Below are 57,671 nucleotides of genomic sequence, written 5' to 3'. Positions count from 1 at the left end.
GAATGACATTGGCAAATGCATACGTTCCGGCGTAACCGAGTGAAGGAATACTACTTTTAGCCTCCTGATTGACCATACTGAGTGCAGGTGTGCTAGTCATAGCGCCAGTGATGCTACCCATCAGAATTGCAGAATCTAATTTAAGAACCCATTTGCCAAATGCATAGGTCAATAAAACCGGTATGATAGTCACGGCTACGCCACAAAGAAACAATTGGATACCAACTGATTGCAGAGCTTCCCAAATACCAGAACCAGCGTTTAAACCGACTCCCGCCATAAAGAAGAGCAATCCTAGCTCCATTAGCAACCATCGCGCCGCTCGGGGCAATCCACCAAAGATGGGATAGCTCGTGCGTAAGTACCCTATGAGAATACCACTTATCAGGAGGCCCCCTGACAAGCCAAGACCAATACTAATATCTCCTAGTTGAAGCGTAATTTGAGCAATCAAAAGGCCCAAAATAATTCCAAGAGAAAACGTGATCAGATCGGTTTTTTCCATATCGGTTTCTTGGATGCCCATGAATTCCTGCAGACCAGGTAGTTTTTCATTCACGCCTTTGATCGTAATGGTATCTCCTTTGAGAAGAACGAGGTCAGGAGTTGGTTCAAGATCCACTCTTGAACGAACAACTCGCACGATCGCTGCTTGATATTGGGTACCTAGATCCAGATCAGATATTCTTTTTCCAGCGACCTCGTTACTCGTAACGGCTATTTCAACTTGATTGATTTCTAGGTCAACGAGGTCTGAATCGGTAATTTCTGGCCCAAAGAATTGGTGAATATTGTTGAGATACTTTGAGTTGCACCCAACGGCAATCCGATCACCCATCTTAAGGGTTGAGTCACTGGTAATGGTGATAAAGTCTTCTCCTCGTTTGATTCTTAAAATGCCGGTTTGCCATTTTTGAAGATGTGTAATCTGACCTAGAGGTTTATCAATAATATCCTCATTATTGACCTCATAGGCGCGAATTGCCGCGTGTGTGACTTGCACTGAACTACCTTTAGAGTTCATTCTTTCTTCAACCTGTTGAGCAGAGGTAACCAAGTCATCTCGAAATAGGCGAGGAACTACTTTGACTAAGAGCATAAGGCCAATGGTTCCAAAAATGTAAGTGATTGCATAAGCCTCAGTAACATTGGCCGCAGCTTCAGCCGGGGTCATGTCCAATGGGGGACTTGCTACTCCGCTTGTGACAGCATCCTGTGCAGCAGCTAGGGTAGGTGTACTCGTCAAAGCACCTGCCATGAGACCAGCAGCATAACCATAGTCAAATTCGAAGAAGCTAACCAAAGTCTTAGTAAAGAATAAAGCCGATACAGCAGTAAATAATGCGAGGCAAATATACCTAACACCATTTTCCATTAGAACCGAAAAGAAACGTGGACCTGCCACGACTCCCACCGAATAAATAAAAACAATAAAACCCAGATCTTTTACACTTGGGGGAGCTGTAAACCCGAAATGACCAAGTGCTAAGGAAACAATAAGCACACCAGCTGTTGAACCTAACTCAAATTGCTTGTAACGAATTTTTCCCAGCAGATAACCGAGGAAAACACACATAAATAAAACAAGCGCTGTAGAGCTTGATATGATTTCATAAAGATTAATATTCATAAATAGCTCTATTTAAACAAACGATCAAATTTCCTTTCGTCAATGCATAAAAGCTTTACAGTTTGCAAGTAATATTTAATGCAATTACATGATTGCAACATCATGTCAAAAATTTCTTAATGCCGGCTAAGTCCTAAACTTCTATGAGCACTGGAACCACCGGATGAGCCAGAGGATGCCAAGAAGGAGGAGATAATCTGGGTTTAAGGATTTCATATGCCATGTTTCGACTCGACTGAAGAATTCAGCAGGGGTAAAATTCTACTAATGATGGCTTTTGCTAGACGCACTGCAATTCTCTCTTTAGTGCATGGATTAGCTGTAACTACTGTAACCAGAGTTATTTTGAGAATAAATATCAGCGATTGAATAAAAGAGTTGATCCCTAAGAATTAAGGGTTTACTTACTATACGTAAGAATGAGCTTGTATCTTAAAGTCAAAAACCTGTTCTTAGCTTACACTTTTTTTTTAGTTCTTCTTTCCACTGTTTATTCAAGTGATGAAGACCAAGTGGCTCTGACAGATAATGTCATCGAATCGCCATTAGATACTGCGCGAGAGGATGTTGCTGATGAAGGGCTTGACCCTGCGCTTAAAAATATTATGGAAAGTGCTGAAGGGCTCGATCCGGCACTCTACAATCAGCCTGGGCGATGGCCAGGAGCCAAGACAGTTATCGCCCTAGTCCAAGACGGTCCGATTCCGCTAGCGGAAACTCTATACCCTCTGTTAAAAGAGGAACTCGACGAGCTTTTGGGAAAAGGAAATTATGAACTCAGAAATACCGATGAGTTCAATGCACAGTGGGTCTATGAGCAAGCGGAAGAGACCCTGAAGCGTGCTCTCAATGACCCTGAGATTGATATGATACTTGCTTTGGGGCTAAATGTGATTTCTGCTGCCAGCGACCCTTCCTTAGCGCTTGAAAAACCAGTGATTGGAGTGGATGTTCTACGCAGCACAGTCTGGGGTAAGAGCTTCATGAGAGAAGATGGCCGGTCTGGAAAAAGAAATCTGGTATTCAATGTTTTGCCCAATGGCGCTGTTCAAGATTTGTTGACCTTCCAAAAACTCGTCAATTTTAAAAAAGCATACGTGCTTGTCGGCAAATCTGCAGCTGGATCAAAAGAACTTCTCCAAAAAGCCATAGAAGATGTTGAAAAACAGGTAGACTTTGATATTGGGGTGATCATTGCCAGTGATACGGTGAAGGAAACAGTGGACACCATTGGTGCAATATCCCCTGAAGCTATCTACCTCTCTCCACTGGCACATTTTACCATAGAGGAATTGGAGGCGCTCTATGCAGAAATCAATAAGTTAGGGATTCCTAGCTTTTCCATGCTCGGTCAAGTGATGGTGGAGAAAGGAGTTTTGGCCGCACAGTCCTCTCTCAATCCTCAGGGGATTGCTAGGCGCGTGGCACTGAATATCTACACGATAAAGGAAGGTTCTGCTCCAGAAGAACTTAGTGCTATTATCTCAATTGATAGCAATTTGGTGATCAATGCCGTAACAGCCAAGAAGATTGAGTTTTACCCAGAATTTTCAACACTAATGACGGCGGATTATATCTATCAGGAGAACCTTTTTGAGGGGAAGGAACTATTTATTGAAGAAGCCATCAAACTTGCGGGTGAGAATAATGTCAGTGTGCAAATAGAGATGGCCACGACTAGAAGGAATGAAGCAGAAAAGAACATTACGCGCAGTGATCTACTTCCCCAAATAACGGTTAATACGAGTTATAACATCATTGATCGAGATCGAGCTGCTAGCGGGGCTATTCCGCGTTGGGAGCACACGGCTGGGGCAACTGCCAGGCAGCTTCTATTCAGTAACCAAGTAATCTCGGATTACCGGGCCTCCATCAGTTCCTATCTAAGTCAGCAGGCTCTGGAGATGGCAGTTCGCCTTGATGCGGCAAATGATGGTGCACAAGATTACCTCAATCTGCTACTCGCTCGAGCTCTGCTCCGAGTCGAATTAGCTAACCTTAAGCTCACTCGGAGCAATCTGCATCTTGCCAAAATGCGAGAAATGGCCGGCACAGCTGGTCCAGAAGAAGTTTTGCGTTGGGAATCTGAGGAAGCCAATGCTCAAACAGATGTTCTTGAAGCGGAAGAGTTGACCAAAACAGCTCTTATTACGCTCAACCAAACATTGAATCAGGATCAACAGACCGAATGGATGCTCGATGATATCAACCTTGAAGACAAAGATATGTACTTCTTGGATAATAAACTCCTAGAAATTGTTTCAAATGCAGGACTCCTCAGACATTTTCGCACCTTCTCAGTGAGGAAAGCCTTGGAATTATCCCCTAGCTTACAGGCCATTGATAAGGCAATTTCAGGTCAAGAAATCACTTTGAATGAGCGACGTCAGAGCTTTTATCTACCAGAAATTTCCGCAGAATTTAATTTTGAGCGATCTCTTGATGCGGATTATCGAACAGGCCGTCGTCCCGCAGGTTTAGATGAAGATGAATGGAGCGCGTTGTTGGTGGCAGAGTTGCCATTATTTGAAGGCTGGAGGCGTCCCAGTGAAGTAAACCGTGAACGCTCCGAACTCGAGCGCTTGATCAAAGTTCAAATCGAAACCGTCCAACTCATCGAATTGAATACGCGTAATGCCATTTTCGCCATAGAAAACTCTTTTCCCAGTATCCGACTCACCCGCATTTCTTTGAATCGATCGCAGAGGAATCTTGACTTAGTTCGAGATAAATATGTAGAGGGGAAAGTTGGGGTGACCGATCTCATTGACGCTCAAGAAACATCTCTAGGTGCCCAAAGAGGAGCTGTTCAGGCAACTTATGTTTTTCTCGGTGATCTTTATAACTACCAACGGGCCATTTCGTGGTTTGAAGCTCAGAAATCAGTTGCTGATAAAAATTTGTTTATCCGTCAGCTAGAGGAATTCCTCGAATCCAAACGAACAGAGAAATCTACCAACAAATGAAAAAATACAAGATAAACCAGTTGTTAAGCATCACCGTATTGGTTCTTACGGTCGGATGTGGAAACAGTGAGAAAGAAGAGCAGGAGAATATCCGGCCTGTTAAAATGTTCACCATAGAGAACTTTGCCTCAGCTGGCGAACGTCAATACCCAGGTCGAATTGAAGCGAATAAGGACGTTGCTCTTGCTTTTGAATTAAATGGAAAGCTTATGGAATTCCCTGTTCAAAAGGGACAAAATGTTGCCAAGGGAGACCTTATCGCACAAATTGACCCGGAACGTTACAAAAATGACTATCTGAAAGCGCAAGCGGACTACAATCAGTCTGAAAAAGATTTTCAGAGGAACCAAACCCTTTACCAGAATGGTGCGATCTCTGCATCTGAGTTGGATTCCTTTCTTCGCGCGAGGGACGTCGCCAAGGCCACGTTGAAAACTGCGAGACGCGATTTGAATGATACAGTGCTCAGAGCTCCTTTTGCTGGTGTTATCGCTTTAAAACCAGCAGATAACTTTGAAAATATTACTTCACAACAAGAAATCGTAAGACTTCAGGATCTCTCGCTTCTTCTGATCAAAGTCAATGTACCAGAGGCTATCGTTGGTGCAGGAAACGAAGGGCGTCTCACAGTTGATCAGCTCAATGAGAGGTTAGACGCTTCTATGTATCTGACGACTAACGATAGTGTAAAATACGATGTCTATCTCAAAGATGTTGAGACCGATGCAGATCCTGCTACCCGTACCTATGAAGCGACCTTCGCTTTGGAAACTCCAGAAGATGCTAACATACTACCTGGCATGACTGCGGTAGTCATTGTAAAGCCTACGGCGCTCGTGAAGGAAAAAATGGCCGATATTAAGTCAGTCTACATGATTCCTACGGCAGCGATTGCGGCAGACCCCGAAGGAAAGAGCTACGTCCTCGTTGTCAATCCAGAGACCATGCAAGTTAGTAAACAAATCGTCCAAACTGGTGAGATTATTGAAGATAAAATCCAGATCTTAGATGGATTAGAAACAGGTGTCACGATTGTTGCGGCGGGAGTTTCTTACCTAAGAGAGGAAACCAAAGTCAGAGCATTAGAAGCAAATAGCATGCAATGATTTATATCGATCATCAACCAGGTAAACAGAAGTGAATCTAGCAGAAATTTCAATCAAGCGAAGCACAACCACATGGGTTTTGGTGTTTATGGCGATCACTGGAGGAATCTTTTCTTATAACCAACTTTCGCAGCTAGAAGATCCTGAATTTACCATCAAATCGGCAAAAGTGACGGTCGCTTATCCTGGTGCTTCGGCGTATGAAGTGGAAGAGGAAGTGACCAAACCTCTTGAAGAAGCCTTACAACAGCTAGGACAATTAAAAGAGGTAACATCTGTTAGCAACAGAGGACTTGCTGTAGTTACCCCAGAAATCAAGGATAAGTATGGCAAAGAAGAACTACCTGCTATTTGGGATGAAATGCGTCGCAAACTAGAGGATGTAACACTTCCTCCAGGAGCAAGTGAAATTTTTGTAAATGATGACTTCGGAGATGTCTATGGGATTTATTTCGCTATTACCGGCGAAGACTATCAATACAACGAAATATGGGAAGTCGTTGATCGCCTGCAAACACAATTGCTTTTGGTGGACGGAGTCAAGCGCATCTCCATTACGGGTGATCAGAAAGAGGTGGTCTATATCGAGATTAAGCGTGATCAGCTGGCTAATCTTGGAATCACTAAAAACGACATCTATCAAGCTCTTGAAGCAAAAAACTTGGTCTATGATGCAGGATCAACAGCTATTGGCTCTGAGTGGGTTGAAATTGTGCCGACTGGAAGCTTTGTCTCTGAAAAGGAATTTGGAGATCTTCTCATCAGTGGTTCTGGGGATCGCTTGCTTTATTTAAAAGACATTGCCGAGATAAAACGCGGTTATCAAGAGCCGCCGGGGGATATGTTATTCTATAATGGGAAGCCTGCCATTGGTATGTCTTTTTCTACTGTGGATGGCGGCAATGTTGTCAAAATGGGTCGAGAATTGGTTGACCGCATTGAAGAACTGAAGGCATCTATACCAGTTGGCATCGAGATAAACCCGGTTGTGTTGCAATATGAGGCAGTTACTAATTCGGTCAATGACTTCATTGAAAATCTGGTGGTTGCGGTTCTCATTGTTATCGTCGTCCTCTTTATCTTTATGGGTATTAAAAGTGGCTTGATGATAGGCTTCATTCTTTTTCTGACCATCGTGGCTTCCATGATCATTATGAATATGCAGGATGTTATTTTACAGCGAATCTCGCTAGGCGCATTGGTCATTGCCTTAGGTATGCTCGTGGACAACGCCATCGTGGTTGTCGAGGGAATGATTCAGGGAATTAACGCCGGGAAAGCCAAGTTGCAAGCTGCCAAAGATGTGGTTGGACAAAATGCTGTTCCCTTAGCAGGTGCAACGCTAGTGGCTATTTTGGCATTTGGCCCGATTGGTTTATCAGATGATTCAACCGGAGAATTTTGTAACTCCCTTTTTGTCGTTCTTTATATCTCGCTCGGCCTAAGTTGGGTAACGGCGGTAACGGTCACTCCGCTACTTTGTTATATTTTTCTTAAAACACCTGAGGAAGAGGAAAAAGCTAAAGAGAATCCTGGGATGACAGCTAGGGCTTTAAATAAGATCAAGCAACAAATTCCATTTATGTCAGGCCCTGCCTCAAAATCCGTAGAAGAGACCCAAGACCCGTATGCAGGTAAGATCTATCAGCTATATAAACAATTCTTATTATTGGCTATTAAAAATCGATGGTTGACCGTGGCAGTAGTTGTTGGATTATTCTTCCTTAGCATTTTCAGTTTTCGTTATGTGGAATCAAGCTTTTTTCCAAGTTCTTCGACACCGCGATTTTATCAAGATTTATGGCTGCCCTCTGGAACGGATATCCGTACACTGCGCAAGGAAATGGCTAAGGTAGAAGCTTGGTTGCTCCAGCACGAAAACGTCAAATTTGTGACGACTTCTGTCGGCTCAGGTCACACTCGGTTTCAGCTTACTTATAATCAGGAAGATCCGGATGACTCCTATGGGCAATTTCTTATTGAAGTAAAGGACTACAAAAAAATCGATGACATGATCCGGGAAATTTACGAGTGGACCACACAGAACGTACCGCAGGCACTCACCATTGGTAAAAGACTGCAGCTAGGACCGGGTGATGGAGGAAAAATTCAAGCACGTTTCAGTGGTCCTGATTCCGTTGAACTGCGACGCCTAGCTGAAGAAACCATGGCCATTCTGGCAGCGGACACGGAGCTTGATGGTTCACCTGCCGGTTGGGGCATTCGAACTGATTGGCGACAAAAGGTTAAAATCTTGAAGCCACAAGTGATGGAACAGCAATCACGGCTTTTGGGAATTACTAGAGAAGATATCACTAATGAGCTCAAGAGTTCCTTTGAGGGTTATCGTGCTGGTATCTATCGAGAAAACGACGATCTAATCGATATTATCTTTCGTGCCCCAGCGTCTGAGCGCAAAGATGTCAATGTCATCAATGACCTGCAAATTTATAGTCCAGTATCTGATACGAGAGTTCCTATGCGACAGGTTGTTAACGGGTTTACTACCGAATTTGAGGATTCTAAGGTAGCTCGGGAAAATAAAATTCGGACCATAACCATTCATGCAGATCGCAGGGAAGGGGTTCCAAGTGTTTATTTTAGTCGAGTTCGTGGTGCGATTGAATCTATACAGTTAAAGCCTGGCTACACATTGGAGTGGGGGGGTGAGTACGAGAATTCGGGAGACGCACAAGCCGGGATCGGATCATCTATGCCAATCTTTATCATCTTAATGGTCTTGATTGTGATCATGCTCTTTGATGCCTTGCGGACTCCCTTAATTATTTGGTCAGTCGTCCCGCTTTCCATTATTGGTGTCGTGATGGGTTTATTATTATTGCGTCAGCCTATGGGGTTCATGGCCATTCTCGGCACGTTGAGTTTATCTGGAATGTTGATAAAGAATGCTATTGTTCTGATTGATCAGATCAACTTGGAACTTTCCCAGGGCAAAGAACCTTTTTGGGCGGTTGTTGATTCTGGTGTAAGCCGCATGCGCCCAGTAGCTATGGCAGCGCTAACAACTATTCTGGGTATGTTACCACTGCTAGCAGATCCATTCTTTGTGTCAATGTCTGTGGCTATCATGTTTGGATTGGGCTTTGCTACCGTTTTAACCTTAATTATTGTCCCGACACTTTACATGATTGTATTTCGGATACCAACGCCTGAGATTACAAAAGGTTAGTGTTTAAGATGAAGCACCATGCGCCAATAGATCGATTATGCGCAAATTGGGTTTATGGAGGTTTTATTTGTTCATTTTTATTTCTGGCTCCTCTAGCCGCGTACTCAAATCGTTTATCATTAGCAGAAATATTATTCTGTCTTCATTTGCCTGCCTATATGTGGCATCAGTATGAAGAACATGATGGCGATCGCTTTAAGAGATTTTTAGATAAAGCTTTTTGCGAGAATGTTCTTGGCCAGAAAGCCATATTTTTTATCAATGTCTTCGGCGTATGGGTTCTATTCTTCGTCTTGATCTTGCTATGCCTTTTCCAATCTTTAGGATTTGGGCTTGGAATGGTTTATCTTACCCTCATTAATGCAATTTCGCATATTGCCATTTCCCTGAAATCGCGAAGTTATAATCCGGGTTTATTAACCTCTGTCCTATTTTTTCTTCCTCTTACTGGCTATACACTTCTGCAAACATTTTCTCATTCCGAGATCTTTTTAAATGACCACGTATTTGGGCTTTTATTTGGTATGGGAATACATATCTTGATTGTCGTATACGCTCTCTATCAATGGAGGAAGATACACTACTACATCAATTAGATCGTAAACTACAAAAACCTCACAAAAGAATAACGTCATGATAAAAAAAGCATTACTAACAGGAACAACTGGTGGATTAGGAACTGAAATTGCTAAAATTTTAGCCCAGGATGGTTGGAATCTTGTTCTACTAAATAGAAATAGTGAACAGAGCAAACAACAAATAGCATCCTTAAATTCCGAATTTGCTAGTCAGACATTTGATAGTTTTCAAGTTAATTTGATGGACCTTCATGACATTCGCCAAGTATCGCAGGAAATCGCTGACGCCCATCCACAAATCGCAGCCATCTATAATGTAGCTGGCTTACTGACTGACAAACGCATCATGAGTGCTCAAGAAATTGAAAGTCATTTCGCTTTGAATACACTGGCGCCTTACATGATCCTTCAAGCTTTCAAACCACAACTCAAAGCGAGTGCAAGCCAAGAAAACCCTGCTTTTATTGCTAATTTTTCATCCAGTGCCATCGATTCTGTAAAAACGCTCAATGTCGACCAGCTGGTAAATCCAGAAAAGATTGGCGGCCTTTTGGATGCTTATGCAAAAACCAAAGCCGCACTGAATGTCATGGCTTGTTTTTTAAAAGAAGAACTTTCTGCTGATCATATCTATATTTATGCGGTTGATCCCGGGCCTACTAAAACGAAAATGACAAGCAATAATCAGGGCATGCCATGGTTCTTGAAGCCTCTTGTTCCTTTTTTGTTCAAAGACCCACAAACACAAGCAAAAACACTGCTTGAGGGTATCCAAGCTGCTATACAAAAGCATGAGACAGGTGTATTTATATCTAACGGTAAGGTCAAAAATCACCCAGCTTTTGCACATGATCCAGAAACTCAAAATGAATTGCGCCAACTTATGGATCAACTGATAGCATAAACTAGTCCCCAAAATTCCAGACTTGCTTATCCTGCATACAAAAATTTAACAAAGAAATCATAACCGATTTGTCATCAAAATTGAAAAGTTGTCGTTGTGAGATTTTGTATTACTGAAAAGGCTTAATCTACCTCTTTAATAAACGTAGAGCTCAGCTTTTACTATTACTGAAGCTTATATTAATAACTGTGAACGCATAATCCAGATTCGATGACGGATCCCAGTATATGAAAAAGATTCAAAACTTATTCATAAAATTTGATAGTTCTAGTCTAATGAAGATGTTATAAGACTACTTGTGCAATAATTACCTGAAATCATTGAATAAATCCCACCACGAGATAATGATGGTATATGAACTACTGAAAGAGACTACAAATGAGATTCCATTGATTATAATGACATGTAATGCCTACACTGCCCCCGTTTAAGGCGAGGAAAACTTTTAGAGATTATTGAATTCAGGTTTATGCATATCTTGTCAATGTGTTCATTCAAACTTATGAATAATGTGGAGTGCAAAAATTAACTAAAGGAGAAACGAAAAATGAAAAAAATTCTGGCATTAGCAGTCATTGCGCATACTGCGATGTTATTTACGAGCCCGCTTCAAGCGATTATATGGGACTCCGAAACGTACACTAACACCAATGCAATAGCCTTTGCTGCAAGTAAAACTTGGAAAATTGGTTATGGTGCTAATGAGAGAGATGGTTCGGCAGTTAAAGTGGCGAGAAGATGGATAGGTACTTCAAAGTTTTATTATGAAACAAATTCGTTTGTTGAAAATGGACGAACCTATAGCGTGGAGAGGATTGTTACGAGTCGCTCCTCTGACGCTCGGCTCTATAAAGTAAAGGAAGGGTTGCCACCGAATAGAAGATCCCCTACAGCTTCAAACCTTCAAGTTGGCGATCAATTTAAAAAACTTGGATTGGGATATTCTTCAAAGGTGCCAGGTAATGTTGGTCCGGATTATCTTATCTTTGATTTACCGGGAATTTGGCGGGGTGGCCGTAATGAGGTGGACAGCATCGATTCTGTCGAAATTTTCTTAGGTAATACGGATATCATTGTTGTACAGAGAAGTGTAAAATATCAATTTGATAAAAATTACTCTAATGAAGTAGCAATTTTTGTATATGATATAGGAGGTCCAGCCGCAATAGGTGCGAAGCTAGTGGGGACGTCTACAAGTTATGAATCCTTGTATCATGACGCAGATTGGACTCGCCTTGAAAGCTGGTGGCAAAAGTATCTTTAGAAGAATCTTTTACTATTTTAAACTTAAAGTCCTAATTTCGTCATATCCAAAAAAGCAAACCACTATGTGACTTTGAATGATTATGAGAAGTGGTGTAAGGGGTGGGGGCAGAGAATCCCTTGATTACCGGGTTCTCCTATCAAGTCAAGGAATGATTAAGGGGGTAGTGTCAGATGAAGAGTCAAAGGATTGGTGTAAAAGTTCAAGAGCAGGATCATTTGTAGAAAATTTGTAGTATTTTCTAAGGAAAATAGCCGTAACCTCTTCAAATCTAATTTGAAAGTAAATCGCAATTTATTCATGTTCATATCATGAGGATTAAAACTGTATAGCTGAAGGAGATGAGATGAATTATGTAGGTATACGTCTATACCATCTGTGCCATTGAACTTCACAAAGTGTTTATGAATAAAGAAACGGTTAGTCTTGTAATAGGATGTTTTATTTTAGGTGTGGGGTTGGGCTACTTGGCCCTCCCCTTAAAGATGAGTCAAAAAACACCTTCAGTAAAACCTGCTCAATCTCCTGATGGATTAGGAACCTATAATGGAGATAGGCCACCAACAAAAACAGTAGCTGATGCAAAAAAAACGGCGGATCCTCCAACGCTGCAGCAACTGCAAGCCTGGTCTTTTGATAGCGGTTTGTGGCAAATCCAAGAAGCTGCCACATTACTATTAACCGAGTCTCCGGAAGCAGCCAAACAAACGGCTTTATCTTCCTTACCTCTCAACGAGGCCTCCACGGAATTTAGAACCAGCATTTTCAGGGCTATGCTAGAAAAAGATCCTTCTGAAGTTGGAGCGCTTGTTGCGGGGATCGAACAATTACCTCCACTGCAGGCAGAACAAGGCCGTCATGCTTTGCTCAATGCACTTTCCCAGGTGGATCCCAGTTATGCTTTGGATTACCTCAATCATACGAAGCATTATGATAACCTATCGGCAGTGGCCAACATTTTCAACAGACTGGCTCATCAGAATGCGCAAGAAGCAATCAAGCTTATAGACGAGCTTGGCCCATTGGCTACGCGAATGGAGGCGGCTAAGGCGCTTTTACCTCATCTCATAGAGTCAGGAGTTCCCGATCTCCAATCGATTACCAATCTGTTTGCAGATCCCTCTATATCTTATTCGCTGACTCAAGAAGCTTTGCGTACCTTAGCTCTGGACAATCCCAAACGGGCGGCAGAATTAGCGTTAAGTGAAAAACATATGACTCGGCGGCGTCAATATCTTGCCGGGGTAGCCTCATCCTGGGTAGATGATGATCCCGATGCCTTTTTCTCATTTATTGATAGCGTGGATAATGAGCAGACGCGCAAAATGCTTCATTCAATAGGGGTACAACATTTGGCCAGGTACGATGTTGAAAGAACGACAAAGCTTATTGCGTCCACAAGCAATCCTCAGGAGAAGATGGCGATTATCAACCGAGTAGCTCATATCATGGCAGTTGAAGATCCTCAAGCAACAATTAATTGGTTAGAAGGTTTTCCCGAAGAAATGCAACAAGCCGCTTTACCGGGGATTCTGTCTCAACTGGCGGTGGTGGATCCTGAGCTGGCACGAAACTATATCGACACTCAGGTAGCAGACAACAAACTTGCTTCAGCTATAGGCAGTGTCATCAATAGTATGGCCATTGAGAATCCTCAGGCTGCGCTGGATTATGCGCGCACGCTTCATTCACCGGATTTGATTCAAAGTTCTATCAACCAAGCCTATCAAATATGGGCCAAGAATGATTTTGAGGCTGCCTACGAAGCTGCTTTAGAAGAAACTTCTCCGGAAACAAGCAGGCAAGCATTGGAAGTGGTGACGGATGTCTGGGTCTATCAAGATCCACGCGACTATGTCGAGTGGGCGAGTCAATTGGAAGGTGAAGGCAGCAGTCGTTTTTATAGAAAAGGTATTGCCACCTTAGCTCAGCTAGATGCTAACGAGGCCGCAGAGCATTTTACGAGAATTGTATCGCGTCATGAGGAGGCTGGAGGGAATGTGAATCAATACATTGGATTAGCTACGGAAATTGCTGGAACCTTACCTTCACCTGAGGAAGCGATTAGTTGGTCGCAGCAGCATGAGAGTGAAGAGATGCGGCAGGCGGCGCTGAGGCAGGCATCAGCACAGTGGGCTGTGCAGGACCCCCAGCGGCTTATCTCCAAGCTACAGGAGATGGATCCATCTGTGGCCACTACGGTAAGGGTTTCAGCAGCTCGGGAAATGGCTCGAGGTAATCCGCTCTCGGCTTTTGAAGTTGCCGCAGGAATTACCGACTCGGAACAGCGCTTAGATACATTAGCGTATGCTTATGCTTACGCCTTGGATATTAATGATACGCAAGCAGATAAGGCTCTGGCTAATGTCTCAAACATCAAACCTGATGAGATTTCCGTGATCATGGATCTCTCTCAGAAATATCAATAGATAACTGCTATGAGCCATACCAACGATACGCTTAAGTTTTATACGATTTTATATCCCCTGAGTGCGTTGTTACTCGGAACAGGATTCGGTTATTTGATACAGCAGGGAACCACAGAAGAATCTCTTCCGAAAATAAGCTTAATGCCTAGCACTTCCTACTCGCGCAGTTCGAGTTCAGCGGATCTGCTTTATGGCAGGCTTTCACCATTTAAAAGTCAAACGAGCATTACTAATGGTGAAGAAGCCAAACAGGCGATGCATCGCGCTTTAGTGGCAAATCGCTTAAATAGCATGGAAGCTCAGGCATTACTGAAGTGGGCCAAAGATAACCCAAGACAGGCTCTAGACTTTTTCCTGAATGAGACGCCAGCCATCCGTGGGTCGCGTCTTCGCAATGCTGCCTTCGAAGTTATCCTCGGCCAATTGGGGACGGATCAAATTGAGAGCCAGATTCTAAACTTGAAAGATAAGGGACGACAAAAGGCGATGCTGCGCAATTTATTTGCAGCGTTAGCGAGTGCGCAACCAAGGGAAGCTTTTGCCTTTGCTCAAAGACATCATACGTGGGCTGATAGTCTCTCCATCCAAAAAGCCCTAACGAAAATCGCCGCAGAGTCTCCTATGGAAGCGCTAAAACTGTCAGCTCTTATTCCCTCTCGGGCCATGCAGGAAAATGCCCGGTTAGCGGTTACAGATCGTTGGGGTAATGATGATCCACTCGCGGTATTGAGATGGTTAGAAAATGAACCCTCACCGGGTTTACGGGCTATCATGTACACACGGGCCTTGGCGGATCTCTCCCGTGTGAATTACGGGCAGGCCATGCAAAGAGTTAAGGCCATGACTGGTTTTACCGAGAAGCGCGAGGGTCTCCGTGCTCTCATTAAACAACAAGTCATGGAAGACCCCGCGAATCTCTTTGAACTGATTGACGATGCTGGTAATGCCGCACTACGTGAGAGTATAGCTGGCGCAATGATTGAGCAACTCTCCCTTTCACCTGAAGTTATCCAACAGATGTTAGAGCGCTACGATTTGCAAAATGCTGGGGCCGACGTAACTGAAGCGTTCATTCAGAGGGAAATATTTCGCGACCCTCAAGGCACCTTGGCTTTTATTGAATCGCTTCCAGAACGAGCCAGAGAGATGCAAAAAACAAACTGGTTTATTGAAATCGCTAAAGTGGATCCATCAGTAGGTGCTAAAAAAATGGCTGATTTACAAGTTAGCGATCGCTATGCGGGGTCTATCCAAGGATTAGCTGAGATGTTTACGCTGTACGAGCCTAAAGAAGCGTTAACTTGGGCCAATGAGCTAAAGCACTCCAATATTGCCGAATCGGCTCGTTATTTTGCTTTGAGTCGATGGGCGGAAGTAGCTCCTGAAGAGGCTGCCAAGAATGTCACAAAATTGGAAAAAGAGGTGCGTCATCATGCCATTTCTTATGTAGGTCAGGCCTGGGCCCAAAGCAATCCGTCTGAAGCTATAGCTTGGGTGCAAGACTCTGGAAGCGGTAACGAGATAGCGGCTGCCTTGGGTGAGACTATTGCCGTAGCGGCTCAACAGGATTTTGATCTAGCTAGAGAACAGTTTGAGATACTCTCAAAAAAAGAACCTCAAATGTTAGAGTCACCTGCAGCCATGACCGCTGCTCACCGAATTGGTCGGGCTTGGGAAGGCGATCGCTTGACCGAAGGCGCCAAGTGGTTGGAAACGCTTCCTCAGGGGGTGGTGCGTAAAGAGGGTGCTGCCGGGTTAATGCAACCCTTAGCGGAACAGGGTCCCGAACAACTTTACGAACAACTTCAGGATCTTACTCAACCAGAGCTAAAGGATGCGGGCTTACGTTTAGTGGCGCGGGAGCTTATGCATTCGGATTTGGAAGGTGTCTATAATATTGCGCTCGAAGTAAGCGATGAAAGCTACCGCGTGGACTTACTTCAAACCTCTCTGAGCACCATGATGACAAAAGACTCGAATGTTGTGATGCATATTCTGGAAAATGACGAACGCCTGCTTCCACAAGATCGTGATGCAGTAAAGAGATTTCTCAGTCTTGATTGAGCCCAAGCTTGATTCTCATCGTTTTATGAACTGTTGGGTGATTGTAGGTGAATAGGCTCCAAGATGTTTACGTTTCCACCAATCTCCCTGCTCTATTTTCTCCTCAGGAGAAGTAAATTCATAATGATAGAGTTGAGCTCGAATGAATTGGGGGGGCGCTTCAGGAAAAGGATTGTATTTGAGAAGTCTCTCTGCCTGCTCCTTATTTTGTAGCATACGAATCATTAGATTGGTAAGCCAAGGGTTGTGATCCAAATTGCCTAGAGCAGCAAACCACATCTGCCAATCTAATCTAGGATGGTAGGGAGCGATGAAGGCAGGTAATTTATCTGGCTTACCAGGTTTCCAGTAAAATTCATAAGCCTTCCAGGTATTGCCATCATGGCTACCCTCTATAATAATTTCTGGCCGCTTCTCTGTCATATTGGCAAACAAGCCATAGTTATTAATAGAACGAAAGCCGCTTAGAGGTCTCAGTATGTCTTGAAAGCCAGAGGCTAATGGATTTCTCCAAGGAGAGGCATTGGCAAAGACAATAAGGTTAAACAGGAATAACAGGCAAGCAAATGCGGTTAAGGTATGATTCCATATCTTTGGTTTAGGCTCACAGACGGTATAGAAAGAAGCCTTTGCATCAAGGGTTCCCAAGGTCTGCCTTATTTTTCGAGGGAGCATAGAATCATCCAAAAGGCTTATGCAGAGCAGTGCTGTCAGGTAATTGAAGAAGCCATAATTGCCTGTAACAGTGATGAGAAGCATGAGCAGAACAAAACTCCCAAAGGGAATGAGCCGCCATTTTCTAGGTGCAAAAATCAAAAAAGGAAGGACTAGCTCAATGATGAACATGATAAAGGTAGAGACTTTTAATAAAAACGTTGGTGCATGATGCATATACCAGGCGGTAAAGGGTGGAAGCGGCTGGGTGAAGAAGTGGTATTCCAGTGCAGTAAGGTTCCACCAAACTTCATCCTGACTAGCCAACTTGACGACACCGGATAAAAACATGAGCTTGAAAAGTAGGCAGCGCAGCAGCCAAATACCTCCGAGATGGTAAGGATGGTTGACTACCTTTGAGGGTTTTGCATGCCAATGACAAATAAAAAGTGCAACGATACCTGTTTCTAACAATAGATTATCCCATTGGAAGCCCCAGAAAGTTTGGCCCGCAATTGTTAGGGACAGATAAATAGCCCATAATACTGCGAAAATATAGCCCTCAGCAAAACCAATGAAGGCCAGAAGGGCGAGCACGGTTCCCATCAGGCAAAGTAGATGAAGTGAAGAATCATGGCATGAGATCCACAGAAGGCTGGGGTAGAACCAAAGACCCTCCAAGTCAAGAGCTTGCCATACACGGTCGAAGAATAAATGAGCGGGCAAAATGCCATCAGATCCTATGAGTCCATCAATTTGTAACCACATCGAAGAGATAGCTAAGAGATAAATGAGAGCGAGCCCTCGTATGAAAAGCCAAGTAGTGATAGGGTAATGATGTTTTGAGTGGAGTAGGGTTGATTTTACCCAATTTAGTAACGCAAAGCGAAGTGACATGCTATAAATTGGGCACGGCTTCTAGAAGCTTAATGGTGTAGGGATCTTTAGGTGATTGGTATAATGTTTGAGGGTCTCCTTGCTCAACGAGTTGACCTTGATTCATGACTAAGACATGATCACAAAGGTGCTGCACGACAGCAAGGTCATGAGAGATAAAAAGATAGGTGAGATTTAGGTCGTCTTTTAGATCATGTAATAAATTAATGATCTGTGCCTGAACCGAAACATCCAATGCGCTTACCGGTTCATCGCAGAGGATAAAATCGGGTTTTACTGCCAAGGCTCTAGCGATGCCTATACGCTGTCGTTGACCCCCACTGAACTCGTGAGGATAGCGACGAATGTGTTCTGGTAAGAGACCAACTTGTTTGATCAGCTCCACAATACGTTCCCTTTTTTCAGAGGATGTCATCTCTGGGAAGTGAATGTCCAATGCTTCACCAACAATCGACTCGATGGTCATGCGAGGGTTAAGAGAGTTGTAAGGATCCTGAAAAATCATTTGAATTTTTTTTCGATAGGGTAAAAAATCTTTTTTATTCAAATTCTGGATTTCATGACCTTCATAATGAATTTCTCCCTCAGTAGCTTGAACGAGCTTAATAATTGATTTTCCAATGGTGGATTTCCCACTTCCACTCTCACCAACGAGCCCTACACAATGACCTTTTTCAATGTCGAAAGATACGTCATCAACCGCTTTAATAAATTGTGGTGGGCCAGAAAAGAGTCCTTTACGAACTGGGAAGTAGACTTTGAGATTTTTAACGCTGAGCAGTTTCATATATATGTACCTTTTTCTATTCAGTGTTAAGCCTGTCTAGTTCATTATGATCAATGGTTGTGAGCCGTTGGCGTTTGTCATTCATGCGAGGGATACAATCGATGAGCGCCTTAGTGTATGGGTGTTGTGGATGGTTTAAAACATCGTGCGTCGCTCCAGATTCTACAATCTTTCCTCTAAACATCACAATGACTTCATCGGCAAAATTTTTGATGATTCCAAAATTATGTGTGATGAGAAGAATGGACATATTTAGTTTTTTTTGCAGCTCTTTGAGCAGGTCAATAATCTGTTTTTGGATAGTAACGTCTAGTGCAGTCGTAGGTTCATCTGCAATGAGAATTTTGGGGTGACAGGCCAGTGCCATGGCGATCATAACACGCTGTTGCATTCCACCACTTAATTCATGAGGGTAGGACTTGATTCGTTTTTCAGCGTCTCGAATTCCCACTAGGTCTAGCACGCGAACAACCTCAGCGTGAATATCGTTCACTTCGGGTCGGTGTAATTTAATGACTTCGCTAATTTGTGATCCTACAGTGAAAACGGGATTTAAAGATGCTCCAGGTTCCTGAAAAATATAGGCAATTTCCTTACCTCGAATATTTTGCAACTGCTTGTTGCTGGCAGAAAGAACATCTAATTCACGAAATATGATATCTCCGTCCACTTGGCATTGAGGCTCGGGAGGAAGTAGCCTGGTAATTGCCATAGCCGTTACACTTTTTCCACTGCCACTTTCACCAACCACGGCTAGCACTTTTTCTTCCTCCAGAGTGAAAGAAATGCCTTTCACGGCTTGGGTGGTTTCATTACCGTTGTGAAAATCTATTTTTAAATCATCTACTTTAAGTAACGTCTTGGGCATGATCATTCCTCGGCTTTTGTGTCAAAAGCAGCACGTGCTCCTTCACCAATAAAACTAGCGAGTAACAAGGTAATAAATAAAGCGCTTACTGATGAAATTGCAACCCAAGGGGCGTAAAGATTCGCTAGTCCCTGTTGAAGGAGTTCTCCCCATGAAGGAGCAGGTGGTGCAAGACCGAAACCCAGGAAGTCTAAAGCTGTGAGTGAACTGATCCCAATGATAATATCAAAGGGGAAAAGAGTGATAATGGGGTTCAGAGAGTTAGGCATAATCTGGCGAAAAATGACTCGAATATGCCCCCCACCTATGGCACGAGAGGCTTGGACAAAGGTTAGATTTTTAAGGCGAAGGAACTCCGCACGTATATAGTAGGATGTCCCAATCCAACGAAAAAGGCAGAAGACAAATAACAGCACGCCAAAGGATTGTCCATAAATGGAACCCATCAAGATGACCACGTAAAGAAAAGGTAGCGCGGACCACATTTCAATGAGTCGTTGCATCGTCATATCGACATGTCTTCCCGTGTAACCCTGAATAGCACCAATGATAAAGCCTATGATGGTGCTAAATATGCTAAGGGTAAGAGAAAAGAACATGCTAGTGCGGAAGCCATAAAGAACCCTCGCAAATACATCCCTAGCAGCGTGGTCTGTTCCCAGAGGGTGTCTAAGAGAGGGAGCATGAGGAGGGGCTCCTGATTCATCCCAGTCTGAGCTATAGGGATCAAATTGTACGATGGGGAAAATCATCCATCCTCCATTATTTTTAAAGTGGGCTTCTCCCTCTAATTTCTTGTAGTCAGCTTCTGTTTTGTAAAGGCCTCCTAGATCTTTATCCGTATAGAACTTCAGTGTTGGAAAAAAAATTTTGCCATCGTAGCCCAATAACAGAGGCTTATCGTTGGCGATTTGCTCACTAAAAAGTGATAACACAAATAACGCGCTGAGAATGATTAATGAATACCAAGCACGCTTGATAGAGCGGAATCTTTTGAACTGGCGTTTAGTTAATGAAGAAAACATGTTCTGGTTTGTTACTGTAACCTAATTCTTGGATCTATGATGACATAGAGCACATCAGAGAAGAGACGGCCTAGCATGGTAAATAGGCTAATTAAAAGAATAAGTCCTAATACGACATTGTAGTCGCGACCTACTATTGAGTTATAAAAGAGAAGTCCCATGCCATCGATATCAAAGACTCTTTCGATGAGTAAGGAGCCAGCGAACATAACCGTAAAAATTTCACCCATGCCCGTGGCTAATGGTATCATGGCATTTCTTAAGCCGTGCTTCCAGATGACCGTATCAGCGGACAGTCCCTTAGCTATAGCAGTTCGCATGTAGTCTTTACTTTTTTCTTCAAGTAGGCTGTTTTTCGTTAACATGGTTAGAAAGGCAAACTGGCTTATCATGTAACAGGTAAGTGGCAGGCACATATGATGGAGAAAGTCGATGACTTTTCCCCAGGGCGTTAGGCTTTCATGATGGTCGGAAACGATACCTGATATAGGAAACCAATCTAAGTAGCTGCCGCCCCCCAAAAAGACGATGAGCAAGATCCCCAAAGCAAAGCCCGGTATAACATAACCAGCGAATATGACTATAGAGGAGATGATGTCAAACTTCGTATTATTTTTTAGTGTTTTGATGACCCCAAGTGGAATAGATATGGAGTAAGCCAGGATAAATGAGGTGACTCCAAAGAATAGAGAGATAGGCATTTTACTGATGATGACTTCCAGGACAGGCTTGTGATAAACATGCGAGTTTCCCCAATCACCCTGGAAAAGATTTGTTAGCCAGGTGAAATAACGAACGTGTGCGGGTTTATCAAAACCGAAGTATTTTTTGATGTTTTCAATTTCTGCTTGTGAAATAGCCTCTGCATTTCCGCCCTGCATTCCGGCAGTAGCTTGTACTTTAGCAATCATTTCCTCTACTGGCCCCCCAGGCACAAACTGTATTAAAATAAAACAGAGTATAGATATCCCTAGCAGGGTTGGAGCAATAAGTAAGAACCTCTTGATTAAATAGGAAGTCATTCAAGCTTAGTGGGAATAATGAATCTCAGAGGCTACCGCTGGTAAGGCCGAATTTGATTGTTGAGCTTTGAGTAGGGCATCTGCTTTGTCTTGGTCAAACCACCAGTAGACGAGAGCCGAGTCTTCTCGATTAAATTTGTCCAAGATAGTCTTGGGGGTTCCAAAGCGATTCCAGTATAGAAGTTTGTGGCGATCTGATTGCCATAATAGAATGTAAGGTATTGTGTCTATAAGTTCCAAATCGATTTCCTTAATGATTTCGTTTCGTTGATCAATATCCATGATAGATTTTTGTTTTTCGATTAATTGATCAATTTCTTCATTTTCTATACCTGGTATGTTTTGAGTGGCAATATCATCGGCCGTTTTAGAATGCCACATGCTTTCGGGGTCGCGTAAGCGGCTGGCACTCCAATTTGTCCAAGCTAAGTCGAATTCATGATTATCCATGCGTTTGCGAAAACTAGCTAAGGAAACAACATCCAACTCCGCTTGCAAACCAACCTTCTTTAAATCTTCTAGGAAGATGGTCAGGTGAGGGAGTGGTGTTCCATGGTATAGAAATTTCAGACTAAAAATTTCTCCATCTTTTTCAAGTAAGCCTTGGTCATTAATTTTCCACCCGGCTTGACCGAGCAATTTACGGGCTTTTTCTGGAGAGTATTGAATTAGAGGGTGGTTTGGATTGGTGTTGTTGGGATAAAGGTCAGGAAAGTAATTATTGAGCAAGAAATACTGACCAAACATGAGTTTCTCTAGCATCAATTCACGATTAAGAAGGTGGCCAAGGGCAAGACGGACTTGTTTGTCCTGAAACTTCTTCTTGCGAAGATTGATGGCAAATCCTTGAAAACTCTTGGGTTCTTGATTATAGATGGTTTGACGAACCACCCAGTTTTTCTGCACTTGTGGAAAATTGGTTTGCCGTTCCCAAATCCGCGCAGTGTAGATGGGGTAAAGGTCGAAATCACCTTTTTTTAGAACTTCTAATGCCTTGGTTCGATCTTCTAAGGACTTAAACACAAGGTAGTCAAAGTTGTATTTGTGTTGATTGAATTTCAAGGTGCGTCCCCACCAGTCTCCGCGCCTTTTTAGACTGATGGAGCGGTTGGTTTTTACCTCATGAATTTGGTAGGGACCCGAAACCACAGGAAACTCAAAATGAATAGAATTGAAATCAAGGTCCTTCCAAGCATGTTTAGGAAAAGCAGTGAGTCCTCCTGCAGTCCAAAAATTTCTCCAGTGCACTTCATTCGCTCGAACTCGAAGAGTTTTTTTATCAAGTATCTCTGGGCGGTCCAGTTTACTGAGGGATACCCGGAATAGGGAAGTGAGGTGTTTGGGGTCCATGATGATATCATAGTAGAACTGAATATCTTGAGCGGTGATATCGGTTCCATCACTCCATTTGGCCTCAGCATGAATTTTAAAAGTGTACGTCGTTTTATCCTCAGATATTTCCCATGAACTAGCGAGAACTCCTACGGGTCTGTTCTCAGTGCTGTGCATCCCTATGAGTGGCTCGAACATGAGGGAAGACAGTTGGCTTGAAAACTGGTTGTAGTCCAGCCATTGGTTAATAGATTTTGGGTAACCACCTCCCCAGGTATTGAAGACACCTCCTCTGACAGCCTGATCGCTTGCGATAGGATCAATTTCGCCGCCATCCTCAACGGGAATGGCTTGGTCTTCAATAGGTGGGAGAGAGGTATTTAGAGATTTTTGGTCTTTGTTAGGAGAACAGTTAATAAAAGGCAAAGTGCTTATTAACACTAAGAAAAAAAAGAGATAACAGTTTTTCATGGGCAAAAATCTTAACATTTTGAACATATCATCTTGTCAGTAAGTAGGATAAATGCAAAGAGATTTACCTCCTATCTTAATAAAGGATATTTCCGGCGAACGAGAAAACGCTTTTTTAAAACCATGACTTGTCGTTACCGGAGCTGCACCTACAGCCCTCCACGGTCTTCCCGGGAAATGGTAAGCTTGGCGTTAATAAAATCTTTGTGGGCAATCTTCAGGCTTGTGCCAATCGCGCGAATTTCTTCTATTTCCTCATTGTCTGTATGGTTCGTAGCATTAGCTATACGGAAGAGAGTGACCAGAAACTTTTTTCTTTCATCGATGCTGGTGCATTCAAAGTAACCATGGGAAAGACGAAAATAGTCCAAGCCCTTATTAGCGCGCTCAGTGGTAAGATGCACTAATATATCAGCTTCTTCTTTGGCGAGGTTCCAATCTTCAGCCAAGACCTCTTTCATGGCTTGTTGCTCTTCTTGGGAAATATCTTCGTCAAGGTAAGCGATGTGGGCCAGCAGTCCGGTAGCAAAACAGATTTTGCGTAATTCATCTTCAGATTTATTGATGCTTAGACCGGTAGCTGCTTGCCTGCGCTTTAAATCATAAAAAACAGTATTTTCTATGTAGTCAGTTGAATCATTTTCGCGAAGGCAGGATGCTTGGACAGAGTCTCTACGTTTGCCAACTGCAGTCGTGAGCGCTTTGCTAAGCCCGGCAAAAAGCCCTGTTTTTACTTCCGAGATATCTCCCTTAATTTTTTCCAAAAAAGCAGTTTCTTCAGCAGAAATTTCGCCGTCGCTTTGGAAGAGATGTTCCAGCATTTCTACGGCATAAGTTTTATCTTCTGGGGTTCTGATAGCATCCAATACTCGCTGAAGGATGACATTTGTTTCCTCTTCAGTCACTGGAGATTCTAAATACATATTGAGGATCGCCCAATCTTCTCCGGAAATGTAGTCGAGGTTAAAGAGAAGATCTTTAAGGGCGTTCATTTCTTCATGAGATAATTTTTCATCTGCCCAAGCCGCACAAATGACTAGTTTAGCAAGATCGATTACAAAGGGTTTGTCACTCATAGTAATACAGTTAGACGCAAAGCATATCTCCAGGAAGTTAAAAAAATAACTACGATAACTTGGGTATAAGGCGATTAATTTCTCGCAACACTGATATAGCGAGCCACCCACTGGTCACGACCTGCTGAAAGAATGCGTAAAAGAACGTTTTTCTCATTGGAGTTTTTGAGTGCTTTCCGGGCTTCACTTACAGAGGTCACTTCTTGCCTCGAGACTTCAGAGATAATATTTCCCCGACGCAGTTCTGCTTGATATGCAGCAGAAGAAGGTTCTACGCGAGTGACTAAAACGCCCTCTGTAGCTTCGGGGATTTGTAATTGGCTTCTTAATTCCGGGTTGAGGTTCTGAATTTCAACCCCATCAAGCAAGACTCCGGTTCGGACATTTTCTTCCTTTTCTTCTTCAGTATCATTATTTGCCGGTGTGCTACGCTCTTCGTTTTCTGCCAGAGTTACCTGAAGCTCTATTGGTTTGCCATCTCGATAGACTTTGACTGTGATCTCAGTGCCTGGCTGAGTGTTCCCTACAAGTATTTGTAACTCTTGGTTTGTCTTGATGGCATCACCATTGTATTCAAATAAAACGTCGCCATTTTTAATACCTGCTTCTTCTGCAGGGCTGTCAGCAACTACCTCGGTAATAATAATACCTCGCTTCCCTTTTAACCCAAAAGCTTCCGCTCTGGGGTCATCGGCGGACAAAGGTTTCAGATCCATACCGATTCCAAGATATCCTCTCGAGATGCGACCTGTCTGGATAAGTTGCTCCATGACATTTCGAGCCATATTGATGGGCACGGCAAATCCAATACCTAAGTTTCCACCTGAACGACTGAAAATGGCAGTGTTAATACCAACGACGCGTCCTTGAGCATCAACCAGGGCTCCTCCAGAATTTCCTGGGTTTATAGAGGCGTCCGTCTGAATGAAGTCTTGGTAGGTGATATCTCCTCCAAGGGCCTGTTTTTTCCCTTTGGCACTTACGATTCCCATAGTGACGGTTTGTCCGACATCAAAAGGATTACCGATCGCTAGAACAATGTCTCCCACTTCAACATGATCACTATTACCTAAGATAGAAGTAGGGAGTTCGTCGCTGTCGAGCTTGAGAACGGCTATGTCTGTATGAGGGTCACTGCCGACTAAAGTAGCATCTAGCTCACGCTCGGTTCCATCCTGTAAATGAACTTTGATTTCGTCTGCTTCAGCGACGACATGATGATTGGTCAAAATATAACCATCTGAAGAGACAATAACGCCTGATCCTAATCCTGCTGGTTGGCGACGCCCCCCCTGCTCGGAATCAGGATCTCCTCCCGGTGCCTGCCTAGGGGGAATACCAAAGAAGTAATGAAAAAATGGATCATTGCGAAAAGGGTGTTGTTGGACATTTACTATCTTTGTGGTGTAAATACTGACAACGCTAGGGCTTATCTTCTTGACGACTGATGAAAAACTCGTCGTAAGCTTGGTGTCTCTCTTGAGGGGCTCTTCGTTAATAATGATCTCTGCAGTGGCTTTTTGTTCTTCATCTTTCTTGCCGAAGGGCCAGGATAGAGCCACACCTTGGTTGATCAAAATAACTAGCGATGCGCAGCAAAGAAGAGCTAAAAGTGTATACTTTTTCTTTATCATAGAGAAATGGTAATGCATAAACTCAACACTGCTTCCATATAATTTCAATCTTTATGTTTTGCTAGTCAAAAAGTTACATCAATATAGACGCCTTTTCATAGAAATTATTTTAACTAATTTTTAACTCGACTAATGCAATAGAGACTTAAAGATCTGCCTAAGATCTTGGCCGGATGAAACATGGAGTCGTCTAGACCTATTACCTTTAGATATATCTTCGGCGAAGCTCTTTTTCTTGTGCCTCAAGCTTTTAGGTATCTCGCTCAATTTCTGTTAGGCCCTTTGATTAAACCGGGACAGAAATGCGATGGGAATTGCCTTGATGAGACATAATGACTCATACAGAGTTTATATTAAAATATGTAAGTTACTCACAATCAAGATGTTATGAATATGAGATAAGGAAATATTTTTGGCATAAGATGTGATGGGTAGATATGAGTAATAAAGAGAGGAAAATAAATATGGATTTAAAAAAATTTACGGAGAAAGCGCAGGATGCCGTAATGGCAGCTCAGCGAGTTTGTCATGCTCAGAGCCACCAAGCAGTAGATATTGAGCACCTCCTACTTTCTCTCTTGGATCAGGAAGGAGGCTTAATCGGAAGACTCGTAGAAAAAAGTGGGCAGCGGCCCGATGAGCTAAATTATCAAATCAAGTCACACTTGGATAAAGAACCTAAAGTTTCTGGTGCTGCTGAAGATGGGCAAACTTATGTGACGCAGAGGCTTAATAAACTTTTAGCGAAAGCTCACGAAGAAGCCAAAAGGCTGAAAGATGAGTATGTGAGTGTCGAGCATTTGGTTTTGCCAATGTTTGATGAATCGAGTGGCACCATCACAGGCAAAGTATTCCGGGAACTCGCTTTCAAAAAGAAGGACTTCTTGAAAGCTATGGAAGAGGTTAGAGGAAAACAAAGAGTCACTAGTCAAAACCCCGAAAGCACTTATGAGGCTCTAGACAAATATGGTCAAGATCTCACACAGCTTGCTCAACAAGGTAAGCTCGATCCAGTTATTGGGCGGGATCAAGAGATTCGTCGATCTATCCAAGTACTATCCAGAAGAACAAAAAATAATCCGGTTCTGATTGGTGAGCCAGGTGTCGGAAAAACGGCTATTGTGGAGGGCTTGGCTCGCAGAATTGTTGAGCGAGATGTTCCAGATAGCCTGCAAGATAAACGCATTGTCGCTTTAGATTTTGGAGCCCTCTTAGCTGGGGCGAAATTTAGAGGAGAATTTGAAGAGCGTTTAAAGGCTGTTTTACAAGAGGTCACAAAGGCGGAAGGTCAGATTATTCTTTTTATAGATGAAATTCATACCATGGTAGGGGCTGGTAAAACGGAAGGCTCTATGGATGCAGGCAATATGTTGAAGCCTATGTTAGCTCGTGGAGAGCTCCATTGTATTGGCGCAACTACCCTAGACGAATATCGGAAATATGTTGAAAAAGATCCTGCACTGGAGCGGCGCTTCCAGCAAGTGTTGGTGGATGAACCTACTGTTGAGGATACCATCTCTATCTTGAGAGGTTTGAGTGAGCGATATGAATTACATCATGGGGTTCGGATACAAGATGCTGCGTTAGTCTCAGCAGCTGTATTATCAGATCGCTATATCTCAGACCGGTTCTTACCGGATAAAGCTATTGACTTGATGGACGAAGCGGCGGCCAAGTTACGAACCGAAATTGAAAGCATGCCAGAAGAGCTTGAATCCTTAGAGCGAAGAGCCATGCAGTTAGAAATAGAGAGAGAGGCGCTTAAGAAAGAAAAAGACAAGGCCTCAAGAGAGAGGTTAAGAGACCTCGAAAAAGAACTTGGCAATCTGAAAGCCGATCGTGACCAAATCAAAGCACGTTGGGAGAAAGAAAAAGAGGGTGTGGATCGCCTACAAGACCTTCGCAGTGAATTAGAGAAGGTAAAGCGTGAGATAGAGGTAGCTCAACGTAACTATGATCTCAACAAAGTAGCCGAGCTTCAATATGGCAAGCTTCCAGAGTTGGAAGCAAAACTTAAGGATGAAGAAGCTCATCTATCCAAGCGTAGTAATGAGCAACAGTTAATATGTGAGGAGGTAACACCGGATGAGATAGCTGATGTTGTGTCGCGCTGGACTGGTGTTCCTGTTTCTCGTTTGATGGAAGGGGAAAAAACAAAACTACTACGCCTAGAGGAAATTTTACACCAACGAGTCATTGGTCAAGATGATGCGGTGCAAGCGGTGAGTGATGCAGTTTTACGAGCTCGCTCAGGGCTTAAGGATCCGAAAAGACCTATAGGTTCTTTTATTTTTCTAGGGCCAACGGGCGTTGGGAAGACTGAGCTGGCAAGGGCGCTTGCTGAAGCGCTATTTGATTCAGAAGAAAGTATGATTCGCATCGACATGAGCGAGTATATGGAAAAGCACAGCGTTGCACGTTTGATCGGTGCACCTCCTGGTTATGTGGGTTATGAGGAAGGTGGACAACTTACCGAAGCCGTTCGTCGCAAACCCTACAGTGTCCTACTGTTTGATGAAATTGAGAAAGCGCACCATGACGTTTTCAATATTTTCTTGCAGATACTCGATGATGGTAGGGTGACGGATAGTAAAGGGCGAACTGTTGATTTTAAAAATACTATTATTATTATGACTTCAAATATCGGAAGTCCCGAGCTTCTTGAAGTAGGTTCGAGTGGAAAGATTTCGGAGGAAATAAGAAATCGAGTTTTTGGTATGTTACGAGAACATTTTCGTCCCGAATTGCTTAATCGCTTGGATGAAACCGTCTTGTTTGGTGTCTTGCAAAAAGAGGATATCGTAAAGATTGTCGATTTACTCTTAGAACAACTACGCGAACGTTTAGCAGATCGTGGAATTCGCATAGAACTGACGGATACCGCAAAAGCACACATAGCTGAGGAAGGTTATGATTCAGTTTATGGTGCTAGACCCCTTAAGCGCTACTTACAGAGAAAAATTGAAACGGGTCTTTCTAGAAAATTGATTAGTGGAGAAATCGAAGATCATTCGGAAGTCATCGTCGATTATGTGGATGATGAAATCGTTTTTAATTGTCATGAGATACAAGTAAATACCGTATGAGAGTTCTCGGTGATTCAAAAGGCAGTGAAGTTTAACCCGAATGCAGCACTAGATACTTAAAGATTTATGTAAGACCTTGGCCCCCAAGAAACATAGAGCTTCCTAGAGGCATCAGCTATTGATAGCTATCTCCCTACTCTATCAGGACTAGTGCTCTGCGCGCTAGATAGTTTCGACTTTGCTTGCTACTAAAAGCAACGCTTAGGCGATGTGGTTGCATACATCTTCGTCGATTCTCTTTTTATGTGACTCAAGCTTTTTACATATCTCTTTTAACCACTAAATCATAATTCCTTTTAAATATTATTTAAGAAGCGGTTTTAAATAGCGAGCGGTATGGCTCTTCTTATTTTTTGCAAGCTGTTCTGGAGTGCCTTGAGCAACTATTTCACCACCAGCAAGTCCACCTTCTGGGCCAATATCAATGACAAAATCTGCTTCGGCTATGACATCTAAATGGTGTTCTATGACAATGACTGTATGGCCTGCGTCGACGAGGCGGTGAATGATTTCAAGAAGCCTTCTAACATCAGACAAATGCAAGCCAACAGTAGGTTCTTCTAAAAGGTAGAGGTATTCTTTCTTTTCTAATGCGCGAGTGCTTAGTTCGAGTTTACGGTCCATGGCGGCTACTCCTGCCAGCTCAGCAACAAGCTTCAAACGCTGTGCTTCACCTCCTGATAAAGTAGGGCTAGTCTGACCAAGCTTGAGATAGCCTAGCCCTGTTTGCTGAAGTAGTTCTAATACCGTATGTATTTGAACATGGCTTTCGAAAAAAGCGATAGCTTCATCCACACTTAACTCTAAGACATCATAAATATTAAGATCTTTGAATCGAACCGCTAAAACTGGATCAGTCCAACGACGGCCTTGGCAAGTTTCACACGGTATGTATGCAGGTGGGAGAAAATTCATTTGCACCTTAATAGTTCCCTGCCCCATACAAGTTTGACAACGTCCTGGACCACTATTGAAAGAAAAGTGTGACTTCGTGAAGCCTTGAATCTTAGCTTCATTTACTTGGGCAAAGAGAATTCGTAGGTGATCCATAAGACCTATATAGGTGGCAACGGTAGAGCGAGAGGTTTTTCCTATGGGGGCTTGGTCTACCTCCATGATTTTCCAAAATGCATCAAAGCCATAGGCCATAGCAAAGTTATCTCCTGAAATGCTAGGTGGATTTGTTTGATGAGCCTTCTTAGTTTTGGTGTTGTCCTGTTGAATAGCCTTAAGTGCCGCCTCATAAATGACATCATGCATTAAAGTGCTTTTGCCAGAACCACTAACTCCAGTCAGAACCGTAAGCCTCTGCCTTGGGATTTGAATGTCGATTCCCTTTAGGTTATTCGCGGTTGCTCCTTGGATGGTTAACCAAGGGCTTTCTTTGATTGGCCTATTATCTAATTTTGGAATGGATCGCCTTTTACCACTTAAAGGGTGAGACATAGGGTTGCCTAGTAGGGTTCCAGTGACGGACTTCGTCTGTTTGGAGATTTCCTTCCAACTGCCCTGAGCAATGATCCGTCCACCATTTACGCCAGCTCCAGGGCCGAGGTCAATGATATGGTCAGAAGCACGCATAGTGTCTTCGTCATGTTCAACAATAATGACCGAATTGCCTCTGTCTTTAAGTTGATGGAGAATACCTATTAGATCTTCATTATCTCTTGGGTGAAGCCCGATCGTTGGTTCATCTAGCACATAAAGCACGCCCTGTAAGTTAGACCCTATCTGTGCGGCAAGGCGAATCCGCTGTGATTCACCACCGGATAAAGTAGGAGCAGACCTGTCTAGATTTAAGTAACCCAAGCCGACTTGTTCTAAGAAATGTAGCCGCTGAGTGATTTCAGGTAAAATGTCACGAGCAATGACCTTGGAACGTTTGTTAAGCTTAAGATTTAGTAGAAAGTGTTTGAGCTCGACCACAGTCATGGCATTGATTTCCGGAACACTTCTACCTTCAAAGTAAACTGCACGGGCTTGGGCATTTAAACGTGCGCCTTGGCAAGTCGAGCACTCTACAAATTCTGTTTCTTCTTTCTCCTCCAAAAGTTGCTCTAGTTCTTGTTCTCGCTCGGCTTCATCTTCAGCTTGGAGTTTTACCTCAGCCACAGTTCCATAGCCCTGGCATTCAGGGCACCAACCGTGTGGGCTATTATAGGAAAAAAGACGCGGATCTAATTCATCAAAAGACCTGCCGGTAGAAGGGCAAAAAAGTTGTGTGCTATAAATCGTTTCGTCGCCCTGATTGTCCAAGGTATAGAAAGTGCCCTTGCCAATTTCTAGTGCGTGATTAATTTGGGACGCTAAGTTTTTGCTTTCAGAGGTCATGTTGCCCAGTATGACATCAATGGTATGTTCACGGTATCTATCTAACGCTTCAAACTTAGATGGTTCTACCCATTTTCCATCTACACGCAAATAATGATAGCCTTTCTTCTTCGCCCATTTAGCGACTTCCTTGTGAAATCCTTTACGAGACTTAATAAGTGGCGCGAGTAGCGATAGTTCTTTAGAAACTTTGCGATTGGATTTTAATTCTTTGTGAACTCTAGCAATGATTTCATCTGCTCCCTGGAGAATGGCAGGCTCCAACGTATCCGGGTCATGTTGAACCCCCAGTTTACTGTAAAGAAGCCTAAGAAAGTGATAGATCTCAGTCACAGTGGCAACAGTCGATTTACGGCCTCCACGGGTTGTTCTCTGCTCAATGGCGACAGATGGCGGGATGCCAACAATAGAATCTACGTCTGGTTTTTCGAGCTGTTCGACAAATTGACGTGCATAAGTGTTTAGGCAATCCAGGTAACGACGTTGCCCTTCAGCAAAGAGTAGATCAAAGGCTAGGGAACTTTTCCCAGATCCTGATAATCCAGTTATCACTATATTTTGATTACGTGGGATATCAATGTCGATATCCTTGAGATTATGATGTCTAGCCCCCGTGATGGAGATAGTGTTGTGAGTGCCATTTTTTGCTTTATTCAATGATGCCTTGCGTTTTGTGTTGTTTTTATGTTTAGGGCCTAGTTTCTTAATTGGGTTAAGTTTGGTCTTAAGATACTTGCCGGTAAGACTTGCGGGGTTGTCTGCAATTTGCTCGGGAGTTCCTGCCGCCATTAGTCGTCCACCTTGATCACCTGCCTCTGGACCGAGGTCCAAAACCCAGTCGGCACACTTGATGACATCCAGATTATGCTCGATGACGATTAGCGTATGCCCGGCATCCACCAGTCGTTGAAAAACATTTAGTAACATACGGATGTCATCAAAATGTAATCCGGTTGTTGGTTCATCAAGAATGATTAATTTATTTTTGGGTTTGGGCTTAGCGCCTGGTAATTCAGGGTTTCGCTTATCTGTTCTTTTCTTCCTTGGTGTAAAACCAGCTAAAGATTGCGCGAGTGTGCTGACTAACTTTAAGCGTTGAGCTTCACCTCCCGAGAGATTGTTAATAGGCTGACCCAGTTTGAGATAACCTAGCCCTACTTCTGCAATGAGTTTTAGTTTCTCAATAATGGAAGAGCAGAATTTAGGGACTTTAGTACTATCTTGTGATGTTTTTTCTTGAACGTCTGCAAAAAAAACAATTGCCTCACTGATGGTTAAATGGAGAACTTCATGGATGCTTTTTCCTTCAAATAAAATATCTAAGACGTGAGATTGGAAGCGTTTTCCTTCACAAGCTGGACAAAGCACGAATAGATCTGAGAGAAACTGCATGCTGATTTTTTCATAACCACTGCCACCACACCGATCACAGCGCCCATTTCCTGTATTAAAGGAAAAGGCAGATGCAGTCAGACCTGCTCGTTGAGCCGCATCGGTCATGGCAAAGAGCGAGCGAATATCATCATAGCAATCAGCATAAAGAGCCGGGGTCGAACGAGGAGTCGCTGCAAGTGGTGTTTGATCGACAAGCAGAGCATCTGTGATGGAAGTAGCCCCCTTGATAGATTTTAACTTTCCAGGCTCGTCAGGATTTTTACCGAGAGCAAGCAAGACATGTTTATATATAACATCATGAACGAGAGTTGACTTGCCACTGCCACTCACTCCTGTGATGCAAACGAGTCTTTGTAGAGGGATTTCTACATTAAGATTTTGGATGTTATGATGACTCGCACCTTTAAAAAAGATCCATTCGTTTACGGGTGGTGTATTCTCTTTGGTCTTAGAACGACTAGTCTTTGGGGCAGCAACGGGGCGTCTCTTTTCGGGAATAGAAATTTGCTTTTGACCACTGAGATACTGCCCGGTTAGTGAATCGGTTGAGGTCAACAGAGATTCTCTGCTGCCCTGAAAGGTAATAGAGCCTCCATTGTTGCCAGGTCCCGGGCCTAATTCCAAGAGCGTGTCTGCAGCTAGCATCATTGCATCGTCGTGCTCAACAACAATCACAGTATTTCCTTGGTCACGTAAATTTTTGAGAACTTGAATAAGTTGGTCAGTGTCTCTGGTATGTAATCCAATGCTAGGCTCATCTAAAACAAAAAGGGTTTGGACAAGGGATGTTCCCAGGCAGGTAGTGAGGTTAACGCGCTGGACTTCTCCACCGGATAAGGTTCTGGTTGAACGGTTCAGGGTGAGATAGCCCAAGCCAACTTGATTCAGGAACATGAGACGTGAACGAATTTGTCGGAGCAAGATATCACATGAGGAATCTGCTGTTTTGATATGATCAAAGAATTTCTGACAGTCCCTTAGAGGAAGATTATTAATTTCAGGTAAAGCTAATGAGCGAAAGCCACCTTTGTGTAGTTCCTCTTCATTACCCAAAAACCAGTTGTTCAGTTTTTCATTAAAGCGGTTGCCTGAACAGTCGGGGCATGTGCGGTAAGCTCGATACTTGGAAAGTAAAATGCGGACATGCATTTTATAAGTTTTGGTTTCTAGCCAATCAAAGAAACCTTTGACCCCATACCATGATTTTCCATCCCATTCTGCCTCCGAAATAGTATCTATTTCACCATAAATGATGAAATGCTGGTCTTCAGGAGAAAGTTTGCGGAAGGCAATGCCAGTAGGAATTTTCTTTTTCTTACATGCTCTCTCAAGGTCTTTTTGACAGTCCTTAAAAGATTCTGTTTGAAAGGGTTTGACGACACCGTCCTCTACACCAATGGTGCGATCAGGCAAGGCACGTTGGTAATCAATTTCTATGATTCGACCAAATCCCTTGCAGCTTGGACAAGCTCCTACTGGGTTATTAAAACTAAAGAGTGATGGGGTAGGAGCTAGGTAAGTCTCTCCTGTATCAGGATCTGACCAAGTGCTTGAGTATTTCTTTAGGATTGCTTGGTCTCTACAAGAATAAATGACGATGTGTTTTTTTCCTAATTTAAGTCCAGTGGCCAAACTTTCAATTAAGCGTGATTTATTTGCCTGAGTAAGTTTGACGCGATCTTGAATGACTACGACACGACCATCTTTGGCTAGTTTTTTTTCAAAGGTCACTTGATCCAAGCGAGTTGGTTTTTGTTCATGGAGAATCCGAATATATCCCTGAGCTTGTAAAAAGTCTTTGATTTCTTGTGCCTTCGTCTTTTTAGGGAAAGGCACAGAGAAAGTGATGAGTACCTCTATATCGAGATGGTTGGTAAGAAGATCTTCAGCGATCTCCTGTGCACTCCAGGGTTTGATATTGCGGCCAGTCTTGGGCGAACGCAGCTCAGCCATTCTTGGGAATAGCATTTTAAGATAGTCGGCAATCTCCGTAATGGTTCCTACGGTAGACCTTGATGTCCTAACAGAGTTTGCTTGGTTGATGGCTACGGCGGGAGGAATCCCACTTATTTCATCAACCTGAGGTTTGTCCATACGCTCAAGAAATTGTCTGGTGTAGGGACTAAAAGTTTCAGTGTAGCGACGTTGACCCTCAGCATAAAGAGTATCAAATGCTAGGGAGGACTTTCCAGAACCGCTGACACCTGTGAGAACAATGAGTTCATTTATGGGTAGCTGCAGATCTAAATTCTGTAAGTTATTCTGGCGTGCCCCCTTGATAGTAATATGACTGAGACCATTTTCCGACATGTGCCTGAATAAGCTAGCGCATCTCAGAGAAATGGCAATCGAGGTCTCTTGGTATTGCTTGAGTCTATTTTGCTGGTGCTACACGGACTTTAACGGCAGATCGTTGGGCTTTCCGAGCTTTAACCCGAGGAAATACGAGACCAAAAGTTTTGTTTACAGATTGGGATAGAGTGATGTAGCCCTTGCACATTTTGGGGCTACCCTTGAGTGCCTCAAGCACTGAGCTCAGGTCAAATGATTCTAGGAGAAGTTCCGTAGAAGCTAGTCCAACTGTTTCTGGGTCATGTGAGTCACTACCCGCAAGTAAAGGTATCTGCTTCTTTTTACCGTATTGCTCAGCTTGTTGATTGTAGCGCTGGAACGTGCAAGCTGCGTTGAAGCCTTCAATACCATCAATATCCAAACGATCTAAAACTTTTTCCCTTATGCCGGAGCGGAACCGATCATAGGGGTGGGCGGGGAAGCAAAGGCCATTTTGCATGCGAACGAGCTCAATTGCCTTTTCAGGCGAAATACCCCTCAAGTTAGGTAGTTTTGCACAGTAGGTGAGCATATGGCCCGACGAAGTACTAATTTCTTGGCCCGGTATAATGAGAAAGTCATCAACGGGTTGGCCATCATCACGAAGCAATCCGACTTGGCTAAAATATTCGACACAGCCTGAGTTGTCATGATCTGTAATTGCCAGGCCATCTAGGCCAGCTGCCTTAGCTGCTGCTACTAGATCCTCTGGTTGTGTATGGCAGTCATGAGAGAAACGCGAATGGGTATGCAAGTCGAATCGATATTTTTTGGCGCACTTCTCCATGGGTCAATATTCCTTGCAATTCGCCCAATTGTCCAGTTCTCTGAAACTTTTCTTCACAAATCACTGTGTGTGACGCTTTGACTCGGATGATGTCCTAGTAATGCAAAAAGAATCAGCCAAGAGGTAGGCAATGATATCGCCTGAGCAGTAAGTAAACGCCAACTCTCAAGCGCGCGCAGCGCCAGCCCTGATAGAGCAGGGATATAGGTCTTAACGGGTAATACTTTTAGAAGCTTCTATGTTTCTTGAGGCAAGATCTTGCCCAGATTTTTAAGTCTCCAAAGTATCACTCGGTTCTAATATCACCATGGATAAAAGTTATCATGGCTAGCTACTGCAAGTCGCAAGAGTCTTTTATAAGTTTCTATCTGCACCTGTAGTAATGGTGAGGGTGATAGGAGTAGCCTTTCCTTAGATAACGGTAACCACTATACTTGTTCTTACTTCTGGGTGAATAATGATACGACCGATAATGCTTAGGGTGATATCGGTAAATCCTGTAGGAGTTAGGATATGAATAGTGTTTGTAGCACTTTCCATAGTGCTTGCCACCTTTAATATGAATAGAAATGCCTGCTACTGATTCGCTCGGTTGGACAAAGCTTAAAAATATGACGACCATGAATCCTAAAATAATTTTTTTGATGAACATATTATATCCTCCATTTTGTTGTGTGTACGTATGACGTCTCAAGCAGGAAAATCATTTCAATCGATTTATAATATTTAGCCTAGATGATGTCACAGAAGTTGAACGACATGCCTAAAGCGCGAGCCACAAAGAGATGATTACCTCTGTAAAAGCCAAATATGATGGTTGTCCCACTAGGATTCGAAGCTACTAGGATGTCCTCAAAAGTCCTCATAAATGTCTTATTATTAAAGACTTATATAACCAGTGTCCTTAAATGTCTTCATTTGTATTGATGTTTTAAAGACATCTTAATACAAAAGTAATGACAAATTTCGTATATATTTTACTAATAATAATTTGATGACACTTGAACAGGATTATTACACCTAAGCCAGTAGAATTTTCGATTTCAAGACCCAAGCTCTGTTTAGATATCTTTTAGAAATCTATCGCGAATGAACTTAAGCGTGATTTCATCTTCATGAACTAATACGGGTTTATAATGTCATATAGATCGAATTCAACCACGCAATAGTTAGCTGTGACGTATAATGTCAATTAGATGTTGGTTCAATGAGTTTGTCTGTTAGTTTCGTCAATGCATTTTGCCCAACACTAGAGGATAATATCTTTGTGCCTATCGACCATATCTTCCCAGAAGCACTTCTTATCCATGCTTTTTTGGGCATTAATCCTAAATTATTCTTTAGCGTATTGAGTTCTCTTTTTATTTCACTCAACTGTTTTGTTTTTATTTTATTATCCTTTTTCAATTCCTCAAAATCTTTGATGACTGCACTCAAGGATTGCTTTATTTTACTAATCTCACCAGATGTAAAATCAGGATTAGTTTTACCAAATTTAGATTTTAGTTTTAGTTCAAAATCCTTTTTAAGTTTTTCAATTTCCTGAAAAGCATAACTACTAGAAAGAAGTTCTCTCTTAATGTTGGTAGCCCAGGCTTTAAGGCAATGTACTGCTTCGCTGAATGTAAGAACGTTTACGTTCTCGGTAACAGCCACTTCCCCTGGATTGTATGTTAGTTTATAGGCGTATTCCTCTTTATAATGATTACTAAGCTGAAATTGATAATTTTTATTATCTAGGAATGTTACTTCTACCAAAGAACCATATTTTTCTGGAGTAAGGCATATTTCAAAATTTATTGTAGTGAAATCTGTTTCATTTAATGCCTCATGTATTTGCTTAACGGCATTTTGCGTTATGTTACTCATAATAATTTCTAAAAACTAAATAGCTATTTATTTAAAATCTATTCTAATTATTTTTTATGACAGATCACTCAATAGTGACAAGCCTATGATTTACATTATTGAGTATGTCAATACATCCCTTTTATTTATTAAAATACTGAAACTAAATTTTTATATGTTTTCATCTAGTTAGATTCATATTTTTTAAATTACCCTCTAGATTATGATATTAAGCAATTGAGTTGAAAGCTACTCAAGTAATGACAAAGCTTGGTCAATACAGCTTTAAATTATAAATAAAATGACTAATAATATGCTTATTAAGACATTTGTGTTCTAGTAGTTATAGTAGATGTGGGTTTGTCAATACTAAGAAAGTAGTAAGTTGTTGTCTATCAATGACTTAAATGGTTGTCCCACTAGGATTCGAACCTAGACAAGCAGAACCAAAATCTGCTGTGCTACCGTTACACCATGGGACAATGGCTATTAACCTGATTTATGCAGGTTACAGAATGCATAAGAATAAATGTTAGATGAGTCTCTGACAATTTTTTTTTCATCCCGGGAACTTTTCAAAATCTAGATGCTTCTAGTGAAATAGAGCAAATGATTTGCATCGTTTGCCAAGGGCTAACTGAATCCTTGGAGACTCCTAGTCATTTGGGTCGACAATGTTCTTCCATTCCGGATAAGTAGGGCGTTCTTGGGCAGCTTTTCCTCCATGAAGTGGAGGAGAAGGAGGGGCTATTTCAAATACCTTCTGAAGCATTTGTTGAGCCGTTATTTCTTCTTCAGCTAATTGCCCTTTTGCAAGATTCGTTTCCTCCTTTAAATCTTGAGGCACTTTGTAGAAACGGCCATCCCGATATAATTTAAACAGGGGATTACGAACATACTGCTTGCCTTGAAATCTTCCCCAGTAAGGCTGGTAATGCAGGAGTACCCAATCTCTTGGATTACCTTTCTCACCCCTGAGCTGAGGTAAGAAGCTGCGCCCATCAATGGGATCGTCACCATTTAATCTGATTCCTGCTGCATCAGCAAAGGTTGTGTAAAAATCTGTAAAGTCGATCATATCATCCAAAACGGCTCCACTTGGGGCACGGTCTTTCCAGTAGGCAATAAGTGGCACTCGTGTTCCCATATCTTTCGTGGTTCCTTTACCACCAGTAATCTGTTGCCCTTTCCAACTGGAAGTAATGTTTTTATGCGTACCATTATCCGCTGTGAATAGAATGATGGTATTTTCTATCTGGCCTACCTCTTCCACCTTTTTCACAATTTTACCAATGATCTTGTCCATGTAGTTCACCATGGCTACGAAATTTTCTTTTTTCCTTGCTACATCCTCAGGTGACTTGTTCGTTTGTTGCAGGTCTCCAATACTATCAGGTGTAGCGACAAACGGGTCATGAACTAAAACCGTAGGATAATAAACAAAGAAAGGGGCATCCTTATGTCGTTCTATAAAATCACAAACAAAATCCGACATGATGTCGGGACCGTATTTTCCCGCATTCTCTTGAGCTGATATAAACGTGCCGTTATGCTCCAGTGGGGGGCTCCAAAAACGTTCTCCACCCCCATTGGTATGGGTCTTACCTTTGGTGACTTGCCATAGGCAAGACTCATCAAAACCCGCCTGCAAGGGGCGCTGACTGTCCTGGTAGCCAGCATTCTTTGAATAAATCCCATTGAGTTGCCACTTACCGGCGATGGCCGTTTTATAACCCGCAGACTTCAGCAGATGTCCGAAAGTCTTATCCTTTGGGTTAAGATATCCAAAGTGGGTGTAGTTCCGAAAGTTATATTGACCTGTCATGATTTTGATACGCGATGGCGTACAAATGGGTGTCGAGTAACAGTGATTGAAGCGAATGCCTTCAGAAGCGAGCTTATCTAGATGGGGAGTTTGATAATCCTCAGCTCCATATGAGCCAAAACATTCCCAGCCCACATCATCGGCCATGATCAAAATGATGTTGGGTTTTCGCTCTGCAGCGGGCAGATGAAAACTTGCCCAGAGGACTGAGAATCCAAACATGATCAATTTTGAAATGATGCTCATTTTTGTTATATATCTTTGGTTTCTGTTTCTAAACGCGAAGATACTCCTCTCCCTTGAATAAGTCCTAAATTAATATTCAATGAATAGAAGGCATCAAGGGTAGAATTGATTTTGATCACGTTCCTAAATAATTGAAATCAAACTAAGTTATATCATCAAGCCTCTTTTTTATTCGCACCCAGCAACTAAAATCCCCCTGTGATGAAACTCGAGGGCTTCTCAATCGGATTGTGACATAAAGAATGGTTAGCCCAGTTGACTCATTCCGTTCCGTCGCTCCACGAATTAGCGCGGGGCGACCTACTCATGGGACTGCTCTAGCTACCAAATGATGAGAATTGAGAAAGGCTAAAAAAGGGTAACATTCCATAGATAAGAATAGGAGTGTTGAATGCAATACTCGAAGAGAAAAGCGTTGAGCATTGTGCCGCTTAGATCAGGTTGTCATACAAAGCATGGTTCCGATCTTCTCTGGACTTGGCTGCTATTAGAAAATCTTTTCTTATCTCAAGAAAAAACCGTCCGCAATCCCGCGGTGGCAGGTGCTAAGCTTTGCACGTCTCGGGTCAAAAGTCTCGAGATGGGCTTGTTGAAGGTAGGTTGTTTCGAAGATATTTAGAGATTGAAGAGATGGGCCTAAATACTTATTTGATCTCTCTGTGAAGCGTATGGCGGCGTAGAAAAGGGTTGTATTTCTTACGCTCAATACGTCCAGGGGTCAGTTTCTTATTCTTCGTAGAAATATAGCGTGAAGGAGGCTTACCCTCTTCTTTTGCTTCTGTACATTGTAATGTGATTTTCTCTCTCATGGTGAAAAGCCTAAGAGGCTACGCATTATTAAAACCTGCGTCAATCAGGAAAATAGGCTTTTTAAAGTATGCGTGAACAGATCGCAACAGAGACTAAAGTCCATCATCTAGAGCGTTTTTGAATTCATATTAAACATCCATTTTTGTCAGGTGCCGTTTTAAGCGGAGTTTCCAGAAGTTTTCACCTGTGACCCCAGAGTAGGACAAGTCGGATGAGGCACGGTTGCCTATTTATTAGAAAATGCAAGAGCAGACAAGATATGAAAGGTTGTAAATATCAACCTATAGGCTAAAAAAACATATGCCTGACAATAAGGATGGACTAGGAAAGGTAGTAACGGGCTGTGGAATTGGCTGCCTTGGTATTGTGATTATTATCACTATCGCGATACTGGGAGGAGGTTGGCTGCTGGTTGATAAAGTGCGTTCCATTGAGAATGAATTTGTTGAAATGGGAATGGTTAAGCAGGATCTAGACGACTTTCTAGGTGCTATTGAGGTAGAGGACCCAGTCGATGAACCTACTTACTATGTAGCTCAGCTAGTCAGTGTGTCTAATGGCTCTACGAAACCCATTGGTTTCTTAAGCCAATATGTGGTTTTGGAGGGCGAATTTAAAGAAAAAGTCTATTTCAGAGGCCAAATCATTAAGATCCTACCCGGCACCAAATTGCATCAAGGTTTAGATGTGCTGTGTCAAGTCATCATACAACAAGGTGAGGTAGCAGGCGAAATTGATGGTTATTATCAAATGCTTACGGAAGAGTCTAATGAGGAATTTGACGGATTGTGGGACCGGCTATTAGAGACATCTCCATAGAGAAGCTTCTCGGTATATGAAATATTGTTTGCTTGCCGGAATGCTCTTTTGCTCAGCGTTGCTTTATGGCGAAGAAAGGCAGATAGATCTGCTAGTATCATTGGATCCATTTACAGAGCTTCGCCTGTCTTATGCGCGAAGCCCATCTTTTACCGGTGGCTGGGTAAGCCGGGAGCAAAGGAGAGATTTGCTAGAGGATTACAAAAAAGATCCCAACCTCTTTTTGGTGAACGCTCAAAAATGGTTAAAAGAATGTCCTGTAGATGCAAATATGCATCTCATGTTGGCCGACCTCATGAGGGAAAGAAGTAAGTTAGCCCAAGCCGTATTCCATCGCCATCGGTTTTACGGTTTACTTCAATCCATCGTGGGTAATAAAACAGGGGAATCAAAAGACCAAGCCTTTGTGATTATCTCTGCCGATGAAGTACATACAGTCTTGAACTATTTTCAGGCCAAACTTTTAGAGCAGAAGCTGGAGTATCCCTTTGATATGATGAAGGTGACTATTCATGGGAAAGAAAAGACGCTTTATTTCGATGTGAGCATTCCATTTAAGGCCATTCAGAACCGGACAAGCCAATAAACGACTGTTTTCAAGAGGCCTTTGGGGTTTTTACTGCCATTTTCTAAAAATGTATAAAAATGGCCTATTTGATTATTTTCCGGCTTTTTAAGAAAAAATATTGAAATATGTAAATCTAAATATGTATATTCATTGCACTAGCGAATTTATGAGAAAAAATGAGGCACCCAAGCTTTCATATACATAGCTATAGACAGTTTAACTTAACCCAATGGCCCAGATGGCCGATTCCTGTTCCTTATTGGCGTTTGTATTACCATAATAGGGGTGGTGCATGTATTTACTTTAAAGATAAAATCATTCAATTATTGCCCAGCAAGTATTACCTCATCTCGCCTAACACTCCATTTACTTCGGAGCTACGACACCCTCTAGAACACTTTTGTGTTTACTTTAGTGTGACAGGTATATTTAAGGATCTAGAGCTTGGGATTTACGAATTTCCTATGGAAGCTAGAATGCAATCCAAGCTAGTCTCTATCAAAAGCTTCAGAGAGTCTAACTCCATAAAAACAAAGCTTCAACTTCTAGCTATCCTTCATGAGGCTATATTAAATGTGCCTGACTTTTCAGAGAATCCCCCTGATGATCATGATAATCCATCTATTTTTTCAGTGCTTGAGTTAGTTGAAAATGAGAAAGCACTGGACATGTCAAATCTTGCACTAGCTAAAATCGCAGGAATGCATGTAGATGCTTTTGTTCGTAAATTCACCAAGACCATTGGACAGAGTCCTCAAATGCTGATACGGAAGGAAAAGATAAGAAGAGCCTGCATCTTACTACATTTTACAAGGGATCCTATTGAAGAGATTGCTAGGCAATTGCATTTTTGTGATCGTTATCATTTCTCTCGAGTTTTTAAGAAGGAAAGGGGTGTTTCTCCCGCAAAATTTAGAGCAAGTCTCGATGGCTAGGGTCCAACTAGTGACTGCTAGCAATTTTCGAGCTTTGCGATGCGTAGGCTGTGGCGTCCCCCATCAAAATCAGTGTCAATCCAGGTTTGGACAATTTCTAAAATAGACTCTTCAGGAGTGACTCGTTCACCGAGTGAGAGAACATTTCCATCGTTATGTTTACGATTGAGCTTGGCGAGTTCTGTATTCCAGCAAAGCCCGCAGCGAATACCTTTTACTTTATTAGCGGCTATCGCTTCTCCATTCCCAGAGCCACCAAGAACGATTCCTCTCTCATATTCGCCTGCGGCAACTGCTTCGGCACAGGGTCGAATGAAATCGGGATAGTCGCATGATTCATCAGAATAAGTTCCAAAATCCTTAATCTCATGGCCTTTTTCAGAGAGGTAGGTGCGAATTTTTTCTTTGTAACGAAAGCCTGCGTGATCTGAAGCGATAGCTATTTTCATCCGAAGGAGTATTCCTTGATTTATGACAAAGACAATGTGATTTTTGCGCTCTGTAACCGCATTGGATCAAGAGGAAGGCTCTAGTTGGTCGAGCGCATCTAGCACAATTTGAGGGGTCAAGATTTCCGGTAGTAAAATAGGTTTATCACGACCCGGAGCATAAAGCACATAAAGGGGAACCCCCGAACGGTTATAAGATTCAAGCGCTTTGGTAATTTCGGGGTTTTTGTTCGTCCAGTCTGCTTTGATGCGTTGAACCTTGAGCTCATCGAAACGAGCCTCCACTTCTTCTGTGCGTAAGGCGACCTTTTTATTCACCTGGCACGTCACACACCACGCCGCAGTGAAATCAATAAACACGGGCTCGTTATTCTCACGTAAGCTAGTCACTAGAGAAGGAGTGTAATCCTGCCATTTGCTATCTTCCTGACTCGGCCAGGCTGTGGTGAGAGAGAGAGCAACGAGTATCAAAGATAAAACCCATGCAAAACCACGAACGCTTTTTGATCGTAAGGGGGTCGTCCATCGGCCGTAAACCCATGCAGCAATAGCGAAACCAAGTAGCCCAACCATGAAGCGCAATACACCATCGGCTCCAATTTGTTGATTCAAAACCCAGATCAGCCAAATGACAGTGGCAAATAGTAAGAAAGACATGCCTTGTTTGAAAGACTCCATCCAAGGTCCGGGCTTGGGTAAGAAGGAAAGTAGTTTGGGGAAAAAGGAGAGAATGACATACGGAGTTGCCATACCAATGCCAAGTGATGTAAAGATAAGCATAGATACGTAAGCGGGTTGAGTCAGGGCAAAGCCTAGAGATGCTCCCATAAAAGGTGCCGTGCAGGGAGTCGCAACGAGGGTTGCTAAAACTCCACTAAGAAACGAATCGGCGTGACCCCCAAGATTTTGTGATTTACCTGCCAGTCCTATGAAGGAAGTTCCAATTTCAAAAACACCCGCCATATTAAGTGCAAGACCAAAGAATAGTAGGCCTAGCAGTGCGATGAAAAGGGGGCTTTGCAATTGGAACCCCCAGCCGAGTTCCGCACCCGCAGACCGGAAGGTCAGTAAAGCTCCTGCAAGGACCCAAAAGGAAATGAGCACTCCAGTAGCGAATACCAGTCCGTGAACACGAGTCTTCCAAGGGTCATGGCCAGATTGACTGACGAAGCCAAATATTTTGAGAGACAAGACGGGGAACACACAAGGCATGAGATTGAGGATGAGTCCGCCTATGAATGCGAAAAGGATTGCACTTAGCGGTGTAATAGGATTCGAATCTTTGGCGCTCGTTTTCTTGGAAGCAGCATGTTTGGTCACCTCATATTTTTTGAATAGGGTGGACTCGCCGGAAAGTTGCAAGGGCTTATCACTTACTTTCAGAGTGATTTCCAAATCAGCACTTTGAGGGATACACACTTCCTCACAGGCTAGCCAATTTGCTACACCTTTAATGACAACTGAATCGCCTACGGTTTGATCCCTAGGAGGAGTGATTGTCGTGATATGAAGCACTTCATTTTTGTAGCCAAAGCTTTGGATGTCGGCGGTGAGAAACTCGATGGGTTCGGGAAAAGATAGGGGGGTTACGGTGTAGCCTTCCGGTAAATCCCAGGTAACTGATGGAGGAAATCCAGCATCTCCAGGATTCTGATGGTAAGTATGCCATCCCTCTTCCATTTCCAGTAAAAGCCCTAAACGAAATGGTTGACCTGGTTGGATGGACGATTGCTCAGAAATAAGCTTTGCCGTCACTTGCGCTTGGGTATGGTTGGGAGTGAGAGCCCAAAGGCTAGCTAATAAAAAAATAAAAGTGGTAAAAGACTTTTTCATTTAGATCTAAACTGTTAAGTATATAAGGCTGCATACTTTATGCAATCATGCACATAAAAGTAAGAGCTTCGTCAGTGATAATTCTTCCATGGTTCTAGCATTTCAAGATTTAGCCTAGCCTAATGGTTAACTAAGGCTTTATGATTAGAGCTAATGCAAGCGCAGTACCTGAGGAAGCTCTCTACTCTTTTGGAGGGTGGTGTGCCCATTATCCAAGCGCTTCATCACTTAGAAACAAAGTCTAGCGGGTTATCTGTGGATGTTTCGCGAAAACTGCGCATGGGTATTGAAGCGGGCAAAAGCTTTGTGGGCGCTGCTGCTGAAGTCGACGATTTCCTGAAAAACCATCAGCTCGATTTTGTAGCAGCAGGTGAAGTTTCTGGGCGCATGGCGGAGTCACTCAAAATGATTGCCGAAGCCGAAGAGAGACAAAACAAGCTCCGCAAGACTCTTATGAGTGGCTTCCTATACCCAGCCGTTCTTTATCATTTAGGAGTTTTTGTCCCCAGCATTATTACTTTTGCCACGAAGGGTTTATTCTGGGCACTCTTGGAGTGTATATTACTACTGTTTCCCGCGTATTTACTAATCGTTGTCGCTGTCATGGTCTTGCGTGGAAGAGATAGTGGAATAATACCGAGCAGTTCGATTGACCGCCTTTTAATAAAGATACCCTGGATAGGTTCATTTCTTCGGTATCTCGCAGTTTACCGCTTTTTTATAAGTATGCGACAAATGCTTCTAGCTGGCATGAGATTGGATGAATGCTGGGAAAAGGCATCCGTTGCTACTGGGAGTGATTTCTTCAAAGAAGATTTGGAAACCGGGCACCTATTACTCACAAAAGGGCAACCGCTATCACAAGCTTTTCAAAGTGCTTCTTTATTTCATAGCGAAGAAGTAGAAATGGTGGAGACGGCGGAAGCTTCAGGAAAGCTAGAATTTATCTTTCAGCATTTGGCAGACCAAAGTCTTGATGAAGCCCACAGCGTGAGTCAAAACATGGCCAAACGTTTGCCTATGTATGTCTACTATCTTGTTGGCCTATTTATGGTTTTTCGAATCTACTTAGTGGTCAAGAGTATCTTTGATCAGATTGGTAGTGTCACGGAGGGAATCTTGTAAAATCTGCGCTTTACTGACGCATTTAATCAGAACTTACTCTCTTCAGGTTGAGGACTAACCATTTGCCGTTATGGTTCCCTATGGATAAACCATTAGATTTAGCTTATAAGGGTAGTCTTGCAGCAGATGCTCTTTCGATGCCAGTTCATTGGTATTATGATCGAGCTGCTTTGGATCGTGACTTCCCCGATTTTCAGTCATACGAAAAACCTAAAGCTAAACACCCCGATAGCATTTTATGGCGTTCAAGTTACAACGCAGTGAATGACAAAGCAGATATTTTGAAAGAGCAGGCTATTTACTGGGGTAAGCGAGATATTCACTATCACCAATTTTTGGAAGCTGGCGAAAACACGGTGAATTTTAAATTAGCCAGAGAGTTACATGATTTCGTGATAAGTAACTCTGATTATGATGTGGAAACTTGGGCGGAAAGATATGTTGAATGTATGCTAACACCTGGGTTTCATCATGATACTTATGTTGAAGAATATCACCGGGCATTTTTTACTCATTATGCGCAAGGTAGATCCCTTCAGAAGTGCGGAATTGACGATGAGCACATTGGAGGGCTATCACAAGTCCCTGCACTAGTAGCCAGCTTATCCGAAATTGGAGTAAATGATCTTAAAGATTTAATAGAGATCGCGCGCTATCATGTCCTTTTGACCCATCAAAACAAGATGGTTATCAAGGCGGCTGAGACACTAGTCATGTTGCTACACGCAATATCATTGGGTACGCCGCTACGAAATGCACTTGCTGAAGTAGCCAACGATTCATTCTCTGCGAAACAAGCTGAGCAATGGAGCTCATATCCAGATAGAATCGTGATCGGAAAAAAGTTGAGCACAGCCTGTTATATTAAGGATGCGTTCCCAGCATCTTTATATCTTTGCTGGAAATACCATAATGATTTTGATGCGGGGATTATTAATAACGCATTAGTTGGTGGGGACAATTGTCATCGGGGTTCCGTTGTTGGTAGCTTAATCGCTTGCTCGATAAAAATGATTAACCCTAAATGGCTTTCTTTAAAACAGCCGGTTTAATCCGAAGGATGCCATAGAGACTCAAGGATTTGGGCAAGATCCTAGCTCCAAGAAATATAGAGTCTTATAGAGGTGTCACTTTTTAAATATCTTCCTCGACCCTCTTTTTCTTGTGGGACTCTGCGCCACTGTGGGCTTGGGTGACAAGTCTTGGAAAAAGCTTAGTAGCTTTTTGGCTAGTTCTTGAGCTTTTCTGTTATTTGGACTTGGAGGTTATCGAGTATTTGTTCTAGCTCAGAAACTGTTTTCTTCTCAAGATCGCTGGTATAAGATTTTTTCATGCCCAAAGCCCCTTCAGCAAAATCAATTTGTCCAATCAAAGTTTGCTTACAACCTTCTTGAAGACCTTCTTGAAGACCTTCTCTTCTTAATTGTTCTGCGATACTCATGATATCTTCCTTAATTTTTTCTTCATTTATTGTATCTTTGATTACCTCGATGTCAATAGCCTCTCGGCCGTCGATTTGTAGCATGTAAAGGAGTAAAGTTCTTAATAATTCATGCCCTTCCTGTTCCCTGATCACTTGATCAAATAGTCCTGATATACTCTTGAGCCAAGGCAAAATTCTATCTTCTCTGGCTGCTTTCATCAAACTCAAAGCAGCTCGGTAAGCTACATGTCCTTGAATCTGCTCAGGGCTAATAGCGGCCAAGTCTACTACTTCATAACTAAAATCAGGTGTATATGGAGTAACCGAAGCTTTGAATAGATTGGGAATATCTAGAAGATCTGAAAATTTCTTACTAACTTTCCACTCATCTTTATTTTGGTGTAAAACTATCGGCAAAATGACAGGTAGTTTTTTGGCGTCTGGAATTTGTTTTAAGAACTGCTCCCATATTCGAACCATGTAGCGCAGCAACCTAAAGGCCATCAACTTATCCTCCTGAGTTTGATGTTCGAAAAGTGTGTAAAGCCAAGTATCCACACCTTTGATTTGGACTTTGTAGAGTAAATCACTTTCTGAACCTTTGAGGATTTCATCCACAAAACTACCTGGCTCTAGTTGTAAACTTTGCCAATCGATATGTTGGGTCAGTTCACTTGGTAGATGTTTTTTAAAAAATTCTGTAGCTGCATCCTTGCGGCTGAAAACGCTTTTAAAAATTTTGTCGTGAGGATTATGGATGGGAAATTCTGGCATGATTTAAATTTTGTAGCATTTCATAACAGTATGTGGCGATTGTCAATGGAGTGACCTCTCCTTGGGATGAAACTTTCTATGAGCTTCTTTGAGATCGGTAATGGTTAAGTGAACGTATTTTTCAGTAGTGGCTAGACTGCCATGACCTAGAAGCTCTTGGACATGTCTTAAATTAGCATTGTTCTTTAGTAAATGTGTGGCACATGAATGTCTGAAGATATGAGGGGTGGCCTTCTTTTTGGCATAGGCATGAATCATCAAGCGCATGGAGTTTTGATCGTATGGCTTTTGATCCCCTGACACTGGCCCCGGCCTTAGCAGTAGAGTGCTCCGCACAAATTTTTTAGCTTTGATCCCCTGAGACTGACCCCGATCTAAGCAGCAGGGTGCTCCGCACAAATTTTTTAGCTTTCCCGGTTGAGCCGGAGGATGAAGGGGTGGTCGGATGACCTCACGTAGTCTCGAAGAGTAGGCAAAAAAACCGGCCACTAATTGGCCGGTTTTAAAGTTTGCAGGAAACGCTCTATTTATTTAGCTGCGTCATAAATCTTGCCCGCTGCATCCCAATTAACGACATTCCAGAAAGCTTTTAGGTAATCTGGGCGACGGTTTTGATATTTAAGGTAATAAGCATGTTCCCAGACATCGCATCCAACGATAGGCGTCCCCCCTTCCATGACTGGGCTGTCTTGATTGGGTGTGGAGGTGACTTCTAACTTACCGTCTTTGAGGGAAAGCCAAGCCCATCCACTTCCAAAACGTGTCGCTCCAGCGGCTTCAAATTTCTCTTTAAATGCATCAAAGCTTCCAAAAGTGGAGGTAATCGCTTCAGCTAGGGCGCCCGTTGGTTCTCCACCGGCATTTGGTCCGATGATGGTCCAAAAAAAACTATGGTTTGCATGTCCACCACCATTGTTACGGACTGCACCTCGAATAGCCTCAGGAACAGCATCGAGATCGCTGATAAGATCCTCGATTGATTTCTCAGCTAGGGTTGATTCTGATTCAAGAGCAGCATTAAGTTTTGTGATATAGGTATTGTGATGTTTTCCATGGTGAATACCCATGGTAGTTGCATCGATGTGGGGTTCAAGCGCATCTTCTGCGTAAGTTAGTTGGGGTAGTGTGTATGCCATGGGGCAAAGATACATGAGTCTGGGATCATGTCCAATCTAGAATTTTTTCTGGTTTACTTTTTGAGTTAGGTGTTGTCGAGTTCTAAGAATGGATAAACGAAGTGCCTATGTCATCTTGAATGGTATTCGGCTTGTTGGACCTGTGCGTGTGGCAAAAATGCGTCAAGTGCTAGGCTCAGTAGAAGCTATTTTGACAACTCCTGCCTCGCGATTAGCCCAGATCGATGGAATTGGGCAGAAGGTAGCTGATACGATTTCCGATTGGCAGCTTTGTTTTGATTTAGAGAAGGAGCTAGATGATGCCAAAGCTCTCGGCCTAGAGGTGATTCATTATGAGGATGACCGCTATCCTGTGAAGTTGAGAGAGATTTATGATCCTCCACTCGTCCTCTATATTAAGGGGGATCCATCGTGCCTTGAAAAAATGTCTATTGCTGTAGTTGGGTCTCGGCATACAAGTTATTATGGAGGTGAGGTCGCCAAAAAGCTCTCTTACCAGATGGCTTATTCGGGGATCTCGATTGTCAGTGGCTTGGCTAGGGGGATCGATACGATGGCCCATCAAGGCGCACTTGCAGCTAAAGGGAGCACGGTGGCAGTTATGGGGTGTTCACTTGATAGAATATATCCTTCAGAAAATGAAATTTTAGCAGACAAAATTAGTGAAAGCGGGGGGCTATTGATCTCTGAATTTGCCCTGGGAAGAGCCCCCGACCGTCAAACGTTTCCGATGCGCAATAGAATCGTAAGTGGTTTAAGCTCAGGGGTTTTGGTCATAGAAGCGGGGGCTGAGAGCGGTGCTTTAATCACCGCACAGAGGGCCATGGAACAGGGTAGGCAAGTTTTTGCGGTACCAGGACGAATTGATCAGGGGTACGCGGCAGGTTGTCATCGTTTGATTAAAGATGGCGCAAAATTAGTCGAGGGAGTGGAAGACGTGATGGATGAGTTCGCTTTTTTGGTACCAAAGGAGATAGTTGGAATAAAAAAGCGCGCAATGCCGTCAGATTTGTCTAAAGATGAGGTTACAATTTTAGAAAGTATTGGAGACGAGGAGATGGAATTGGATTACATTACTCGAAAATGTGGATTGCCAACAGCGAAAGTGTCTTCTACGTTGCTCCGACTTGAGATGAAGAAACTGGTTCAACAGCTTCCAGGTAAAGTGTTTGTAAAAACGGACTAAATAAATAGGTTAGAAATAAATGGCGAAGTCATTGGTCATAGCAGAGAAGCCAAGCGTGGCGACAGATTTGTCACGAGTGATAGGCTCCAAGTATGGTAAGTTTGAAAAGGATAAAGATTTCTTTGAAAACGATCAGTTCGTCATTAGTTCTGCAGTCGGTCATTTAGTTGAAATAGGTGCCCCACCTGATCAAGAGCCGAAGCGAGGTAAGTGGAACATAGCAAATCTACCTGTTGTGCCGACTTATTTTGAGTTGAATCCTATCAAAAAGTCAGAAGCTCGCTTTAAGTTAATCAAGAAGCTTATCAAACGCAAAGATATCGATTGCATCATTAATGCGTGCGATGCGGGTCGAGAAGGGGAATTGATTTTCCGTTATATTATACAATTAGTGGGTTCTAAAAAGCCTACTAAGAGACTCTGGATGCAATCCATGACCCCTGCTGCTATTGTTCAGCAGTTTGAAAGACTTCGCTCGGACGAAGAAATGTTGCCCCTTGCGGATGCAGCGATTTGTCGTTCAGAAGCGGATTGGTTAGTAGGAATCAACGGCACTCGTGCCATGACTTCATTTAATTCCCAAGGAGGTGGGTTTCACAAGACTACTGTGGGACGAGTTCAAACACCTACTTTGACCATTGTCGTCAAGAGAGAAGAGAAGATAAAGCACTTCGAACCCAAGCCCTATTGGGAAGTGCATGGAAGCTTTGGGGCTGAGGCTGGTGAGTATATGGGGCGTTGGTTTGATGAGTCATTTAAGAAGCCTGCTAAAGACAGGGGCGAAGAAGATAAACAAAAAGAATTAAAGGCGGAAAGAATTTGGGATGAAGCTAAAGCCAAGGACATAGCAGAATTTTGCAAAGGCAAAATAGGGGCAGTCGAGGAGAAGAGCAAACCTTCCTCGAAGGCTTCACCACTTTTATTTGATCTGACTTCTTTGCAAAGAGAGGGGAACTCTAAGTTTGGGTTTTCAGCCCGGTCCACATTGCAATTTGCGCAGTCTTTGTATGAGCGTCATAAACTGTTGACTTATCCAAGAACCGATAGCCGTTATTTACCTGAAGACTATATAAGCACTGTGGTGCAAACCATGGAGAAGTTAAAAGGAATGTCATATGCAAGTCATGCAGGCCAGATTTTAAAAGAGGGCTGGATTCGCCCAAACAAGCGTATTTTCAACCAAGCTAAAGTTTCAGATCACTTTGCGATTATACCGACCTTAGATGTGACGGATAAGAAGCTTAACGAAGGCGAGCAGCGTATCTTCGACCTTGTTGTGAAGCGCTTCCTTGCAGTGTTCTTTCCCCCGGCTGTTTACGAGGTTACAACCCGTCTCACTCGCGTCGAGGAACATACATTTAAGACGGAAGGAAAAGTTTTAAAAGAGCCTGGCTGGTTAGCCATTTATGGGAAAGAAGCAGAGCTCGAAGCTAAAGATAAGAATGATCAGCCCACTTTGATACCTCTGCAGGAGGGTGAAAAAGTTAACGTTGAGGATATGGAAATTCATTCATTAGCAACTAAACCTCCTGCTCGTTTCTCGGAAGCAACGCTTCTATCAGCCATGGAAAGTGCAGGCAAGTTAGTGGAGGATGAAGAGTTGAGAGATGCTATGGCAGAAAAAGGCTTAGGTACTCCAGCTACCCGAGCTTCTATTATAGAAAACTTAATAGCAGAACGTTATTTGCTGCGCAATGGACGTGAGCTTGAACCCACACCCAAGGCTTTCAATTTACTGGAAACAATCAATGTGATGAAGATCCCTGCTCTGTCTTCTCCTGAGTTGACAGGTGAGTGGGAGTATAAGCTCAAAATGATTGAACGCGGTGAGCTAAGTCGACCGGAGTTCATGAAAGAGATACAAGATATCACACGTGATGTAGTAGAGGGTGTCCGCGGTTTCAATCCCGAGGAGGTAGAAACTCGTGAAATAGATTTACACGATCCATTCTCTGGCGCGCAGATGATCGAAACCTTGCGCGATTTTCGCACCAAGGATGGGTCTCTTGTTGTTCGCAAGGCTATTGCAGGACGGATTATGGATCTAGAGGAGGTTCGTGAGTTACTGGCAAACCGAGTTGTTGGCCCCCTGGACGAATTTCGCAGCCGCATGGGGCGCCCGTTTAGTGCTTATGTCCGTCTTGATGACAGTAAGGAGGTGACATTAGATTGGGGTAATGGTTCTAATGGCAGCGAAGAAGAAGCGAATTTTGAGGGTCAAGAGCCTGTAGGCATTTGTCCAACTACCGGTTTACGAGTTTTTGAAACACCTAATGCTTTTGTTACGGAAAGCCCTAAAGGCAGTGAGGATGGAACGAACGGCACCAATGGCAAAACATCAAAGGCTGGTGACAAAACTAAGTTTAGAGTTTCTAAAAAAATTCTAGAGCAGGAAATTACTCGTGAGCAAGTAGTTAAGCTATTGACAGAGCGTAAGACGGATCTCATGTCGGGCTTTGTAAGTAAAAAGACACGTCGTCCCTTCAAAGCCTTTTTGATTCTTAAGGAAGATGGCACAACCGGCTTTGAATTCCCTCCGCGTGAAGCCAAGAAAAAGGCCGCGAAGAAAGTGGCTAAGAAAGCAGTTACTAAGAAGTCGTAAAAATCTGAGGTATCAGTATTTTCGCGCTTGTCTTAATACTTTCGCCCCTTCGTTATCCACAGCTAGCACGTGATCGACAATATTTTTGTGGCCGGCGTTTCTGAGCGCATCTCTCATAGCATTCGCCACCTTACTATTGCCTGATTGGGAAATAGCCATGATGGTTGAGCCAGAACCACTTAGAAAGGCTCCTAGCGCTCCCGCTTGTATGGCAGCATCTATTGTTTCATCGAAACCGGGAATAAGTTTTGCCCGGTAAGGTTGGTGCAATTTGTCGACAAAGCATCCTGCTAATTTTTCATACTGCCTAGTGCAAAAGGCTCCAGTGATCATGGCTGAGTTACGGAGATTGGTCACGGCATCCTTATGACTGACGCGTTTGGGGATGACGGTTCGGGCCTCTTCTGTTTTCACTTTAAAGGATGGAATGACTGCGATGAATTTTAGATTGAGTGGTACCTCTGCTCGGATGTGATCGCAGTCTATACACGCGCAAAAGCCTCCGTGAAAGGCGGGGACCGCATTGTCTGGATGACCCTCTAGCTCTACCGTGAGATCGAGAACTTTGGTAGGGGAGAGAGGATTCTGATAAAATTCATTAAGAGCCATGAGGAGACCCAGTCTAACAGTCACACTGCTTCCAAGTCCTCTAGATGATGGAACATCTCCGTCGAATTTAATATGAAATGCTCTTCTTCTTAAGCCTGTTTCAGAAAAAAAGCGTTCAATAATTTCGCGTAGAAAAGGTTGCCTGGGGTTGGATTGAGCAGGGCGAATAGTTGCCGTGTTGTAAAGTTTTAGAGCAATCCCCATGCAGTCGTAACCTGGTCCAAGATTTGCTGTAGTAGCGGGAACACGAACAGTTACGGATTTCATACCCGGGTATGATGAAGGTTGTCGGGACATAAAGAAATCATTTTTAAATAATCCGCTTAATTTATGTCTCTTTGAAGATTGGAATGTATGAAAATTTTTTAAGCTAAGAGTGCCTGCTTTATGAAAGTAGGAGAAATTATGGTTAGAATAGATCTGAATTCTTGTAAAAGCGGCAAAGGGGTAGATAAGTTTTGGAACAGCGATGATAAAGCTATAATAAATATCCTTCAATAAAGTCTCCGCGAGTTAAGCCGAACGTTAAGATAGTTGGAATAAGTGTGTGAATGATCTAATCAAGAGTATGGCATCAGGAGTTTTTGCCGGCATGATGAGTTTGTGGCCGGGGATGGTTTATTCTTCTCTAGATATCCAAGCCTCCCCAAGCCTCATTGAGGTACAAGAGTATACTTACCAGCTCACTGAAATAGATACCTTACCCAGTCTGGAAAGGGAATTCCGAGGTGCATGGATGGCTACGGTGCATAATATTGACTGGCCCTCAAAACCAGGTCTATCCGTGCACGAGCAAAAGAAAGAGCTCACTCAGATATTAGATTTGATGAAGCAGATAAAGCTCAATGCGCTTATTCTTCAAGTGCGCCCAGCATGTGATGCCTTTTATTCATCTGAATTTGAACCCTGGTCTTACTATCTCACGGGAAAAATGGGGAAAGCTCCTGAGCCTTTTTACGATCCACTCGCTTTTGCGGTAGAAGAGGCTCACAAAAGAGGTTTGGAGTTACATGCTTGGTTTAATCCTTTTCGTGCTTTGACCTCGGTTAAAACAAAAGGTCGTTATGTCTACCGCAGTCATATTAGTAAAAAGCGACCTGATCTGGTCAAGCGTTATGGCAATTACCTATGGTTAGACCCAACTCGAGGTGAGGCAAAGGATTATACAATCCAGGTGATCATGGATGTGGTCAAACGTTATGACATAGATGGTGTTCACATGGATGATTATTTTTATCCCTATCCATTATGGAAAAGTCGCAAAAAAGTAGATTTCCCAGACTACAGCAGATGGAAAGCCTACCGAGATCAAGGTGGTGAGCTCGGACGTACTGCTTGGCGACGTTCCAAGGTTAATCATTTTGTTTCCACTTTGTACCGCAGCATCAAAGCGGAAAAGCCCTGGGTGAAATTTGGGGTAAGCCCTTTTGGTATCTGGAGGCCGAACTATCCCGAGGGCATCAAGACCGGTATCGACTCCTATGAAGATCTCTGTGCAGATTCGCGCCTTTGGCTGCGGCAAGGTTGGGTGGACTATATGTCACCACAGCTTTATTGGCCCATTAGCTCAGAGGGGCAGCCCTTTTTACCTTTGCTTGATTGGTGGTCTCAGGAGAATATAAATAATCGGCATCTTTGGCCTGGGATTAGTAGCAGCTTTATTGGTCCTAAGAGACCAGCTAGTGAATCGCTTGCCCAAATAGATTTGATCCGGGAAAGGAAAGATCAAGCCAAGTTATATTCCTCCGGGCATATCCAGTGGAGTATTACCAGTATGATTAAGAACAAACGGGGCCTTACAGACTTATTACAGAGTGAGTCTTTTACAGAAGATGTATTGCCTCCTGCCTTTCCTTGGCTTAGCTCAGAGCTTCCTAAGCAGCCACTGCTCGACATAAAACCCATCGAAGATGGACTAAAGATTGAGTGGAATATTTCGGAAGATAGTCCACCTGTTTGGAAATGGATATGTCAATGGAATGATGGTGAGGAGTGGCATTCAGAGGTTTTGAGTTCCGAGCAGCGTAATTACGTTATTCCGTTAGAAGATCCTACTTCCCAAGATAATATCATTTCATTAAGAGGTTTAGACCGGGCGGGTAATGAGGGAAGTCCTGCCATATTAGCAATGCTCCCAGTTCCTCAAGTCCATCCTAGAATAGAAGAGGGTGAGGAAATAGAACAGAGCCCTCCGTCAGCTCAAAAGCCTTTCTGGCATTTTTTCAGAAGTCTCATTCTAGGCAGTCATTAGGACGCTTGGAGTCATTCACTTTATTTTCTTGAACACAACGCAGGCAAAAGAGACTATCTAGGGCCATGATTTCCTGCACCCGTAGCTCAATTGGATAGAGCGTCGGTTTCCGGAGCCGAAGGTTATGGGTTCGACCCCCGTCGGGTGCACAGATTTATATAGGAGATGGAGCCAGCATCAAGTGTCCTAGAGGTATCACTCTATTAATACATCATCGCAGACTCCTTTTTTTCTTCTGGCTTAAGCTTTTACGCATCTTGTTCAACTTCTATGACGTCATGCGGGCTTCATCATTATGAGGATGATATTCATATTTTCACGTGTATACTTCCGCAGATGAGCGTGGGTTGTGCTATAAGAATCCTAAAAGCAAGTGTGATTAGGGGGCTCAAAGAAAAGTGTAGTTACTTCAAGAAAGTCTATTTGGAGACAAATGGAATTTGGTAAAACTGTTATCCCCTCTTTGAGAGTCGCAATAGATCAAGAGACTATTCGCAGATAAATCAAGTTGCAGAGCACTTTTAAACGGTGGACAAGCCAGGCTCATACCTCGAGCGTAAGTCTGCTGAGAGGTTATTGCTTTTCTCATTGTACTTAACTACAGTAGTGCAGTTAATAAGTATGAGTTGGTTTGGTATTCTATAAGTAAATGAAATCCATAGTTACTAGTTTCTTTTTAGCCTTGCTAGCGACGTCCTGTCTTGCAGGCGAAAAAGAAAAAGCATTTGAAGAGTCATTTCGCAGTGCCGTTTCAATGAATGATCAAGCCATGTTCGAGTTGGTTCAATTTGCAAACAACACCCCAAAGCTTTTCCGTGATATGATCATGGAGAGTCTAAGAGAAGATAGAAAAAAGACAATTAAAGCGATTTCATTTTCTGATCCGGCAAAGGACGCTGTGTTTGAATTTGAATACGGCGGTACTACCTATACAACGAGTCTTCCTGTCGTAAAAGAAATGAAGATCAAATACGACATGACGAAAGACGCATCTGGCGTCGAAGGAACGACTTATCGCTTGGGCTTGCATGACGGAGTCTACAAAATAGTTGTCCCCCAAGCAAAATGAACTTTAGGTGCACTAGCCATCGATTTCTTTTGAATTCTCTTATGAAATTATACCTTGCTACTTTTTGAGGTATCTTGCTGAGTGTGGCCAATGGGAATCTTTAGTTGCTATTGATATCTGACAATAGATCAATGGAAGTCACTCTCACCATTGTTGCTTGGTATTTTATTAGACTAACGTGATGCTTATTCGCTTCTAATTAGTTGTCACTGAAAAAGTGATTTGGCTTAGTATGGGAAAGGGGTGAGTGTATAAAAGGACTGTGAGAAAAGACTGGTAATAGGTACAATAGACGCAAAAGCTGGTCAAAAATGAGAAGTAGTAGTCCTGAAAACA

40 protein-coding genes and 2 tRNA genes (1 of these 42 running past the window's edge) are annotated in these 57,671 nt (G+C 42.9%); 20 read left to right on the top strand and 22 right to left on the bottom strand.

Features of this window, described 5'->3' with window-relative positions:
* On the bottom strand, nucleotides 1-1,630 hold the 5' portion of the coding sequence (locus AAGA18_10825; GenBank protein ID MEM9445831.1) for a TrkA C-terminal domain-containing protein. The gene continues 35 nt to the left of window position 1, outside the view; only the first 1,630 of its 1,665 coding nucleotides appear in the window; the start codon lies at nucleotides 1,628-1,630; its stop codon lies off the left edge, out of view.
* Nucleotides 1,631-2,049: 419 nt separating this feature from the next.
* Between AAGA18_10825 and AAGA18_10820 the strand changes: the two genes are divergently transcribed.
* The 8 genes from AAGA18_10820 to AAGA18_10785 all read left to right on the top strand — a co-directional run bounded on the left by AAGA18_10820 (nucleotide 2,050) and on the right by AAGA18_10785 (nucleotide 16,131).
* Nucleotides 2,050-4,596 carry a TolC family protein gene (locus AAGA18_10820; GenBank protein ID MEM9445830.1) on the top strand — a complete coding sequence of 849 codons (2,547 nt, stop codon included), beginning with the start codon at nucleotides 2,050-2,052 and terminating at the stop codon, nucleotides 4,594-4,596.
* The gene (locus tag AAGA18_10815; protein MEM9445829.1) at nucleotides 4,593-5,702 is read left to right on the top strand and encodes an efflux RND transporter periplasmic adaptor subunit; all 1,110 of its coding nucleotides are present in this window, start codon (nucleotides 4,593-4,595) and stop codon (nucleotides 5,700-5,702) included. Before AAGA18_10820 ends, AAGA18_10815 begins: the two co-directional genes overlap by 4 nt.
* Before the next feature lie 31 nt (nucleotides 5,703-5,733).
* Complete coding sequence (locus AAGA18_10810; protein ID MEM9445828.1) at nucleotides 5,734-8,892, top strand: efflux RND transporter permease subunit; 3,159 nt, start codon at nucleotides 5,734-5,736, stop codon at nucleotides 8,890-8,892.
* An 8-nt stretch (nucleotides 8,893-8,900) separates the two neighbouring features.
* Nucleotides 8,901-9,488, top strand: a complete 588-nt coding sequence (locus AAGA18_10805) for an HXXEE domain-containing protein (protein ID MEM9445827.1) — start codon at nucleotides 8,901-8,903, stop codon at nucleotides 9,486-9,488.
* A 37-nt stretch (nucleotides 9,489-9,525) separates the two neighbouring features.
* On the top strand, nucleotides 9,526-10,374 hold the full coding sequence (locus AAGA18_10800; protein ID MEM9445826.1) for an SDR family NAD(P)-dependent oxidoreductase: 849 nt from the start codon (nucleotides 9,526-9,528) through the stop codon (nucleotides 10,372-10,374).
* A gap of 547 nt (nucleotides 10,375-10,921) precedes the next feature.
* Nucleotides 10,922-11,638: a hypothetical protein gene (locus tag AAGA18_10795; GenBank protein ID MEM9445825.1), complete on the top strand. Its 717-nt coding sequence runs from the start codon at nucleotides 10,922-10,924 to the stop codon at nucleotides 11,636-11,638.
* Nucleotides 11,639-12,042: 404 nt separating this feature from the next.
* Nucleotides 12,043-14,067, top strand: a complete 2,025-nt coding sequence (locus AAGA18_10790; protein ID MEM9445824.1) for a hypothetical protein — start codon at nucleotides 12,043-12,045, stop codon at nucleotides 14,065-14,067.
* 9 nt (nucleotides 14,068-14,076) lie between these two features.
* Nucleotides 14,077-16,131 (top strand): hypothetical protein, encoded by a 2,055-nt coding sequence (locus AAGA18_10785; protein ID MEM9445823.1) that lies wholly within the window; start codon nucleotides 14,077-14,079, stop codon nucleotides 16,129-16,131.
* 15 nt (nucleotides 16,132-16,146) lie between these two features.
* On the opposite strand, the gene AAGA18_10780 is transcribed toward AAGA18_10785, so the two are convergent.
* The 8 genes from AAGA18_10780 to AAGA18_10745 form a co-directional block, all read right to left on the bottom strand.
* Nucleotides 16,147-17,682, bottom strand: a complete 1,536-nt coding sequence (locus AAGA18_10780; protein MEM9445822.1) for a lipase maturation factor family protein — start codon at nucleotides 17,680-17,682, stop codon at nucleotides 16,147-16,149.
* Between the two features lies 1 nt (nucleotide 17,683).
* Entirely contained in the window at nucleotides 17,684-18,469 is a 786-nt protein-coding gene (locus AAGA18_10775) for an ATP-binding cassette domain-containing protein (protein ID MEM9445821.1), read from the bottom strand.
* Between the two features lie 16 nt (nucleotides 18,470-18,485).
* Nucleotides 18,486-19,337, bottom strand: coding sequence for an ABC transporter ATP-binding protein (locus AAGA18_10770; GenBank protein ID MEM9445820.1), 852 nt, complete (start codon nucleotides 19,335-19,337; stop codon nucleotides 18,486-18,488).
* Nucleotides 19,338-19,339: 2 nt separating this feature from the next.
* Complete coding sequence (locus AAGA18_10765) at nucleotides 19,340-20,362, bottom strand: ABC transporter permease (protein MEM9445819.1); 1,023 nt, start codon at nucleotides 20,360-20,362, stop codon at nucleotides 19,340-19,342.
* 11 nt (nucleotides 20,363-20,373) lie between these two features.
* Nucleotides 20,374-21,384, bottom strand: coding sequence for an ABC transporter permease subunit (locus tag AAGA18_10760; GenBank protein MEM9445818.1), 1,011 nt, complete (start codon nucleotides 21,382-21,384; stop codon nucleotides 20,374-20,376).
* A gap of 6 nt (nucleotides 21,385-21,390) precedes the next feature.
* Entirely contained in the window at nucleotides 21,391-23,187 is a 1,797-nt protein-coding gene (locus AAGA18_10755; protein MEM9445817.1) for an extracellular solute-binding protein, read from the bottom strand.
* Between the two features lie 149 nt (nucleotides 23,188-23,336).
* A complete protein-coding gene (locus AAGA18_10750; protein ID MEM9445816.1) occupies nucleotides 23,337-24,263 on the bottom strand; it encodes a TerB family tellurite resistance protein in 927 nt (308 codons plus the stop codon).
* Between the two features lie 74 nt (nucleotides 24,264-24,337).
* On the bottom strand, nucleotides 24,338-25,897 hold the full coding sequence (locus AAGA18_10745; protein MEM9445815.1) for a Do family serine endopeptidase: 1,560 nt from the start codon (nucleotides 25,895-25,897) through the stop codon (nucleotides 24,338-24,340).
* 464 nt (nucleotides 25,898-26,361) lie between these two features.
* Here AAGA18_10745 and clpB point away from each other — a divergent pair, with 464 nt between their 5' ends.
* A complete protein-coding gene (gene clpB / locus AAGA18_10740) occupies nucleotides 26,362-28,983 on the top strand; it encodes an ATP-dependent chaperone ClpB (GenBank protein MEM9445814.1) in 2,622 nt (873 codons plus the stop codon).
* 303 nt (nucleotides 28,984-29,286) lie between these two features.
* On the opposite strand, the gene uvrA is transcribed toward clpB, so the two are convergent.
* From uvrA to AAGA18_10710, 6 genes are all read right to left on the bottom strand, one after another.
* Entirely contained in the window at nucleotides 29,287-35,019 is a 5,733-nt protein-coding gene (uvrA, locus tag AAGA18_10735; protein MEM9445813.1) for an excinuclease ABC subunit UvrA, read from the bottom strand.
* 64 nt (nucleotides 35,020-35,083) lie between these two features.
* On the bottom strand, nucleotides 35,084-35,827 hold the full coding sequence (locus tag AAGA18_10730) for a CehA/McbA family metallohydrolase (GenBank protein MEM9445812.1): 744 nt from the start codon (nucleotides 35,825-35,827) through the stop codon (nucleotides 35,084-35,086).
* Nucleotides 35,828-36,238: 411 nt separating this feature from the next.
* Nucleotides 36,239-36,367, bottom strand: a complete 129-nt coding sequence (locus AAGA18_10725) for a hypothetical protein (protein MEM9445811.1) — start codon at nucleotides 36,365-36,367, stop codon at nucleotides 36,239-36,241.
* 648 nt (nucleotides 36,368-37,015) lie between these two features.
* Nucleotides 37,016-37,696 (bottom strand): hypothetical protein, encoded by a 681-nt coding sequence (locus AAGA18_10720; protein ID MEM9445810.1) that lies wholly within the window; start codon nucleotides 37,694-37,696, stop codon nucleotides 37,016-37,018.
* Nucleotides 37,697-38,083: 387 nt separating this feature from the next.
* Nucleotides 38,084-38,157 (bottom strand) — tRNA-Gln (locus tag AAGA18_10715).
* 173 nt (nucleotides 38,158-38,330) lie between these two features.
* Nucleotides 38,331-39,746 carry a sulfatase-like hydrolase/transferase gene (locus AAGA18_10710; protein ID MEM9445809.1) on the bottom strand — a complete coding sequence of 472 codons (1,416 nt, stop codon included), beginning with the start codon at nucleotides 39,744-39,746 and terminating at the stop codon, nucleotides 38,331-38,333.
* Between the two features lie 391 nt (nucleotides 39,747-40,137).
* Here AAGA18_10710 and AAGA18_10705 point away from each other — a divergent pair, with 391 nt between their 5' ends.
* Entirely contained in the window at nucleotides 40,138-40,365 is a 228-nt protein-coding gene (locus tag AAGA18_10705) for a hypothetical protein (GenBank protein MEM9445808.1), read from the top strand.
* Nucleotides 40,366-40,390: 25 nt separating this feature from the next.
* On the opposite strand, the gene rpmG is transcribed toward AAGA18_10705, so the two are convergent.
* A complete protein-coding gene (gene rpmG / locus AAGA18_10700; protein ID MEM9445807.1) occupies nucleotides 40,391-40,555 on the bottom strand; it encodes a 50S ribosomal protein L33 in 165 nt (54 codons plus the stop codon).
* A gap of 301 nt (nucleotides 40,556-40,856) precedes the next feature.
* Between rpmG and AAGA18_10695 the strand changes: the two genes are divergently transcribed.
* The 3 genes from AAGA18_10695 (at nucleotide 40,857) to AAGA18_10685 (ending at nucleotide 42,878) form a co-directional block, all read left to right on the top strand.
* Nucleotides 40,857-41,375, top strand: coding sequence for a hypothetical protein (locus AAGA18_10695; GenBank protein MEM9445806.1), 519 nt, complete (start codon nucleotides 40,857-40,859; stop codon nucleotides 41,373-41,375).
* Nucleotides 41,376-41,391: 16 nt separating this feature from the next.
* Nucleotides 41,392-41,961 (top strand): DUF4919 domain-containing protein, encoded by a 570-nt coding sequence (locus tag AAGA18_10690; GenBank protein ID MEM9445805.1) that lies wholly within the window; start codon nucleotides 41,392-41,394, stop codon nucleotides 41,959-41,961.
* 158 nt (nucleotides 41,962-42,119) lie between these two features.
* Nucleotides 42,120-42,878: an AraC family transcriptional regulator gene (locus tag AAGA18_10685; GenBank protein ID MEM9445804.1), complete on the top strand. Its 759-nt coding sequence runs from the start codon at nucleotides 42,120-42,122 to the stop codon at nucleotides 42,876-42,878.
* Nucleotides 42,879-42,895: 17 nt separating this feature from the next.
* Here the strand turns inward: AAGA18_10685 and rpiB are convergent, their stop codons facing one another.
* Entirely contained in the window at nucleotides 42,896-43,327 is a 432-nt protein-coding gene (rpiB, locus tag AAGA18_10680) for a ribose 5-phosphate isomerase B (GenBank protein MEM9445803.1), read from the bottom strand.
* Between the two features lie 66 nt (nucleotides 43,328-43,393).
* Complete coding sequence (locus AAGA18_10675; GenBank protein MEM9445802.1) at nucleotides 43,394-45,160, bottom strand: thioredoxin family protein; 1,767 nt, start codon at nucleotides 45,158-45,160, stop codon at nucleotides 43,394-43,396.
* 153 nt (nucleotides 45,161-45,313) lie between these two features.
* On the opposite strand from AAGA18_10675, the gene AAGA18_10670 reads away from it, so the two are divergent.
* Together AAGA18_10670 and AAGA18_10665 are read left to right on the top strand one after the other, a co-directional pair.
* Entirely contained in the window at nucleotides 45,314-46,285 is a 972-nt protein-coding gene (locus AAGA18_10670; GenBank protein ID MEM9445801.1) for a type II secretion system F family protein, read from the top strand.
* A gap of 80 nt (nucleotides 46,286-46,365) precedes the next feature.
* Nucleotides 46,366-47,337 carry an ADP-ribosylglycohydrolase family protein gene (locus AAGA18_10665; GenBank protein ID MEM9445800.1) on the top strand — a complete coding sequence of 324 codons (972 nt, stop codon included), beginning with the start codon at nucleotides 46,366-46,368 and terminating at the stop codon, nucleotides 47,335-47,337.
* Between the two features lie 176 nt (nucleotides 47,338-47,513).
* Here the strand turns inward: AAGA18_10665 and AAGA18_10660 are convergent, their stop codons facing one another.
* The 3 genes from AAGA18_10660 to AAGA18_10650 all read right to left on the bottom strand — a co-directional run bounded on the left by AAGA18_10660 (nucleotide 47,514) and on the right by AAGA18_10650 (nucleotide 49,618).
* Nucleotides 47,514-48,482: an Rpn family recombination-promoting nuclease/putative transposase gene (locus AAGA18_10660; GenBank protein ID MEM9445799.1), complete on the bottom strand. Its 969-nt coding sequence runs from the start codon at nucleotides 48,480-48,482 to the stop codon at nucleotides 47,514-47,516.
* A 42-nt stretch (nucleotides 48,483-48,524) separates the two neighbouring features.
* Nucleotides 48,525-48,785, bottom strand: a complete 261-nt coding sequence (locus AAGA18_10655) for a tyrosine-type recombinase/integrase (protein MEM9445798.1) — start codon at nucleotides 48,783-48,785, stop codon at nucleotides 48,525-48,527.
* Between the two features lie 224 nt (nucleotides 48,786-49,009).
* A complete protein-coding gene (locus AAGA18_10650) occupies nucleotides 49,010-49,618 on the bottom strand; it encodes a superoxide dismutase (GenBank protein ID MEM9445797.1) in 609 nt (202 codons plus the stop codon).
* A gap of 88 nt (nucleotides 49,619-49,706) precedes the next feature.
* Here AAGA18_10650 and dprA point away from each other — a divergent pair, with 88 nt between their 5' ends.
* Both dprA and AAGA18_10640 read left to right on the top strand, forming a co-directional pair.
* Nucleotides 49,707-50,804 (top strand): DNA-processing protein DprA, encoded by a 1,098-nt coding sequence (gene dprA, locus AAGA18_10645; GenBank protein MEM9445796.1) that lies wholly within the window; start codon nucleotides 49,707-49,709, stop codon nucleotides 50,802-50,804.
* Between the two features lie 19 nt (nucleotides 50,805-50,823).
* A complete protein-coding gene (locus AAGA18_10640) occupies nucleotides 50,824-53,406 on the top strand; it encodes a DNA topoisomerase III (protein ID MEM9445795.1) in 2,583 nt (860 codons plus the stop codon).
* A gap of 12 nt (nucleotides 53,407-53,418) precedes the next feature.
* Here the strand turns inward: AAGA18_10640 and thrB are convergent, their stop codons facing one another.
* Nucleotides 53,419-54,282: a homoserine kinase gene (gene thrB / locus AAGA18_10635; protein MEM9445794.1), complete on the bottom strand. Its 864-nt coding sequence runs from the start codon at nucleotides 54,280-54,282 to the stop codon at nucleotides 53,419-53,421.
* A 280-nt stretch (nucleotides 54,283-54,562) separates the two neighbouring features.
* Between thrB and AAGA18_10630 the strand changes: the two genes are divergently transcribed.
* From AAGA18_10630 to AAGA18_10620, 3 genes are all read left to right on the top strand, one after another.
* Nucleotides 54,563-56,266: a family 10 glycosylhydrolase gene (locus tag AAGA18_10630; protein MEM9445793.1), complete on the top strand. Its 1,704-nt coding sequence runs from the start codon at nucleotides 54,563-54,565 to the stop codon at nucleotides 56,264-56,266.
* Between the two features lie 75 nt (nucleotides 56,267-56,341).
* Nucleotides 56,342-56,415: transfer RNA gene (locus AAGA18_10625), tRNA-Arg, on the top strand.
* A gap of 500 nt (nucleotides 56,416-56,915) precedes the next feature.
* Nucleotides 56,916-57,335, top strand: coding sequence for a hypothetical protein (locus tag AAGA18_10620; protein ID MEM9445792.1), 420 nt, complete (start codon nucleotides 56,916-56,918; stop codon nucleotides 57,333-57,335).
* The last annotated feature ends 336 nt before the right edge of the window (nucleotides 57,336-57,671 follow it).

The sequence above is a fragment of the Verrucomicrobiota bacterium genome, from assembly GCA_039192515.1.
Classification (GTDB): Bacteria; Verrucomicrobiota; Verrucomicrobiia; order Methylacidiphilales; family JBCCWR01; genus JBCCWR01.
This window is presented reverse-complemented; position numbering and strand designations above follow the sequence as displayed.

Excerpts from the sequence above, each read along its gene's own strand:
- AAGA18_10745 (MEM9445815.1), bottom strand. The coding sequence starts at position 25,897 with ATGATAAAGAAAAAGTATACACTTTTAGCTCTTCTTTGCTGCGCATCG.
- AAGA18_10805 (MEM9445827.1), top strand. The coding sequence starts at position 8,901 with ATGAAGCACCATGCGCCAATAGATCGATTATGCGCAAATTGGGTTTAT.
- AAGA18_10790 (MEM9445824.1), top strand. The coding sequence starts at position 12,043 with ATGAATAAAGAAACGGTTAGTCTTGTAATAGGATGTTTTATTTTAGGT.
- AAGA18_10670 (MEM9445801.1), top strand. The coding sequence starts at position 45,314 with ATGCAAGCGCAGTACCTGAGGAAGCTCTCTACTCTTTTGGAGGGTGGT.
- AAGA18_10705 (MEM9445808.1), top strand. The coding sequence starts at position 40,138 with ATGCAATACTCGAAGAGAAAAGCGTTGAGCATTGTGCCGCTTAGATCA.
- AAGA18_10695 (MEM9445806.1), top strand. The coding sequence starts at position 40,857 with ATGCCTGACAATAAGGATGGACTAGGAAAGGTAGTAACGGGCTGTGGA.
- dprA (MEM9445796.1), top strand. The coding sequence starts at position 49,707 with ATGGATAAACGAAGTGCCTATGTCATCTTGAATGGTATTCGGCTTGTT.
- AAGA18_10785 (MEM9445823.1), top strand. The coding sequence starts at position 14,077 with ATGAGCCATACCAACGATACGCTTAAGTTTTATACGATTTTATATCCC.
- AAGA18_10720 (MEM9445810.1), bottom strand. The coding sequence starts at position 37,696 with ATGAGTAACATAACGCAAAATGCCGTTAAGCAAATACATGAGGCATTA.
- AAGA18_10620 (MEM9445792.1), top strand. The coding sequence starts at position 56,916 with ATGAAATCCATAGTTACTAGTTTCTTTTTAGCCTTGCTAGCGACGTCC.
- AAGA18_10755 (MEM9445817.1), bottom strand. The coding sequence starts at position 23,187 with ATGAAAAACTGTTATCTCTTTTTTTTCTTAGTGTTAATAAGCACTTTG.
- AAGA18_10675 (MEM9445802.1), bottom strand. The coding sequence starts at position 45,160 with ATGAAAAAGTCTTTTACCACTTTTATTTTTTTATTAGCTAGCCTTTGG.
- AAGA18_10710 (MEM9445809.1), bottom strand. The coding sequence starts at position 39,746 with ATGAGCATCATTTCAAAATTGATCATGTTTGGATTCTCAGTCCTCTGG.
- AAGA18_10725 (MEM9445811.1), bottom strand. The coding sequence starts at position 36,367 with ATGGAAAGTGCTACAAACACTATTCATATCCTAACTCCTACAGGATTT.
- AAGA18_10730 (MEM9445812.1), bottom strand. The coding sequence starts at position 35,827 with ATGGAGAAGTGCGCCAAAAAATATCGATTCGACTTGCATACCCATTCG.
- AAGA18_10750 (MEM9445816.1), bottom strand. The coding sequence starts at position 24,263 with ATGAGTGACAAACCCTTTGTAATCGATCTTGCTAAACTAGTCATTTGT.
- AAGA18_10815 (MEM9445829.1), top strand. The coding sequence starts at position 4,593 with ATGAAAAAATACAAGATAAACCAGTTGTTAAGCATCACCGTATTGGTT.
- rpiB (MEM9445803.1), bottom strand. The coding sequence starts at position 43,327 with ATGAAAATAGCTATCGCTTCAGATCACGCAGGCTTTCGTTACAAAGAA.
- thrB (MEM9445794.1), bottom strand. The coding sequence starts at position 54,282 with ATGAAATCCGTAACTGTTCGTGTTCCCGCTACTACAGCAAATCTTGGA.
- AAGA18_10690 (MEM9445805.1), top strand. The coding sequence starts at position 41,392 with ATGAAATATTGTTTGCTTGCCGGAATGCTCTTTTGCTCAGCGTTGCTT.
- uvrA (MEM9445813.1), bottom strand. The coding sequence starts at position 35,019 with ATGTCGGAAAATGGTCTCAGTCATATTACTATCAAGGGGGCACGCCAG.
- AAGA18_10800 (MEM9445826.1), top strand. The coding sequence starts at position 9,526 with ATGATAAAAAAAGCATTACTAACAGGAACAACTGGTGGATTAGGAACT.
- rpmG (MEM9445807.1), bottom strand. The coding sequence starts at position 40,555 with ATGAGAGAGAAAATCACATTACAATGTACAGAAGCAAAAGAAGAGGGT.
- AAGA18_10770 (MEM9445820.1), bottom strand. The coding sequence starts at position 19,337 with ATGCCCAAGACGTTACTTAAAGTAGATGATTTAAAAATAGATTTTCAC.
- AAGA18_10650 (MEM9445797.1), bottom strand. The coding sequence starts at position 49,618 with ATGGCATACACACTACCCCAACTAACTTACGCAGAAGATGCGCTTGAA.
- AAGA18_10685 (MEM9445804.1), top strand. The coding sequence starts at position 42,120 with ATGAGGCACCCAAGCTTTCATATACATAGCTATAGACAGTTTAACTTA.
- AAGA18_10665 (MEM9445800.1), top strand. The coding sequence starts at position 46,366 with ATGGATAAACCATTAGATTTAGCTTATAAGGGTAGTCTTGCAGCAGAT.
- AAGA18_10760 (MEM9445818.1), bottom strand. The coding sequence starts at position 21,384 with ATGACTTCCTATTTAATCAAGAGGTTCTTACTTATTGCTCCAACCCTG.
- AAGA18_10660 (MEM9445799.1), bottom strand. The coding sequence starts at position 48,482 with ATGCCAGAATTTCCCATCCATAATCCTCACGACAAAATTTTTAAAAGC.
- AAGA18_10820 (MEM9445830.1), top strand. The coding sequence starts at position 2,050 with ATGAGCTTGTATCTTAAAGTCAAAAACCTGTTCTTAGCTTACACTTTT.
- AAGA18_10775 (MEM9445821.1), bottom strand. The coding sequence starts at position 18,469 with ATGAAACTGCTCAGCGTTAAAAATCTCAAAGTCTACTTCCCAGTTCGT.
- AAGA18_10765 (MEM9445819.1), bottom strand. The coding sequence starts at position 20,362 with ATGTTTTCTTCATTAACTAAACGCCAGTTCAAAAGATTCCGCTCTATC.
- AAGA18_10780 (MEM9445822.1), bottom strand. The coding sequence starts at position 17,682 with ATGTCACTTCGCTTTGCGTTACTAAATTGGGTAAAATCAACCCTACTC.
- clpB (MEM9445814.1), top strand. The coding sequence starts at position 26,362 with ATGGATTTAAAAAAATTTACGGAGAAAGCGCAGGATGCCGTAATGGCA.
- AAGA18_10795 (MEM9445825.1), top strand. The coding sequence starts at position 10,922 with ATGAAAAAAATTCTGGCATTAGCAGTCATTGCGCATACTGCGATGTTA.
- AAGA18_10640 (MEM9445795.1), top strand. The coding sequence starts at position 50,824 with ATGGCGAAGTCATTGGTCATAGCAGAGAAGCCAAGCGTGGCGACAGAT.